General features: G+C 73.7%; 46 protein-coding genes, 1 tRNA gene and 1 riboswitch (1 of these 48 only partly in view). Of the genes, 13 read left to right on the top strand and 34 right to left on the bottom strand.

Annotated elements, in window-relative coordinates:
• Nucleotides 1-64 precede the first annotated feature (64 nt).
• The 6 genes from ACFWOG_RS08790 to clpS form a co-directional block, all read right to left on the bottom strand.
• Nucleotides 65-343: a MoaD/ThiS family protein gene (locus ACFWOG_RS08790; protein ID WP_329883622.1), complete on the bottom strand. Its 279-nt coding sequence runs from the start codon at nucleotides 341-343 to the stop codon at nucleotides 65-67.
• 106 nt (nucleotides 344-449) lie between these two features.
• Nucleotides 450-569 (bottom strand): putative leader peptide, encoded by a 120-nt coding sequence (locus ACFWOG_RS08785; RefSeq protein WP_327677307.1) that lies wholly within the window; start codon nucleotides 567-569, stop codon nucleotides 450-452.
• Nucleotides 570-719: 150 nt separating this feature from the next.
• Nucleotides 720-1,151, bottom strand: coding sequence for a Mov34/MPN/PAD-1 family protein (locus tag ACFWOG_RS08780; protein ID WP_380356162.1), 432 nt, complete (start codon nucleotides 1,149-1,151; stop codon nucleotides 720-722).
• 77 nt (nucleotides 1,152-1,228) lie between these two features.
• A complete protein-coding gene (locus ACFWOG_RS08775; protein ID WP_329883620.1) occupies nucleotides 1,229-2,695 on the bottom strand; it encodes an amino acid permease in 1,467 nt (488 codons plus the stop codon).
• Between the two features lie 273 nt (nucleotides 2,696-2,968).
• Nucleotides 2,969-3,544 carry a DUF2017 domain-containing protein gene (locus ACFWOG_RS08770; protein ID WP_355399161.1) on the bottom strand — a complete coding sequence of 192 codons (576 nt, stop codon included), beginning with the start codon at nucleotides 3,542-3,544 and terminating at the stop codon, nucleotides 2,969-2,971.
• A gap of 56 nt (nucleotides 3,545-3,600) precedes the next feature.
• Entirely contained in the window at nucleotides 3,601-3,894 is a 294-nt protein-coding gene (gene clpS, locus ACFWOG_RS08765; protein WP_063351371.1) for an ATP-dependent Clp protease adapter ClpS, read from the bottom strand.
• 176 nt (nucleotides 3,895-4,070) lie between these two features.
• On the opposite strand from clpS, the gene ACFWOG_RS08760 reads away from it, so the two are divergent.
• Nucleotides 4,071-5,387, top strand: a complete 1,317-nt coding sequence (locus ACFWOG_RS08760) for a nicotinate phosphoribosyltransferase (protein ID WP_329952485.1) — start codon at nucleotides 4,071-4,073, stop codon at nucleotides 5,385-5,387.
• 268 nt (nucleotides 5,388-5,655) lie between these two features.
• Entirely contained in the window at nucleotides 5,656-6,246 is a 591-nt protein-coding gene (locus ACFWOG_RS08755) for a nicotinamidase (protein WP_329952486.1), read from the top strand.
• Between the two features lie 18 nt (nucleotides 6,247-6,264).
• Here the strand turns inward: ACFWOG_RS08755 and ACFWOG_RS08750 are convergent, their stop codons facing one another.
• Nucleotides 6,265-7,281, bottom strand: a complete 1,017-nt coding sequence (locus tag ACFWOG_RS08750; protein ID WP_329883615.1) for a hypothetical protein — start codon at nucleotides 7,279-7,281, stop codon at nucleotides 6,265-6,267.
• A 256-nt stretch (nucleotides 7,282-7,537) separates the two neighbouring features.
• On the opposite strand from ACFWOG_RS08750, the gene ACFWOG_RS08745 reads away from it, so the two are divergent.
• Both ACFWOG_RS08745 and ACFWOG_RS08740 read left to right on the top strand, forming a co-directional pair.
• On the top strand, nucleotides 7,538-8,194 hold the full coding sequence (locus ACFWOG_RS08745; protein WP_329952487.1) for a hypothetical protein: 657 nt from the start codon (nucleotides 7,538-7,540) through the stop codon (nucleotides 8,192-8,194).
• Between the two features lie 530 nt (nucleotides 8,195-8,724).
• Entirely contained in the window at nucleotides 8,725-9,171 is a 447-nt protein-coding gene (locus ACFWOG_RS08740; protein WP_329952488.1) for a hypothetical protein, read from the top strand.
• A gap of 157 nt (nucleotides 9,172-9,328) precedes the next feature.
• On the opposite strand, the gene ACFWOG_RS08735 is transcribed toward ACFWOG_RS08740, so the two are convergent.
• Both ACFWOG_RS08735 and ACFWOG_RS08730 read right to left on the bottom strand, forming a co-directional pair.
• Complete coding sequence (locus ACFWOG_RS08735; RefSeq protein WP_329952489.1) at nucleotides 9,329-9,895, bottom strand: DinB family protein; 567 nt, start codon at nucleotides 9,893-9,895, stop codon at nucleotides 9,329-9,331.
• A 124-nt stretch (nucleotides 9,896-10,019) separates the two neighbouring features.
• Nucleotides 10,020-10,424, bottom strand: coding sequence for a helix-turn-helix domain-containing protein (locus ACFWOG_RS08730; protein ID WP_329952490.1), 405 nt, complete (start codon nucleotides 10,422-10,424; stop codon nucleotides 10,020-10,022).
• A gap of 187 nt (nucleotides 10,425-10,611) precedes the next feature.
• Here ACFWOG_RS08730 and ACFWOG_RS08725 point away from each other — a divergent pair, with 187 nt between their 5' ends.
• The gene (locus ACFWOG_RS08725; RefSeq protein WP_380356153.1) at nucleotides 10,612-11,280 is read left to right on the top strand and encodes an NAD(P)-dependent oxidoreductase; all 669 of its coding nucleotides are present in this window, start codon (nucleotides 10,612-10,614) and stop codon (nucleotides 11,278-11,280) included.
• A gap of 97 nt (nucleotides 11,281-11,377) precedes the next feature.
• On the top strand, nucleotides 11,378-11,869 hold the full coding sequence (locus tag ACFWOG_RS08720) for a GNAT family N-acetyltransferase (RefSeq protein ID WP_329883749.1): 492 nt from the start codon (nucleotides 11,378-11,380) through the stop codon (nucleotides 11,867-11,869).
• Between the two features lie 12 nt (nucleotides 11,870-11,881).
• On the opposite strand, the gene mycP is transcribed toward ACFWOG_RS08720, so the two are convergent.
• From mycP to ACFWOG_RS08700, 4 genes are all read right to left on the bottom strand, one after another.
• On the bottom strand, nucleotides 11,882-13,045 hold the full coding sequence (gene mycP, locus ACFWOG_RS08715) for a type VII secretion-associated serine protease mycosin (protein WP_380356150.1): 1,164 nt from the start codon (nucleotides 13,043-13,045) through the stop codon (nucleotides 11,882-11,884).
• 124 nt (nucleotides 13,046-13,169) lie between these two features.
• Complete coding sequence (locus ACFWOG_RS08710; RefSeq protein ID WP_380356147.1) at nucleotides 13,170-14,651, bottom strand: WXG100 family type VII secretion target; 1,482 nt, start codon at nucleotides 14,649-14,651, stop codon at nucleotides 13,170-13,172.
• Nucleotides 14,648-15,106 carry a hypothetical protein gene (locus ACFWOG_RS08705; RefSeq protein WP_329883607.1) on the bottom strand — a complete coding sequence of 153 codons (459 nt, stop codon included), beginning with the start codon at nucleotides 15,104-15,106 and terminating at the stop codon, nucleotides 14,648-14,650. The genes ACFWOG_RS08710 and ACFWOG_RS08705 overlap by 4 nt, the downstream gene beginning before the upstream one ends.
• Nucleotides 15,107-15,259: 153 nt before the next feature.
• Complete coding sequence (locus ACFWOG_RS08700) at nucleotides 15,260-15,973, bottom strand: endonuclease V (RefSeq protein WP_380356145.1); 714 nt, start codon at nucleotides 15,971-15,973, stop codon at nucleotides 15,260-15,262.
• 248 nt (nucleotides 15,974-16,221) lie between these two features.
• Between ACFWOG_RS08700 and ACFWOG_RS08695 the strand changes: the two genes are divergently transcribed.
• Nucleotides 16,222-16,449 carry a hypothetical protein gene (locus tag ACFWOG_RS08695; RefSeq protein WP_329883605.1) on the top strand — a complete coding sequence of 76 codons (228 nt, stop codon included), beginning with the start codon at nucleotides 16,222-16,224 and terminating at the stop codon, nucleotides 16,447-16,449.
• Nucleotides 16,450-16,553: 104 nt separating this feature from the next.
• On the opposite strand, the gene ACFWOG_RS08690 is transcribed toward ACFWOG_RS08695, so the two are convergent.
• The gene (locus ACFWOG_RS08690; RefSeq protein WP_380356142.1) at nucleotides 16,554-17,270 is read right to left on the bottom strand and encodes an RDD family protein; all 717 of its coding nucleotides are present in this window, start codon (nucleotides 17,268-17,270) and stop codon (nucleotides 16,554-16,556) included.
• Nucleotides 17,271-17,352: 82 nt separating this feature from the next.
• Nucleotides 17,353-18,939 carry an RDD family protein gene (locus ACFWOG_RS08685; RefSeq protein ID WP_380356140.1) on the bottom strand — a complete coding sequence of 529 codons (1,587 nt, stop codon included), beginning with the start codon at nucleotides 18,937-18,939 and terminating at the stop codon, nucleotides 17,353-17,355.
• Nucleotides 18,940-19,378: 439 nt separating this feature from the next.
• On the opposite strand from ACFWOG_RS08685, the gene ACFWOG_RS08680 reads away from it, so the two are divergent.
• Complete coding sequence (locus ACFWOG_RS08680; RefSeq protein ID WP_329883603.1) at nucleotides 19,379-19,795, top strand: SsgA family sporulation/cell division regulator; 417 nt, start codon at nucleotides 19,379-19,381, stop codon at nucleotides 19,793-19,795.
• A gap of 188 nt (nucleotides 19,796-19,983) precedes the next feature.
• On the opposite strand, the gene ACFWOG_RS08675 is transcribed toward ACFWOG_RS08680, so the two are convergent.
• From ACFWOG_RS08675 to ACFWOG_RS08660, 4 genes are all read right to left on the bottom strand, one after another.
• Nucleotides 19,984-21,384 carry a glycosyltransferase 87 family protein gene (locus ACFWOG_RS08675; protein ID WP_380356137.1) on the bottom strand — a complete coding sequence of 467 codons (1,401 nt, stop codon included), beginning with the start codon at nucleotides 21,382-21,384 and terminating at the stop codon, nucleotides 19,984-19,986.
• 175 nt (nucleotides 21,385-21,559) lie between these two features.
• Entirely contained in the window at nucleotides 21,560-23,209 is a 1,650-nt protein-coding gene (locus tag ACFWOG_RS08670; protein WP_380356134.1) for a cellulose binding domain-containing protein, read from the bottom strand.
• A gap of 281 nt (nucleotides 23,210-23,490) precedes the next feature.
• Nucleotides 23,491-25,125: an ATP-binding protein gene (locus tag ACFWOG_RS08665; RefSeq protein WP_380356131.1), complete on the bottom strand. Its 1,635-nt coding sequence runs from the start codon at nucleotides 25,123-25,125 to the stop codon at nucleotides 23,491-23,493.
• Nucleotides 25,122-25,847, bottom strand: coding sequence for a response regulator transcription factor (locus ACFWOG_RS08660; protein WP_329883598.1), 726 nt, complete (start codon nucleotides 25,845-25,847; stop codon nucleotides 25,122-25,124). Before ACFWOG_RS08660 ends, ACFWOG_RS08665 begins: the two co-directional genes overlap by 4 nt.
• A 178-nt stretch (nucleotides 25,848-26,025) precedes the next feature.
• On the opposite strand from ACFWOG_RS08660, the gene ACFWOG_RS08655 reads away from it, so the two are divergent.
• Entirely contained in the window at nucleotides 26,026-26,598 is a 573-nt protein-coding gene (locus tag ACFWOG_RS08655; RefSeq protein WP_329883597.1) for a hypothetical protein, read from the top strand.
• A 21-nt stretch (nucleotides 26,599-26,619) separates the two neighbouring features.
• On the opposite strand, the gene ACFWOG_RS08650 is transcribed toward ACFWOG_RS08655, so the two are convergent.
• Nucleotides 26,620-27,150, bottom strand: a complete 531-nt coding sequence (locus ACFWOG_RS08650) for a VOC family protein (protein WP_355399135.1) — start codon at nucleotides 27,148-27,150, stop codon at nucleotides 26,620-26,622.
• 381 nt (nucleotides 27,151-27,531) lie between these two features.
• Between ACFWOG_RS08650 and ACFWOG_RS08645 the strand changes: the two genes are divergently transcribed.
• On the top strand, nucleotides 27,532-28,029 hold the full coding sequence (locus ACFWOG_RS08645) for an Lrp/AsnC family transcriptional regulator (protein WP_329883747.1): 498 nt from the start codon (nucleotides 27,532-27,534) through the stop codon (nucleotides 28,027-28,029).
• 119 nt (nucleotides 28,030-28,148) lie between these two features.
• Here the strand turns inward: ACFWOG_RS08645 and ACFWOG_RS08640 are convergent, their stop codons facing one another.
• The 5 genes from ACFWOG_RS08640 to ACFWOG_RS08620 form a co-directional block, all read right to left on the bottom strand.
• The gene (locus ACFWOG_RS08640) at nucleotides 28,149-28,955 is read right to left on the bottom strand and encodes a S16 family serine protease (RefSeq protein ID WP_329952502.1); all 807 of its coding nucleotides are present in this window, start codon (nucleotides 28,953-28,955) and stop codon (nucleotides 28,149-28,151) included.
• Between the two features lie 123 nt (nucleotides 28,956-29,078).
• A complete protein-coding gene (locus ACFWOG_RS08635) occupies nucleotides 29,079-29,729 on the bottom strand; it encodes an IclR family transcriptional regulator (RefSeq protein ID WP_270146684.1) in 651 nt (216 codons plus the stop codon).
• A 351-nt stretch (nucleotides 29,730-30,080) separates the two neighbouring features.
• The gene (locus ACFWOG_RS08630; RefSeq protein WP_380356126.1) at nucleotides 30,081-30,524 is read right to left on the bottom strand and encodes a DUF2752 domain-containing protein; all 444 of its coding nucleotides are present in this window, start codon (nucleotides 30,522-30,524) and stop codon (nucleotides 30,081-30,083) included.
• Between the two features lie 21 nt (nucleotides 30,525-30,545).
• Nucleotides 30,546-30,785 carry a TM2 domain-containing protein gene (locus tag ACFWOG_RS08625; RefSeq protein WP_329883594.1) on the bottom strand — a complete coding sequence of 80 codons (240 nt, stop codon included), beginning with the start codon at nucleotides 30,783-30,785 and terminating at the stop codon, nucleotides 30,546-30,548.
• A 315-nt stretch (nucleotides 30,786-31,100) separates the two neighbouring features.
• Nucleotides 31,101-32,933, bottom strand: a complete 1,833-nt coding sequence (locus tag ACFWOG_RS08620) for a DEAD/DEAH box helicase (RefSeq protein WP_329883746.1) — start codon at nucleotides 32,931-32,933, stop codon at nucleotides 31,101-31,103.
• Nucleotides 32,934-33,254: 321 nt separating this feature from the next.
• On the opposite strand from ACFWOG_RS08620, the gene ACFWOG_RS08615 reads away from it, so the two are divergent.
• Nucleotides 33,255-33,692 (top strand): SsgA family sporulation/cell division regulator, encoded by a 438-nt coding sequence (locus tag ACFWOG_RS08615; protein WP_380356123.1) that lies wholly within the window; start codon nucleotides 33,255-33,257, stop codon nucleotides 33,690-33,692.
• Between the two features lie 145 nt (nucleotides 33,693-33,837).
• On the opposite strand, the gene ACFWOG_RS08610 is transcribed toward ACFWOG_RS08615, so the two are convergent.
• The 3 genes from ACFWOG_RS08610 to ACFWOG_RS08600 are packed head-to-tail and all read right to left on the bottom strand — an operon-like array spanning nucleotide 33,838 to nucleotide 38,434.
• Nucleotides 33,838-36,468, bottom strand: coding sequence for a DUF2156 domain-containing protein (locus tag ACFWOG_RS08610; protein ID WP_329952504.1), 2,631 nt, complete (start codon nucleotides 36,466-36,468; stop codon nucleotides 33,838-33,840).
• A complete protein-coding gene (locus ACFWOG_RS08605) occupies nucleotides 36,465-37,793 on the bottom strand; it encodes an alpha/beta hydrolase (RefSeq protein ID WP_380356120.1) in 1,329 nt (442 codons plus the stop codon). The genes ACFWOG_RS08610 and ACFWOG_RS08605 overlap by 4 nt, the downstream gene beginning before the upstream one ends.
• Entirely contained in the window at nucleotides 37,790-38,434 is a 645-nt protein-coding gene (locus tag ACFWOG_RS08600) for a class F sortase (protein ID WP_329883590.1), read from the bottom strand. The genes ACFWOG_RS08605 and ACFWOG_RS08600 overlap by 4 nt, the downstream gene beginning before the upstream one ends.
• Before the next feature lie 454 nt (nucleotides 38,435-38,888).
• Between ACFWOG_RS08600 and ACFWOG_RS08595 the strand changes: the two genes are divergently transcribed.
• Entirely contained in the window at nucleotides 38,889-40,175 is a 1,287-nt protein-coding gene (locus ACFWOG_RS08595; RefSeq protein WP_355399123.1) for a hypothetical protein, read from the top strand.
• A 27-nt stretch (nucleotides 40,176-40,202) separates the two neighbouring features.
• Here the strand turns inward: ACFWOG_RS08595 and ACFWOG_RS08590 are convergent, their stop codons facing one another.
• Nucleotides 40,203-41,654 (bottom strand): MFS transporter, encoded by a 1,452-nt coding sequence (locus ACFWOG_RS08590; RefSeq protein WP_329952507.1) that lies wholly within the window; start codon nucleotides 41,652-41,654, stop codon nucleotides 40,203-40,205.
• A gap of 121 nt (nucleotides 41,655-41,775) precedes the next feature.
• Nucleotides 41,776-42,090: an SMR family transporter gene (locus ACFWOG_RS08585; RefSeq protein ID WP_329883587.1), complete on the bottom strand. Its 315-nt coding sequence runs from the start codon at nucleotides 42,088-42,090 to the stop codon at nucleotides 41,776-41,778.
• Nucleotides 42,091-42,134: 44 nt separating this feature from the next.
• Nucleotides 42,135-42,199, bottom strand: a riboswitch (guanidine-III (ykkC-III) riboswitch).
• Nucleotides 42,200-42,432: 233 nt separating this feature from the next.
• Here ACFWOG_RS08585 and ACFWOG_RS08580 point away from each other — a divergent pair.
• Nucleotides 42,433-42,507: transfer RNA gene (locus ACFWOG_RS08580), tRNA-Cys, on the top strand.
• A 205-nt stretch (nucleotides 42,508-42,712) separates the two neighbouring features.
• Here the strand turns inward: ACFWOG_RS08580 and ACFWOG_RS08575 are convergent.
• The 4 genes from ACFWOG_RS08575 to ACFWOG_RS08560 all read right to left on the bottom strand — a co-directional run.
• Entirely contained in the window at nucleotides 42,713-45,040 is a 2,328-nt protein-coding gene (locus tag ACFWOG_RS08575; RefSeq protein WP_329883586.1) for a xanthine dehydrogenase family protein molybdopterin-binding subunit, read from the bottom strand.
• Nucleotides 45,037-46,308: a 2Fe-2S iron-sulfur cluster-binding protein gene (locus tag ACFWOG_RS08570; RefSeq protein WP_380356113.1), complete on the bottom strand. Its 1,272-nt coding sequence runs from the start codon at nucleotides 46,306-46,308 to the stop codon at nucleotides 45,037-45,039. Before ACFWOG_RS08570 ends, ACFWOG_RS08575 begins: the two co-directional genes overlap by 4 nt.
• Nucleotides 46,305-47,171 (bottom strand): FAD binding domain-containing protein, encoded by an 867-nt coding sequence (locus tag ACFWOG_RS08565; protein WP_329883745.1) that lies wholly within the window; start codon nucleotides 47,169-47,171, stop codon nucleotides 46,305-46,307. Before ACFWOG_RS08565 ends, ACFWOG_RS08570 begins: the two co-directional genes overlap by 4 nt.
• A gap of 377 nt (nucleotides 47,172-47,548) precedes the next feature.
• Nucleotides 47,549-48,892, bottom strand: the 3' portion of a protein-coding gene (locus ACFWOG_RS08560) for a beta-N-acetylhexosaminidase (protein ID WP_380356110.1). The gene runs 261 nt beyond the window's last position; the window shows 1,344 of its 1,605 coding nt (coding positions 262-1,605); its start codon lies beyond the right edge, outside the window; it ends in the stop codon at nucleotides 47,549-47,551.

The following is a 48,892-nucleotide window of genomic DNA, read 5'->3' as shown; positions in this document are numbered from 1 at the left end:
GGTCGGGCGGCTCGCCCCGCTCCGGCCGACCGCGGTGGCGGGGCGGAGCGGGGCGAGCGGGAGGTCAGCGGGCGCCGCCGGCCACGGCGGGCAGGATGGTGACGCTGTCACCGTCGGCGACGTTGGTGGAGATGCCCTCCAGGAAGCGGACGTCCTCGTCGTTCAGGTAGACGTTGACGAAGCGGCGCAGTTCGCCGCCGTCCAGCAGGCGGGCGGCGATGCCCGGGTGGCGGGCGTCGAGGTCGTTGAAGAGCTCCGCGAGGTTGCTGCCGGTGCCCTCGACGGCCTTGGCGCCGTCGGTGTAGGTGCGGAGGATGGTCGGGATGCGGACCTCGATGGCCATGGGTGCGCTCCTGTGCGAGTCGTGAGGTGGGGTGGACGCCGCAGCGGGCGCGGCAGGGCGTGGTGGGCCCGGAGCGTGGAACCTGCGGCGGGCCTGGGCGGGCGGCTCAGCGCGAGCGCGCCGGCGTGCCGGGACAGATCGCACTGGCGAGCCGGCACAGGTCGACGTGCAGGCGCGCCACGAGGCGGGTGCCCGGGGCCTGGGTGCTCACATCGACGGAACGCATGGGCTCATCGTATAGATTCCCAGGCCCGCTCATCCATGCCCGTCTCGGGATCCGGATGCTTCCGTTTCCCATGCTGAGACTACCGGGGAACGGCAAAGGCCCGCCGACGACGCACGGGCAGTCGGCGGGCCTCGCCCAGGTGGGTGCGGGTCAGGGCTGGTGGGCCTCGACGACCTGGACGTCTTCCTCTGTGATCTCACCGTCCACGATGCGGAACGAGCGGAACTGGTAAGGGTCCTCCGGGCCGTTGCCGTCGGCGGTGGAGACGAGGACGTAGTGGGAGTTCGGCTCGGAGGCGTAGGTCACGTCGGTGCGCGACGGGTAGGCCTCGGTGGCGGTGTGCGAGTGGTAGACGATCACGGGTACCTCGTCCCGGTCGTCCATCTCGCGGTAGAGCTTCAGCAGGTCACCCGAGTCGAACTCGTAGAAGGTCGGCGAGCGGGCCGCGTTGAGCATCGGGACGAACCGCTCGGGGCGGTCGCTGCCCTCCGGGCCGGCGACGACGCCGCAGGCCTCGTCCGGGTGGTCGGCGCGGGCGTGGGCGAGGATCGCGTCGCGCAGTTCTCGGGTGATGGTCAACATGCGGCCAGGATAGCCACGCCCCGGCGGCCGTCGGCCGTGGTGTCCACGGCCTGGGCCGCCGGGGTCTCGCGGGCCGGTCAGTGCGGGTCGCCGGCCCCGCCCCCGGAGCCGTTGCGGGCGTGCAGGTGGTCGTGCGCGACGGCGTGGACGGCCTCCGGGCGGCGGCGCTTGAGCACCTGGTAGCCGATCACCAGGACCACGGCCCAGCCCGGGAAGACGTACAGCGAGATCCGGTTGCTCTCGTCCAGGGCGATCAGCACGACCACGAGGACGAGGAAGGCGAGCGCGGCCCAGCTGGTCCAGGTGCCGCCGGGGGCCTTGAAGCTCGGCGGCGGCAGGTGGCCGCCCCTCCAGGCCTTCCGGTAGCGGATCTGGCAGATCAGGATCATCGCCCAGGTCCAGAGGCCGCAGACGGTGGCGACCGAGGTGATGTACTCGAACGCCTTGGCCGGGACGAGGTAGTTGAGCACCACGCCGGCGCCCATCAGCAGGCAGGAGAGGGTGATCGCGGCGGCCGGGGTGCGGCTGGAGTTGAGCTTGGTGAGCCGGCCGGGGGCCTGGCCGCGCAGGGCGAGGTCGCGGAGCATCCGGCCCGTGGAGTACATGCCGGAGTTGCAGGAGGAGAGCGCGGCGGTGAGCACCACGAAGTTGATGATGCCGGCGGCGGCGGGGATGCCGATCTTGCCGAAGGCGGCGACGAACGGGCTGACGCCGGGCTGGAACTCGGTCCACGGGACCAGCGAGAGGATGACCACCAGGGCGCCGATGTAGAAGAGCGCGATACGCCACGGCAGGGTGTTGATGGCGCGCGGCAGGGTCTTCTTCGGGTTCTCGCTCTCGCCGGCGGTGACGCCGACGAGTTCGACGCCGAGGTAGGCGAACATGACGATCTGCAGGGTCATCACGGTGGCGCCGATGCCCTTGGGGAAGAAGCCGCCGTTCTCCCAGAGGTGGGTGATCGACGCGGTGTCACCGGCGTCGCTGAAGCCGAGGGTGAGCACCCCGATGCCGATCAGGATCATGCCGATGATGGCGGTCACCTTGATCATGGAGAACCAGAACTCGATCTCGCCGAAGAGCTTCACCGAGATCAGGTTGGCCCCGTAGAGGATGACCAGGAACGTGAGCGCGCTGAGCCACTGCGGGATGCCGGGCGCCCAGAACTTCACGTAGACGGCGGCGGCGGTGGTTTCCGCCATGCCCGTGACAACCCAGAAGAGCCAGTACGTCCAGCCGGTCACGTAACCCGCGAACGGGCCGAGGAACTCCCGCGCGTACTCGGCGAAACTCCCGGACACCGGGCGGTAGGTGAGCAGTTCGCCGAGTGCCCGCATGATCGCGAAGATCACCACGCCGGCGACGGCGTAGGACAGGATCAGGCTGGGGCCGGACTTGGAGATCGCGGTGCCGGCGCCGAGGAAGAGGCCGGTGCCGATCGCGCCGCCGATCGCGATCATCTGGATCTGGCGGCTGCCGAGCCCCCGCTGATAGCCCTCCTCGTCCGGTTTGGCGTCGACGACTTCGTCGTAAACCTGCTCGGCCATGCTGGCACCGTCCTGGATGGGTGGTCTCGTGGGGTGGGGAGAAGTCGTACCACGCGGGATCCGGACAGCGGTGTCCATCTGAGCGATATTTGAGCATGTCCCGATAGGGTTTCGCCCGTTTTAACCGGAAAGGCCCCGACCGGTCGTCCGCATGCTGGACGGGTGGTCGGGGCCTTTCGGATGGGCGCGCGGGCAGCCCGGAGGCCGGTCCGGAGCACCCGGCCGGCGTACACGACCGGAGCGCCCGGCCGTCGCGCCCGGCCGTCGCGCGGATCAGTCGGAGATCGACTCCAGCAGCGACTCCTGGAGGGCGCCGAGCCAGAGGTAGGCCATCACCAGCGGCTTGCGCTCGTCGCTGTCCGGCAGGTCGTAGAGTCCCTGCTCGTCCTCGTCGGTGATCTCCAGCCGCACCCCCAGGGTGAGCCGCAGGTCGTTGAGCGCGCCCAGCCAGCGCAGGCACTCGGCGGCGGCCAGCTTCAGCACCCCGCCCTCGCCGTCGAGCCCGTCCAGGGCCCGGACGACGTGCAGCGCGTCCTCGCGCTTGCGGGCCCGCAGGTCCAGCTCGGTGTAGCGGCGGAACTCGGCGGCGGCCTCCCGGGACTCGTCGTCCGCGGGCTTCGCCGGATCGCCGTAGGCGTCCGGGAAGAGCCGGGCCAGCGCCGGGTCGTCGGGCGCCTCGCTCGGCCCCTCGGCGAACAGGGCGGCCAGCGGGTCGTCGTTCTCCCCGCCCGGGCCGGGGCCGATCAGCTCCAGCATCTGCACTTCCAGCGAGCGCAGGATGGAGGCCTCCAGCTCGTCCAGCGCGATCGCCGCGCTCCCGCCGCCGGCACTCTCGAACAACCCAGCCATCGGTATCGGTCAGCCCGTCTTCGTCGTCTCTGGTGGTGTACTGCGGTCGGGCGGTGTCAGTCGTGCTGCAGCGTGGCCCACAGGCCGTAGCCGTGCATCGCCTGCACGTCGCGTTCCATCTCCTCGCGGGATCCGCTGGAGACCACCGTCCGACCCTTGGTGTGCACCTCCATCATCAGCTTCCGGGCCTTGTCCTTCGGGTAGCCGAAGTAGGCCTGGAAGACGTACTGGACGTAGCTCATCAGGTTGACCGGGTCGTTGTGGACGATGGTGACCCAGGGGGTGTCGGGTTCCACCACCGGCAGGCCTTCGACCTCCGGGCGCTCGATCTCCACGGGCGCGACACTCACCGACGGGTCCCTCCTCACGACTCTGATCCCACAGGGCCGCCACGGGCCCCTTCAGCCCCCATGCTGCCATCCGGGGGACCGGCGGGCGATTCCGCCCCGGCGCCCGCAACGCGCCGGACGATCTCCCCCGACGAGAAATCGTCAATCTGACGCTAAGGGGTAGTAGCATCATCCTCATGGACGCCACTTCCGTGCCCGCGGCCGGCTCGACCGCGCTGCTCACCGACCGCTACGAGCTCACCATGCTGCAGGCCGCCCTGCGCAGCGGAGCCGCGCACCGCCGCTCCGTCTTCGAGGTGTTCACCCGCCGACTGCCCGGCGGCCGACGCTACGGCGTGGTGGCCGGCACCGGCCGGGTCCTGGACGCCGTCGAGAACTTCCGCTTCACCTCCGCCCAGCTCGACTGGCTGTCGGACCAGCACGTGGTCGACGAGGAGACCCTGCGCTTCCTCGCCGACTACCGGTTCACCGGGGACATCCACGGCTACCCCGAGGGCGAGGTCTACTTCCCCGGATCGCCGCTGCTCACCGTCGAGGGCAGCTTCGCCGAGGGGGTGATCCTGGAGACGGTGATCCTCTCGATCCTCAACCACGACTCGGCCATCGCGGCCGCGGCCTCCCGGATGGCCTCCGCCGCCGGCGGACGCCCGGTGATCGAGATGGGCGCCCGGCGCGCCCACGAGCAGGCCGCCGTCGCCGCCGCCCGCGCCGCGTACGTGGCCGGCTTCTCGGCCACCTCCGACCTGGAGGCCGGCTTCACCTACGGCATCCCGACCACCGGAACGGCCGCGCACGCCTTCACCCTCGTCCACGACAGCGAGCGGGACGCCTTCCGGGCCCAGATCGCCTCGATGGGCCGGGGCACCACCCTGCTGGTCGACACCTACGACCTGCGCGAGGCCGTCCGCACGGCCGTGGAGGTGGCCGGCCCCGAGCTGGGCGCGGTCCGGATCGACTCCGGCGACCTCACGCTGCTCGCCCACCGGGTCCGCCGCCAGCTCGACGAGCTCGGCGCCACCGAGACCCGGATCATCGTCACCTCCGACCTCGACGAGTACGCGATCGCCGCGCTGGCCGCCGCCCCGGTGGACGGCTACGGCGTCGGCACCAGCCTGGTCACCGGCAGCGGCCACCCGACCTGCGCGATGGTCTACAAGCTGGTCGCCCGGGCCACCGAACCGGACGGCCCGCTGCTCCCGGTCGCCAAGCGGGCGGCCGGCGGCAAGACCAGCACCGGCGGGCGCAAGTGGGCGGCCCGGCGGCCCGACGCGGACGGCGTCGCCGAGGCCGAGGTGGTCGGCACCGGGCGGATCCCGGCCGAACTGGAGCCGCACCTCGTCCAGGTGCCGCTGGTCAAGGGCGGCGAGGTGGTCGGCCGCGAGCCGCTCACCGCCGCGCGGGAACGGCACGTCCGGGCCCGGGCCGCGCTGCCGCTGTCGGCCACCCAGCTCTCCAAGGGCGACCCGGTGCTGGCGACCGAACTGCAGGTCTGACGACCGTTCGCACACGGGGCGGACGGTCGGGCCCGCACCGGGCCTTCCGCCCCCGGATGCCACTGCCTACAGTCGACCGTAGAGTTCCCCCCAAGTCCCCACCGCCGGGCCCGCACGGAGCCCCGCCCGGTCCCCGCCGACCACCGCCGAGTCCCCGCACCGGAGAAGCTCCACCGGCGCCCGGCCGAAGCCCCGCCGAAGCCCACCGAACCTGTCGGACGCGCCCCGAACCGGCGCGCCGCCCCCACCAGACCGAGGAATGCGAGCCATGCACCGGGCACTGATCGTCGTCGACGTGCAGAACGACTTCTGCGAGGGCGGCAGTCTGGCCGTCACGGGCGGGGCCGAGGTGGCCGCCGCGATCACCGACCTCATCGCCGAGTCCGCCCCCGGCTACCGGCACATCCTCGCCACCCGCGACAACCACATCGACCCGGGTGACCACTTCTCCGACCGGCCCGACTACGTGCGCAGCTGGCCGGTGCACTGCGTGGCGGGCACGGAGGGGGTGGGCTTCCACCCCAACTTCGCCCCGTCCGTCACCTCCGGCGCGATCGAGGCGGTCTTCGACAAGGGCGCGTACGCGGCCGCGTACAGCGGTTTCGAGGGCGTGGACGAGAACAACCGCGGGCCGGCCGAGTGGCTGCGCGAACGGCAGGTCACCGAGGTGGACGTGGTCGGCCTCGCCACCGACCACTGCGTCAAGGCCACCGCCCTGGACGCGGTGCGGGCCGGGTTCACCACCAGGGTCCTGCTCGACCTGACGGCCGGGGTCTCCGAGCCGACCACCACCGCCGCGCTGGCGGAGCTGCGGGCGGCCGGGGTGGAGCTGATCGGAACGCCCGTGGTCGGGGGCTGAGCGTCCCGCCCTGCGGGTTCAGCGCTCGGTGATCAGCAGCTCCACCACGTCGGTGCCGCCCAGCCGGAACGCCTCGCGCAACTCGGCGCCGACGGCGTCCGCGTCGTCCGCCAGGCGCGTGCCGGAGACGTAGACCACCCGGACCCCGAGGTACTCCATCCGGTGCTGGCCGCCGCGCACCCAGGCCGCCTCCCCCTCGCTGACGCAGCGCAGTTCGGAGTCCACCTCCACGGCCACGCCCGCCGCGGGCCAGTACAGGTCGGGTACGGCGATGTAGGTGCCGCCGCGCATCCGCAGCTCCGGGCCGGTCAGCGGGGCGGGCAGCAGCCACTCGTCGACCAGCTCGCCGACCCGGCGCAGCACCGCGTCCCGTTCGGCGGCCAGCAAGCCGTCCAGCACCGCCCGCACCCGGGGGTCGTCGACCAGCCCGGACTCGACCAGCTCGGCGGTCAACTCCCGCACGGTGCAGCGGAGCTCGGGGCGGCCGACGGCCTCGCCCAGCACCTCCCGGACCGGCACCGGACCGGCCGGGCCCGCACCGGACGTCCACTCGCGCAGCGCGTCCGCGACCGCCCGGGCGACCGGCGCGCAGGCCAGGCCGTGCACCGAGCGGGCCACCAGCTCCCGTTCGGTGCGCCGGATCCGGACCTCACCCGCGTCCTTCAGCCGGCGCTGGCGGGGCACCAGCACGTCCACACCGGTGACGGCGGGCAGTCGGGGCACCGCGGTGAAGCCGTACAGCGCCAGCGCGGCGGCGCCGGTGATCACCGCCCCCTCGCGGCGCCCCTCCTCGCGGCCGTTCTGGGCGGCGTAGAGCAGGGCCGCCCACATCCGCTGCTCCGGCGAGGGCTCGCCGGACTGCAGCAGGTAGACCCGGGGCAGCAGCCGCTGCCAGGAGCCGCCGCGGCGGCAGTGTTCACTGACGACCCGGCTCGGCACGCCCCGGGCGCGCAGCTGGCCTGCGGTGACGACGTTCTGCTGACGGCGCGCCAGCTCCTCCAGGGAAGGCGGCGGCGTGGGAATCCGGTAGCTCATGCCGACACCATCCCCAACCGCCCGGAACGTCGACCGGCCGCCTGACGCACTGTTACCCAACCGTCGCGAAACCGGGACCAGCCCGCACTAAAGTCCTCATACCCTCACCCATTCGGAGGAATGGGTGATCATATGCTTGTCAGAACCGGTCCTCGTCGACGAGTCACCAGTATGTCTGACCGTGCGTGACCAAGCACATACGCCGAAGTCACCTCCGGGCGTCACTCCCGCCCTCCGCATTGCCTACCCTTAGTGCATGTCACGTGACGAGACCGCCGGCCTCCGCGCGGCCCAGCTCCGCCTCGGCCGCCTGCCCGGATACGTCCGCCGGCCAGACCCGGCCCGCCGCAGCGGTGAACAGGGCCATACCTACAAGAAGGGCTGGGAGGTCCGCTTCACCGCCCGCAGCGAGGCGGAGATAGCGGAGATCCGCGATCTGGTGGTCGCCGCCGGGTTCGCCCCCGCCAGACCCTTCTTCAAGGGCCACCAGCTGATCCAACCCGTCTACGGGATGGCCGCCGTCCAGGCCTACCTCGCCGCTAGACAGGCGGCCGAGGAACACGCCGCCCGCGCCGTCCACGGACGCGGCCGGCGCGGCACCGACGGGACGGACCACGAAGCCGTCCACGAACCCGGTGGAGCCGTCTGCGAGGCACCCGGACCCGCCCACGACGCCGCCGCCGGCGCCGTCGACGTCAGTGGCGGCCACGGCGGCCACGGCAACGCGATCGGCCGCGCCGACCGCGGCCGGCTGGAGGCCGCCGGCGCCGCTGCGGCCGCCGCCGAGGCCGCCGCGGCCTCCGCCGCCCGACTGGCCCGCCGACGGGTCGTCGAGACGTTCCCCGCCCAACTCGAACGGAGCACCGCGGCGGACGCCCGGGTCGCCGCCGCCGAGACCCGCCAACCTTACTGACGCTCAGTCAATTTCCTTCTGGTACGCGGCTACAGGCCGACAACGGGCCGGGCGCGCGGAACGCGCGCGACGGGGCCGGCCCACCGATCAACCCACCTGGGGAGCCACTGCCCCCGGCCCCGCACCCCAGTCCACCGGGCCCGCCGAGCGCATGAACGGTGGTGCGGACGGTGGTGCGGAATCAGCTTCGCGCCGCAGGCGTGGACGAGAGCCGCCGAACCGCTTACGGTGGCACATCACACCGTCCGCGACGGCGCGCCGACCGGCCCGCCGCCCCGGCCGTGCCACCCCGCTGACCGGCCACGACGCACCAGCAGCAACGCCTCTGACATCACTGCGCACCGCTCACCCCCCGCTCACCACCGCCGCGCCACCCGCCGGCCCCCACCCGGCCACCGCCGGAACCGGCCGCGCGTCGGCGCCTTCCGGGCATTCCATCCGATTGGTAACCCAGCGCACCGAGCGCCTACCGTAGAGTGAGCACAGATGATCGACCGTCAGATGCCCATCTCACTTGCCGAGAAGCCGAGATGACCAATCGTCAGGACAGCACCGCCGAGCCACCCCCGGGGCCCGGCGCACCTCCCGCCGTACCGCTGGAGTTCGCGGCGTTCTGCGAACTCCACCGACCGCGGTACCTCAGCTACGCCCACGTCTGGCTGCCCGACCACACCCAGGCGGTCGGCGCCGTCCAGCAGGCGTTCGCCGAAATCGCCGTCCACTGGCGCGAATTACTGGGAAGCTCCAACCCCACCGCGCGCGCCTGGCAGATCCTGCGCAACACCGTCGGCGAGCACACCCGGCAGAGCGGCCCGCCACCGGACCGCCCCGGCCACGCCGCCGATGACGACCTCGCCATCCTGCACTACGTCGTCGGACTCGCCGCACCCGAGATCGCCGACGTCATCGGCACCGACACCGCCAGCGTGGCCGGTCGACTGCGCCGCACCATGCTGCGCGAGGCCTCCGGCTGGTGACCCGGGGCGCGTCGCCCTGCCCGTCGCGCCCCCCGTCACCGCCGCACCCCGACCCGAACCACCGGCCGACCGGCCCGACCGCCCGGCGGCCCGGCCGGAGCGACCCGTCGGAAGGACCCACCCGAAGGACCCGTCCGAGGGGCCGGCCGGATCCCGTTCAGACCCGCTCGCCCGTCACGTCGTACAGGTGGTGGACCGGATCGTGGATCAGGTAGCGGGAGAACGACTCCACCGTGAAACGCGCCCCGTCGCTGCGGTTTCCGGTCCGCGCCCACTGCGCGCCCACCACTCCCTCGAAGGCCACCGCCAGCAGCTCCGCGGCCTCCGCCAGCTCCACCGCCACCACCGCCGGCTCCTGCTCCCCGTACCGCTCGGCGACAGCCGTCCCGTCCTGGTCCCAGTTCGGGAACAGCGGGTCCTCCCGGTCCAGCATCAGGTCCAGCCGCACGCGGAACAGCCGGAACACGTCCCGGACGTGGCACGCGTACTCGACGTCCGACCAGATCTCCGGACGCGGCCGACGGCGCAGCGCCCCCGGGTCCCCCGCCAGCACGGCCGTCCAGCCCTCCGCGTTGGCCCGGATCATTCCGGCGACGTCCTCGCGGTCCACCGCCCCGGAATCCAGCCCGCAGTCCGGGCAGGGGCGCTCCAGGACCCAGGTCCAGTCCTTGGAGTCCGGAACGATCCCGTCGGCGGCGGCCTCGGCCTGCTCAGAAGTGGTCATGCCCCCAGCATGGCCGGGCCCGCACCCGCCCCACCAGCGGCGTCCGCGCCAGCGGTCGCCGAAATGCTGCCACGCCGTCCACCCGCGGCCACCGGGCGCCACCGGGCGCCGCTCCGGCGGACCCCTACGCGGAGGGCTCCCGCTCGTACGCCTCGCGCGCCGCCAGCAGCTCCGCCAGGTTCGCGCGGCTCCAGTCGCAGACCGCGTCCATCGGCCCCAGCAGCGTCCGCCCGAGCGGCGTCAGCGCGTACTCGACCCGCGGCGGGTTCTCGTCGTACTCGGTCCGGACGACCACGCCCTCGTACTCCATCGCGCGCAGCGACTCGGCGAGCACCTTCGCGGTGATCCCCGCCAGCGGGACCCGCAGCTCGGAGAAGCGGCGCGGGCCGCCCTCCAGGCAGCGCATGATCTTCCACGCCCACTTGCGGCCGCCCAGCACCGGGACCGTCTGCACCGGGCAGTCCGGGTCGAAGAAGTCCGCCGGCAGCGGTACGGGCACGGTCCGCGTCGTTCCCCCGGTCTGCGTCATGCCCCGACGGTAACGGACCCGGCGCCCGCGCGGTCCGGGCCGCGGTACGGCCCCGTCCGCCGGCCAGGCCCCGTCGGCCGGCCAGGCCCCGTCGGCCGCCGGTACCGTTGAAGTAACCGGCACCCCCCGGTCTACCGTCACGGCAACGGCGGGCGACGACGCCCCCGACGAACGGACGGAGACCGCGATGAGCAGCACCGACAGCCCGATCGAAGCACCCGTGGACGTCATCGTCTTCGGCGCCGGCGGCCAGGTCGGCCGCGCCGTGGTCGCCGAGGCCAGGCGCCGCGGGCTGACCGTCACCGCCGCCGTCCGCGACCCCGGACGCCACGCCGACCTCACCGGCCCCGGCGTCACCCTGGTGTCCTGCGACGTCACCGACCCCGCCGCCGTCACCGGCGCGGCCCGCGGCCACTCCGCCGCCGTGAGCACCGTCTACACCCCCGACGTGCCCTCCGCCGAGTTCTACCCCGCCGCCGCCCGCGCCCTCGTCGCCGGCCTCCCCGCGGCCGGGGTCCGCCGGCTGGTCCACGTCGGAGTGGCCACCACCCTGGAGACCGCCCCCGGCGTGGCCGTCCACGACGACCCCGCCTTCCCCGAGGCCCACCGCGCCTTCTCGCTCGGCCACGCCGCCGCCCTCGACCTGCTCCGGGCCTCCCCCGCCACGCTCGACTGGGTCACCGTCACCCCGCCCCTGGACCTCGACCGCACCGCCCCCGGCACCGGCCGCTACCGGCTCGGCGGCCCGCAGGTCCTCGGCCGGCGGATCGCCCAGGCCGACCTCGCCGTCGCCGTCGCCGACCAGCTCACCGGACCGGCCGCCCGCCACCGCGAGCAGATCGCCGTCGCCGAATAGCCCGAGCGGTCCGGCCGCCGTCCGGACCGCTCGGGGAGACTCGCACCGGGACATCGCCCCTGGTCGGAACGGGGCACTCCGGTCCATGCTGGACACCATGCACATCCGCGACGCCACCCCCGACGACTGGCCCGCCATCTGGCCGTTCCTGCGCGACATCGTCGCCGCCGGCGAGACCTACTGCTGGGACCGCGACACCCCCGAGGACCGCGCCCGCGCCACCTGGTTCAAGCCCGGCGGCCGCGTCCTCGTCGCCGTCGACGAGGACACGGCCGGGACCGTCCTCGGCACCGCGGAGATCCACCCCAACCAGGCCGGCGCCGGCGCCCACGTCGCCAACGCCGGTTTCATGGTCGACCCCCGACACGCCGGCCGCGGCGTCGCCCGCGCCCTCTGCGCCCACGTCCTCGACCGGGCCCGCGCCGACGGCTACCGCGCCATGCAGTTCAACGCCGTCGTCGAGACCAACCACCGCGCCGTCGCCCTCTGGCAGTCGTTCGGCTTTGACGTCCTCGCCACCGTCCCCGCCGCCTTCGACCACCCCACCGAAGGCCCCGTCGGCCTCCACCTCATGCACCGCACCCTGTAGCCCGGACGGCCACTACCCCAGCCGCCGACGCCGCCCCCGCACCACCAGCACCGCCCCGACCGCCCCCCCGGCCACCACCAGCCCCGCCGCCCCCGTCACCGTGTACGCAACCCCCGCATTCCCCCCGCCCCCCTGCCCCGCCACAGGCTCCTCCCACGGTTCCTCCGCAGCAGGAACCGCGGGAGGAGCGCTCCGTTGGGACTCGGGTCGCCCGACCAGGGGATTGGCCCGTGGGCCGTCGTCCACGACCGGATTCGGTTCCAGCGCTTTGCTCGGGGCCAATATCCCGTACCCGTAGCGCTCGTTCGGCAGGTTCGAGGCATCCGCCGGCCGAGTGGCGCTCCGGATCATCCGGTTGATGACCTGGCCGGCCGAGAGGCTGGGGTACTTCGCGCGAATGAGCGCGGCTGTGGCGGACACGTAGGCGGTGGAGTCGGACGTGCCATTGGCGATTCCGTGTCCAGCCGTGGACTTGGCGCTTGCCCTGGGAATCTCCGCACCCGGAGCAGCCAGCGTGGTCTCGGGTCCCGAACTGGACCTTCCCCACAGAAGGCCGTTCCGGTCCACTGCTCCTACCGCCACTACGCCCGGGAAGGCTGCCGGGTATTCCACCGCCCCTCTCTGATCGCCGCTGTTCCCCGTGCCTGCGACCAAGACCACGTCGTTGTCGACGGCGTACTTGACCGCCTCACGCATCTGCGGGACATCGCCGGAATAGCCTCCGATCGACATGTTGACAACCTTGGCGCCGTGATCAACTGCGAACCTCACAGCCTTGGGGAGTCCGAGTCCCGCCGTGGAGTCGTCCTCGCCCCACTTGACTCGGATCGGCAGGATCTTCGCCTTCGGAGCCAGACCCATGATGCCTGCCCCTCCCCCGTGCCCGTGCCCCGCGATAAGGCTGGCCATCCCCGTCCCGTGACCGTCGGCATCCACCGTGCCGTCGGTGTCCTCACCAGAGAAGTCCGCTCCGGGCAGCACCTGCCCGGTGAGGTCCTGATGGTCTTTGAGCACACCACTGTCGATGACGGCGACAGTGATTCCTTCTCCCTGCGAGACGGGCCAGATCGTCGAGTCGGCCTTATAACTGACGAGCGGCCACTGCGAATCCCTCACACTGTCCGCGCACACTGATCCGACCCCAACCGTGGCAATTAGCCCTCCGGCCAGCAGCACGGCTGAACCGCACCGGAGACGCCAGCACCTCAACTCCTGCCACCCCTCTCGGCACAGAGGTAGGCCCCCAGCTCGAACAGTTGCGGGACAACCGGTCGGATCGTCCGACCGCAAAGGTCGGCCGTCATTTCACCACGTCCGGATTGACGGATTCGTCCGGCACCCAGGTCTCTTCGTCCTCCACCAGGTAGTCGGGACGCCTCCGCGCCTTCTCGTCCTCCCTCCCGCGCCGTTGCGTGTCCCGTACAGGAAGCATCTGTCCCTGTGACAGCCCAGCGGCACCGGGGAGAACATCGGCCCGGCCACGGTTCCGGGCGCCCAGCCCGGAACCACCTTCGGTGAACACCTGCCTCCCCCCGGCCCCCGCACCTGGCCGCTCCCCGGTTCCGACCACAGTGCCGCCACCGCCTCCGGCTGCGACCCCACCGGAACCACCGCTCCGGACAACGCCGCCACCCCTGGCCCCCCCGCCGCCACTTACAACGGGAGCATCTTCGACGCTGGAGCTCGCACCACTAGGGCCGAGCGCGGCCCGGCTCGATTGCCGCTCCTGTCCGACCCGGTTCGTCTCCGGGACAGCCGGTTTGTTCCAACCCCCGCCGACCACCGCCGCAACCCCTTGTCTTCCGCCAGTGGTCACGGAACCGGCGGACTCTCCGGGCCCACTAGTGCTTCCCCCGCTCACCGGAGTACCGAGAATCGCAGTACCGCTCGCACCCAGTGGTGGGCCCGCTGATGCAGAACCGGGCGGAGCAATCGGCTCCGCTCTGCCGACCACGGTTCCGGCGCCGAAGTTCACCGCGCCTGCCGTGGCCGACGACCCCATCGTTCCGCCCCTGACCCCAGGATGCGGATCCGTCGGACTGTTCGAGTCCGGAGAGATCTTCACCGGCGAAGCCGAACCTGCACCGCTGCCCACGCGGGGACCCCGAAACGGAACGCCTGTCGGACGATTCGCAGGGCTGCCCGGCCCCATGTTGCTGATGGCGGATCCGCCGAGAATACCTCCCAGTGCCGCATACGAGCTCGGGTCACTCGTCGAGCTTTCCGAGAACTCGTCGATCGGGCTGGATCCCTTGCCCTTCGTCGGCGCGCCCATCGGCTGCGGGGGCTTCAGCATCGGGGCGGCTGTGCGGTAGTGCATGGCGAGGGTCTGCATGACGGTGGCGGCTTCGAGTTTCCGCTGGTCGGCGAGGGCGGTGCGGCTGTCCTCGTCGTCGGCGCCGAAGAGGGCGGAGAAGGTGTCGCCGACGCCGTCGGTGAGCTGGTCCCAGCCGCCGGGTTCCTCCGGCATGTCGCGTTTGGCTTTGGCGATGGCCTCGGAGACGGCCTTGAGGGTGATGGCGGCGTCGTTGGCGTAGGAGGCGGCGTTGTTGATGGTGGCGGCGAGGTGGAGCATGCGGGTGTGGAAGGCGTCGCTGGTGGTGCCTTCCCAGGAGGTGGCGGCCTCGGTGCTGGCGCGGGTGAGGGTGGTGCGGATGGCTTTGAGGGTGTCGGCGGCGCGGCGCCAGGGGTCGGCGGCGGCCATGACCTCGCCCGGGTTGAGGGCCTGGGCCATCGTGCGGAGTTCGGCGTGGCTGTAGTGCCTGAAGTCCGTGTACTTCACCGGACGCCCTTTCCGTCGTCGTGCCGGGCTGGGGCCACGGTCCGGGCGTAGGCGGCGGCGCTGGTGGCGGAGGGGTTGGCGACGGACCAGCCGTCGTCGCCGAGCTTCAGCTTGTTCCGGGTGCGGCGTTCCTGCTCCTCGTAGTTGGTGGCGGTGAGTTCGGCCTTCTTCTGGGCCTCGTCGACCGCGTCCTGGAGCTGGTCGAGCACGTCACGCAGGCCGTCCCGCATGGTCTGGTAGCGGCCGTGCAGGTCGGTGGCCTCGGCGAAGGTGCCGAGGGCGTTCCGGCCGATGCCGCTGCGTCCGTGTGTCGTGGTGCCGTCGGCGTGGTGCTGGAACTCGGCCAGCAGCAGCCGCACCTGGGCGGCGAAGGCGCGCAGCTGTTCGACCTCGACGCGGTAGCCGCGCCCGCCCCCGCCTGTCGACCCGGTGCCCGTTCCGGTTCCCGTTGCCACGTGCGGCGCCTCCCCCGTGCGTCCGTCCGGTGTGTCGTGCGCGGTGCTGGTGCGGCGGCGCCGTGGGGTGGCGGCCGGTGGGTCATGTCTAACACACGGTCCGGGCGAGCAGAACGGTCCTCGGCGGAACGTCCGGACGCGCCTGGCGGTCCGTCAACTGATGTGCGCCTGCTGCCTTGCGGTGAGGGCGCGGCGGCAGAGCGAGTCGGCGTGGCGGGTGGTCTCGGGGAGCCGGTAGCGGGGGGCCAGCGCGAGGGTGGTGTCGACGGCTTCGGCGAGGCCGATGCGGTGGCCGACGGAGACGAAGACGGGTTTGACGCCGGGGCGGGTGCGGAGGGCCCGCCCGACCTCCTCGCCGGTGGCCGGATCGGTGAGCGGGGTCGAGTCGCCGCGGGCGGGGCCGGGGTCCCGGTGGTCGAAGGTGAACGGGGTCTTGGCGACGCCGAGGGTGCGCAGGCCGGTGAGGACGCCGAGGTGGCTGGCGAGGCCGAGGCGGCGCGGGTGCGCGAGGCCGTAGCCGTCGCAGACGACGGTGCCGGGTCGGTGGGTGAGGGCGGCGAGGGCGTCGAGGACGGCGGGGAGTTCGCGGAAGGCGAGCAGACCGGGGATGTAGGGGAAGGCGATCCGGCCGGTGGCGGTGGTCTCCTCGACGACGTCGAGGGTGGTGCGGTCGAGGACGACGGCGGCTGCGACGACGAGGTCGCGCTCGTCGTCGTAGGCGACGTCGACGCCCGCGATGAGCCGGTCGTCGGCGCCGGCCGGGCCAGGGGCGTCGGCGGCACCGTACTGCTGGACGAGCGGGCGCAGCCGCTCCTGTTCGGCGAGCGCCTGGGCCTCGGTGGTCGGCCAGTCGGCGGGGATGGGCACGGCGGTTTCCCCCTGGGAGTACGGAGCGGATCGGTCGGTCGCACGGAGCGAGCGGAACGGGCCCACCGTATCCAGCGGGGCGGACGACCCCGGGGTGAGCCCGTGCGCCCCCCGTGCCCCGGGTGGGGCGGGTTAGCCTGGTCGGAATGCCGGAGGACCGGCCGGTCCTCCCGAACTCCCTTTCCGGGCGGGCCTTCTGGCTTCCGGTGCGACCCGCTCGTTCCCCCCGACGTGCGAAGGACTCCGCCATGCCGCGCCGCCCGACTCCGGCCCAGTTCGTCCTCGGTGTGTTCACCGTCGTCGCCGCCACCGTGGCGCTGCTGGCCGCCACCGGGGCCGAGGAGGTACCGGAGGTGGCGGTGGTGGTGGTCTTCTCGCTCGCCCTCGGCACGTTGGTGACGGTGCTGTCGCTGCGGGCCGCCGCCGGTCGTGCGGACCGGGCGGCTGCCGGGCACGGCTACGCCCGGCAGCGCTGAGGCGGCGCCACCGGGCGTACCGGGCGTACCGGGTGTTCCGGGGTGCGAGGTGCGGGTTCGAGCGGGCCGGGCGGTCGCGCGGCGGGGATCAGACGGTGCGGGGCTCAGACGGTGGAGACCACCACGGTCTTGGCGGCCTTGTCGTGGATGCACTGGCGGTAGGGCTTGTCGAAGACGCCGAACATGCCGTCGATCAGCCACCAGAGCCAGGCGCAGCAGAGGACGGCGGGCAGGATGAAGACCGCGGCCCGGGTCCAGGCGGCGGACTGGGTCGGCGGGCTGCCGTCGATCAGCATGGCGACCCGGATCTTCATGGCCTTCTTGCCGAGGGTCTGGCCGTCCCGGCCGAGCATCACCCCGTCGTAGACGAGGTAGATGGCGCAGGCGACCCAGAAGGCACCGGCGGAGCCGGAGCTGTCGGAGAGGCTGGCGAAGGGCAGCACCAGCAGGACGGCCACGGCCTGCACCAGCAGGTAGTCGATCAGCTGGGCGAGGATCCGGTTGGGCCAGCTGCCGAGCGGCGGCATCCCCGGGACGGGGCCGGCGCCGGGTGCGCCGTGGCCGGCGGGACCGTGGCCGGGCGGGGGCTGGTCGTAGGGCGACCGGCCGGGCGGGGGCTGTCCCTGTCCGTACGGCGAGCCGCCGTAGGTGCCGCCGTACGCGCCGGGGCGGTCGGAGGGGGTGCCGGACGGCGGCGGGGTGCCGTACGGGTCCGACGGCGTACCTTCCGGCGTGCCGCCGCCCTGCTGCGGGGGCTTCTTGTCGAAGGAGGGCTGGCCGCCCCCCTCCGGCTCGGGGCCTGAGGGGTCGTGGGTGCTCATCCCCCGAGTAGAACATCACACATTCTATGAACTTGGGATATTTGGTCGGTTTTGTCCGACCTGGCTCCCGGGCGGACCCGGGTCAGAGCCGGACCACGTGGGTGCGGGCCGCTCGGTCGTGCCAGCCGCGCCGGGCGGGGCGGTCGAACAGCGGCCAGACCAGGCCGACCAGCAGCAGCGTCGAAACCTGCCTGACGAGCCATCGCACCAGCGACCGGCCGAGGCCCAACCGGGCGCGGGCGGCGGACGAGGCGGCTGACGGAGCGGCGGCAGGGACGGCCGCGGCGGCGTCGATCACCCGGATCCGGGCCAGCCGTTTGCCGAAGGTCTGGCCGGTACGGGCGGTCGGCAGGACCTCGTAGAGCAGGCCGACGAAGAGGAGGATGCCGATCAGGACGGCGACCTTGCCGACCACCACGCCGTCCAGCATCCAGACGTCGACCTGACGGCGCGTGAGCCGGCTGGCCATCCTCGCCTGGGCGAGCTTCTCCTGGAGGTGGTCCGCGACGGACGTGCCGAGCGGGATCCCGGCGGCGGTGGCGACGACGGCCAGGACGGCGGTGTCCACCAGCCGGGCGGCGAGCCGCCGGCCGGGCCCGGCCGGCTGCGGCGCGGGCCTGATCGTCCGGCGCCGGGTCCCCGCCGCCCGGGTCCCGGACGATCGGGGCGCGGACGATCGGGGCGGGGCCGACGCACTCCCCGCGGAGCGGGACGCGGGCGGACGGGTGGCGGCGGGCACGGGAGCAGCGGGCACGGGCGCGGCCGGTACGGGAGCGGCAGGCCGGGCGGACCGCGTGGGCCCGGTCAGCGGCGCCTCCTCCGGCCCGGCCGACGCCGCCGCCGTCACCGCCTCCCCCTCCGCCGAGGCGGACGTCGGGGCGGCCACCTGGGCGGCCACCGGAGCGCCCGCCGGGGCCGAGGCCCGGAGCGGCACCGGCTTCTCCACCGGCGCCGGAACGGCCGCCCCGGCAGGCGCCTCCACTCCGGGAACCACCCCCCAGGAGACCCAGCGCGGTGCGGCGCCCTGCTCCATCGGGCCGCGCGGTGCCCGGGGGGCCGGCTGCCGGTCGGGCGGTTCCACCGCCGCGACGGAACCGGGCGCCGCGACGGGGACCGCCCCGTGCGGCCGGGGTTCCGGGACCGCCCCGAGCATGCCCTCGCCGGCCGGCTCCACGATCGGGTCCGGCGCCACGTCTGCCGCCGCCGCGTGGGCCGACCCGACGCCGGTCCGGAACACCGGCCCGCCCTCCGGCACCGAGAAGGTGAACGAGGCGCCGCCCGACGTCTCGTCCAGGTACACGGGCCCGGTGTCCCCGGGCGAAACCGGCACCGGCTCCGACATCAACACCGGCTCCGACGTCGGTACCGGCTCCGACGCCGACACCGAGTCCGCCGCAGCCTCCCCGACCGGGTCGGCGGCCGGTTCGACGGCCGTCGGCGGCGGCATGTACCGCGCGCCCACCCCGGCCGCCGCGCCGGACCGCCGGGTCGCGTACCGGGGCGGTTCCAGCACCTCGCCCGCCGCCGGGGCGGGCCGAGTCGTGCCGGGCACCCAGGAGGTGCCGCCCCAGTAGCGGACGAAACCGGGCACGGAGGGGTCGGGGTAGTAGCCCGGCGCGGGGCCCGCGGCCGTCTCCGTGCTGCCGCCCGCGAGAGGCCGGTCCGTCATGGGGGTCTTCTTTCCTGGCAGGGCCGATGCGGCTCGCCCGGCGAGGGGTGCGCGCGACGGTGGCTCGGGCGGCACCGGGTGGCGGCGGTGGCGGCGCGCGCGAGGGGGCGTCGGCGGGTGGGCGGACAGTCGCCGGACAGTCACCAAGGGTAGTGCCTCGGCGGACCCGGGGTGCGAAGTTGGCCGTTCACCGGACAGCCCCGGCCCGCCCGCGGTAAGGAAGACGGCGCGAACGCCGGAGCGCGCGCCCGTTCTCTCCGCGTTCACCACTCCCCGACGCCCGCCCCGAACCCCCCACCCCGGTCCCGGTTCCGAACCCTCACCGAGGGCCCCCGTCAAGAAATCTCGAAAACACGTGTAAGAGCGCTCCCGGACCGCGCTCTCCAAGGTCACAGGGCCCGATACCGGGCATGAAGCGCAGGCAGAGAGGAAACCGATCATGGAGCGCCCGACGAGCGTGGTCGAGCACGAACTGGAACTCAACCTGGTGCTCTCCCCCGAGCACAGCGTCCCCGTCCCGGCCCGGCTTTCCTACGGCAGCCACGACCCGTACGCCGTCTACATCACCTTCCACCTGGACACCGGCTCGCCGGTCACCTGGGTGTTCGCGCGGGAGCTGCTGGTGGAGGGCACCTTCCGGCCCTGCGGGCAGGGGGACGTCCGGATCTGGCCGACCCGCTCGGGCCGGCGCAGCGTGCTCTGCATGGCGCTGAGCTCGCCGGCCGGGGACGCACTGCTGGAGGCGCCGCTGCCGGCGGTGGCCGCCTGGCTGGAGCGGGCGCACCGGCTGGTGCCGCCGGGCAGCGAGATGGCCGCGCTCGACATGGACGGTTCACTGGCCGAGCTGCTCGCGTGAGCCGCACGGCCCGGGCGCACCGGTCAGGGCCCGCCCCGAACAGCGCGACGACCCCGAGCACCCCGACGGCGCCGAACACCTCGACCGTCCCGAGCACCCCGACCGCCACGGACAGCCCGACCGCCCCGGACAGCCCGACCGCGCGCGGCGGCCCGGTCGCCCCCGGCGGCCCGGCGGCAGCCGGCGACTCAGCTGGCCGCGGGGGCCTGCTGACGTTCGCGCGCGGGATCCGGCCGGTCGCCGCCCCGCTGGCCGGGCAGCGCCACGAGCGGCGCGCCGGCGGCCAGCCGCCGGGCCCTTATGCGTAGCGCGGCGGCCAGCAGGAAGCAGATCCCGACCAGCGGGTAGACCGAGGTCGGGATCTGGCGGAGCGGCGAGAGCTGCAGCACCAGCGCGCCCTGCGGTTTGGCGGCCCACATCGCGAAGGACACGAAGGCGACCAGCGTGGCCCAGAAGGCGGCCCGCCAGCGAACCTTCCGGACGGCGGCCGGACGGCCGTGTTCGACCGCCGCCTCGCAGCCGAGCAGGACGATCATCGGCACGCACCAGACCCAGTGGTGGGTCCAGCTGATCGGCGAGATCAGTACCGCGGTGACGGCGGCGCAGCAGACGCCCCACGCCTCGGCGCGCGGCAGCCAGCGGGTGCTGTTCGCGGCCCAGGCGGCGATCCCGAGACCGGCCACCGCGACGGCGGCGGAGGCCAGCGTGCCCACCGCACCCGGCTCGGCGGTGTGCAGGAGACGGGCGACGGCGCCGCTCAGCGCCTGGTTGTCGACGATCTCGGTCTTGCCGACCCGCGAGGAGTCGTAGAGGTACTTGGTCCAGAAGCCCCAGGTCGCGTCGGGCAGGAACAGGGCACCGATCAGGAAGGTGCCGAGGAAGGTCGCGCCGGCGACGAAGGCGGCGCGGACCCGGCCGGTGATCAGCAGGTAGACGGCGAACAGCCCGGGGGTGAGCTTGATCCCTGCGGCGATGCCGATGGCGATGCCCTTGCTGCGCCGCCCGTCGGGCCGGGTGAGGTCCCAGAGGATCAGGCAGGCGAGGGCGAGGTTGATCTGGCCGTAGCGCAGCGTGGTGTAGACGGGTTCGAGCCAGACGCCGGCGCCGGTGACCAGGATCACGCCGATCGGGCGCAGCTCGCGGCGCGGCCAGCCCACCAGTTTGAACGACAGGTGGGTGAACAGGGCGAGCAGTCCGAGGTTGCCGAGCGTGATCGCGACCCGCAGGAACGGCACCGGGAACCAGGTCGTCGGCACGAAGAGCATCGCGGCGAACGGCGGGTAGGTGGCCGGCAGGTTCCACTGGGTGACGCGCAGCCCGTAGAGGTCGTCGCCGTTGGCGACGGCCGCGCCCTCGGCCCGGTAGACGATCATGTCCACCATCGAGGTGTGGGCGAAGTGCCGGACGACCGCGTAGGCCATCAGGGAGAACAGCGCCAGTGCGGAGACGGCCAGCAGCGGCCGGCGCGGGGCCTCGCGCAGGGCGCGGGCGGGCGCGCCGAGGGCGGTCCGCAGCCGCTCCGACAGGGGGGCGGGCGCCTGCTCCGGTACGGTTCGCACCGCGCTGCGCTCGTCTTGCACCGCTGTCACTGTTCGCTCCGTCCACCGTTCGGCCAACCAGCGACGATACCCGATGCCCGTCGACCGGACCCGGCCGCGAACGGTGACGGGGAGTGACGGTGGTGCCGGCCGGCCGAGCCCTGTTGCGGTCGGGGCGCGGCCGGCCGGAGCCGGGGGGCGGGTACCGGACCGGTACCCGGCGAGGTCAGCCGGTGTAGGCGCCGAGGGCCCGGGTGAAGTCCAGCGGCTGCTGGACGATCGAGCTGCAGCTGGCGTCGGCGTAGGCCTTGGCCCCGCCCTCGCAGGCCTTGTCGCGGGTGCCGGACCACATCGCCAGCCAGGCGAGGTGCTTGGACTTGGCGAACTCGGCGAGCTGCTTGGCGTCGGCGACGGTGAAGATCTCGCTGGCCACGTCGTTGACGCCGATCATCGGGGTGACCGCGACCTTGCGCCAGGCGGCGGCGTCGTCGAGGCCGAGCACGCTCTTGACCTGGGCCTGGGTGGCGGTGGCCGCGGCGATGGCGTACTTGCCCATCTGGCCCTGCGGGTTCGGGGCGACGCCGTCGCCGAAGTCCATCGCCATGATGTTGACCGCGCCGATCGCCACGCCGTTGTTCTTGGCGTCGGCGACCAGGTTGACGCCCTCCTGGGTCAGGCCGGAGGGGAGTGCGGGCAGGGTGAAGGAGACGTCCAGGGCCTTGCCCTTGGCGGCGGCGTTCTTCTGCAGCTGGGCGATGGCCTGGGCGCGGCGGGTGTTGGCGGCGGCGTTGGCGATCGCGCCGCCCTCGACGTCGAAGTCGACCTTGGTGAGGCCGAAGGTGTCCACGGTCTTCTGGTAGACGGCGGTCAGGTCGGCCGTGGAGGAGCAGGCGAGGGCCAGCTCGCTGCCGTTGGCACCGCCGAAGGAGACCCGGACGTCGCCGCCGAGGGCGCGCAGGGCGCCGATCTGGGCGGCCACGGCGTCGGCGGCGAGGTCGCTGACGCCGCCCCACTTCGGGGTGCAGCCGCCGCCGGAGACCACGAAGGCCAGGTTGAAGTTCTTGACGCCGGTGGCCTTGGCGGTGGCGACCAGGTCGTAGGGCGGGTACAGCGAGGTGTCCACGTACGGGGCGAAGCCGGCGCCGGTGACCGGGACGGGGGTGTCCGTCGCGGTGGCGGTGGGCGTCGGGACCGGCGTGGTCGCGGTCGCGGTGGGCGTCGGCGCCGGGGTGGTGGGCCTGGTCGTGGTGGCGGTCGGGCTCGGCGTGCCGGGCTTGGTCGCGGTGGCCGAGGCCGAGGCGCTCGCCGAAGCCGAGGCAGAGGCGGACGCCGACGCCGACGCGGTGGCCGACGCGGTGGCCGACGCCGTGGCGGAGGCGGTGGAGGTCGGGCGCCCCGACGGAGTGGGCGCCGTCCCGTCACCGGCCTTGCAGGAGACCTTGTTGATCAGGCAGTTGCCCGGTTCGCCCTGCGCGGCGCCGGCGCCCTGGGCGACGAAGCCGATCACGATGCTCTTGCCCGGATCCAGCCGCTTGCTCCACGACTCCGGCTTGACGGTGACGTGCTGGCCCTCGACCGTGAACGCGGCGTTCCAGAGCGAGTCGATCTTCGCCCCGGCCGGCAGGTCGAAGGTGAGCGTCCAGTCCTCGATGGCGCTGCTGTCCGGGTTGGTGACCAGGTACTGGCCGGTGTAGCCGGCGTCCCAGCTGCTGGTGCGGCTGTAGACGGCGCCGAGCGAGGCGGCGCTGGCCGAGGAGGCGAGGACGACGACGCCCCCGGCGACCAGGGCCGCGGCGACCGCCGAGGCGGCGAGGACCGCTCCCTTGCGGCTGCGACGGCGGCGTCCTGGACGGCGGTCGGGCTGCTGGGTCGTCATGGGGGCGTACCTCCGCGGCAGGCAGGTGGGGACCGGGTGGGGTCACGGGTGTCCGCCGGACGCGTGGGTGCGTGGACCCGTCGCGGGCGAGCGTGACCCGGCTCGGTCGAGGGTGACCGGCACGGTCGGATGACCGGCGCGGACGACGCTAGCGGCGCCGGATGGCCGAAACCCGCCTGCTGAGCCAGGGGTAGAGCTCTCTTACGGTGCGCTTAAGAAAGAGGAGCGGACGTCTCACCGCACCGGTGCCGAAACCTTTCGCCAAGTCATCGCGCGGGCGATCAGCGCGAGAACAGCGCCCCGCGGCTGCGACGCCGGCTGGTCCGCCCGGTCCGGGCCGGCACGATGCCGTCCTGCCGGCTCTGCAACCTGAGCCGGATCTCGGCGCCGCCGAGCACCGACGAGCTGCCGAGCGCGAGGTCGCCCCCGGTGGCCTCGGCGAGCTTGCGGACGATGTCCAGGCCCAGACCCGTGGAGCCCTCGCCACCGTGGCCCTCACCGCGCTTCAGGGCGGCGGCCGGGTCGGTGAAACCGGGACCGGCGTCGCCGACCAGCACGATCACCGAGCTCTCGGTGGCCGTCACGTCCACCGAGAAGGCGGTGCCGATCGCCGTGTGCCGGAAGACGTTGCCGAGCAGCGCGTCGACCGCGGCGGCGAGGTCCCCGCGCTGGACCGGGACGGGCGTCTCCCGCTCGGCGCCCGCCAGCTGCCAGCGGCGGCCCTCGTCCTCGGCGAGTGCGGACCAGAAGCCGACCCGCTCCCGGATCACCTCGGCGGCGTCGCAGCCGACCAGGACGACGGGCGCGTCCTCCGGCGCCCGCCGGGCCGACCGGATGATCTGGTCGACCTCGCGCTCCAGCTGGGAGACGGCGTGCCGGGTGGCGTCCGCCGCGTCCCCTTCGCCGAGCGAGGCCGCGTTGAGCCGCAGCACGGTCAGCGGGGTACGCAGCCGGTGCGACAGATCTGCGGCCAACTCGCGTTCGGCTGCCAGGAGTTGCACGACACGGTCGGCCATCGCGTTGAACGCGTGGGCGGCCTCGCGCAGCTCCTCGGGGCTGCCCGCGGCCTGCTTGCCCTCCACCGGCACCCGGACGGTGAGGTTCCCGGAGCCCAGCGAGCGGGCGGCGGCGGCCAGCCGGCGGGCGGAGGCGACGATCCGCGCACCCATCCGGTCGGCGACCAGGACCGAGATGGCGACCAGGGCCAGCGCGACCCCGGAGAGCACCTGCCAGGCGGTCGAGACACCCCGGGTGAGGTCGCCGTCGGCCACGAACACCTCGACCACGGCGGTCCGGACGGTGTCCACCGCGACCGGCTGGAGCAGCGCGTACCCCCCCGGGACCTCGACGGTGAACGAACGTCCCTGGACGCCCGCGGTGGTCACGTCGGCGCCCAGGGCGCGGACCTCGCCGATGGTCGCACCGGCCGACGGCCCGGGCCCGGCCGCCCCGGATCCCACCGGCGCGGGACCCGGCCCGGCCTGCGCCGCGGCCACCCCGCTCGCCGCCGACCCGCTCGCGACCGCGCCCGGGCCGCCGCTGCCCGCACCGGCGGACGCCGGGCCCGGAACTCCGCCTGACGGACCGCCCGTCGGACCGGCGGTCGCACCCGACCCCGACCCCGTGGACGCCTTGGTCCCCGCCCCCTCGGGCGGCGGCAGGTGCACGGCCATCCGCCCCTGCGCACCCGCGTCGGTGGACGCCACCGCCCGGGCTATGGCGTCCTGGTCGGTGGTGATGGCGAGCGCCGGACCGAGCGCCGCCGCCTGCCGCTCGGCCGCGGTGAACGCCCGGTCCCGGGCGGTCTGCTGGACCATCAGGCCGAGCGGGATGAGGAAGGCCAGCGCGACCATGGTGGTCCCGGCCACGGCGGCCTTGATCAGGGCCCAGCGCAGCGAGTGTCCGAACCTCCTCATGTCCGGCGCTCCCCGGGGACGGGCCCGGGCCCGGCGGGGTGCCCGGCGGCCTCCAGCCGGACCCCGACGCCGCGCACGGTGTGCAGGTAACGGGGACTGGACGCGGTCTCGCCGAGCTTGCGCCGCAGCCACGAGAGGTGCACGTCGATGGTCTGGTCCCCGCCGTAGGTCTGCCGCCACACCTCGGCCAGGATCTCCTTGCGCGGCACGACCACGCCGGGCCTGGCGGCGAGGAAGGCCAGCAGGTCGAACTCCCGACGGGTCAGGTCGAGCGGTCTGCCGTCCAGCGAGGCCTCCCGGCGCTGGAGGTCGATGGCCAGCCCGCCGACCCGCAGCACCTGGCTGACCGGCGCCGCGCCGCCGCCGAGCCGGCGCAGCACGGCGGCCATCCGGGCGCTGAGGTGTTCCCCGGAGAACGGCTTCACCAGGTAGTCGTCGGCGCCGTCGTTGAGCAGCCGGACGATCTCGGCCTCGTCGTCGCGGGCGGTGGAGATGATCACCGGGACGTTGGTCAGTCCACGGATCATCTTGAGGGCCTCGCTGCCGTCCAGGTCCGGCAGTCCGAGATCGAGGATCACCAGGTCACAGCCGACCTGGGCGACCTCGCGCAATGCCTCAAGTGCCGTGCCCACGCTACGAACCGCGTGGCCGGTGTCGGACAGGTGGCGGATGAGGGCGGATCGCACGAAGGGGTCGTCCTCGACCACGAGCACTGTTGCCATGGGGCTGCACGGTACGCCATCGCCCCCGAATGGTCTGTACCTCGGGGTGGCTCCGGACGGGACCGCCGGCCAGGTCGGCACCGGTTCGGCCGGGCCGCCGGGGGTTTGTGCAAGTTCCCTGCCTAAGTACCGGGGCGCCCGTCTGCCCGGCCCGCGAGTACGGCAGGATGTGCGCACGATGCGGAACGGACTGGTACAGCTCGGCGCCTGGGCGGCGGCCACCGGGGCGGCGGTGGCGCTGTCCTGGTTCGGCGTGCACGCGGTGCTGACCGGCGCCGCCTTCGAACAGCCCACCGCGCTGCCGTTGCCGTCCCCGGCGTCGGCCGACGGGGCGAGACCCACGCCGACGCTCACGGTGACGCAGCAGCAGTCGGCGACCCGGTCGGAGTCGCCCGCGGCGCCGCCGACCGCGTCGGCGAGCTCCCCGCGGCCCACCGCCCCCGTGGCGCCGTCGCCCCCCGCGACGCCCGCGGCTCCCTCCGCCGCCGCTCCGTCCCCGCACCGACCCTCGCCGGTCACCTCCACCACGTCCTCCGTGCGCAGCTATCTCGTCCCGGGCGGCAAGGTCGCCCTGGACCTCAAGACGGACAACGCCTCGCTGATCTCCGCCGCGCCGGACCAGGGGTGGAAGATGCAGGTCTGGAACGGCCCGCAGTGGATCCGGGTGGACTTCACCAAGGACAACCAGGCCAATTCGGTGTTCGTCTACTGGAACGGCCACCCGCCGGTGGTCGACACCGTCACCCGCTGACCGCGGGCGCCCCGGCAGCCGTCACCACCGGTCGAAGGGGACGTAGCCGGGCAGGTACGGGCCGGCGTACCGGGACCGGTCGACCAGGGTGTGCCGGGTTCCGCCGGGCACACCGATCGCGGCGAGCACCACCGTGCCGTACGCGTCCCGCACCTCGTAGGGCTCGGCCAGCGAGGCCGCGCCCCGGTCGACGGCGAAGTCGTACGCGTAACAGACGTCCGGCACGGAGACCGCGAGGTCGACGACGCCGTCGCCGTGCCGGGCCAGGTACCCGGCCAGTTCCCGGCCGCGCGGGCCGATCACCTGGACGAGGGAGGTGAGCACGAACCGCGTCCCGGGTGCCCGCAGGACGTAGGAGACGGTCTCCGGCTCGCCGGTCTCGGGTCCTGCGTAGGCCGTACAGCGGAGGCCGAGCGCGACGGCGTACCGGCGGGCCGCCCGCTCGGCGTCGCCGACCGCGAAGACCACCGCGTCGGCATGGCCCATGGGGAGGAGCTCGGGCTCTCCCAGGCCGGCGGTGAGCAGCACGGGTTCGATGGCGGTGTCGGTCATGTCGGCCCTCCCGGTAGGTGTACGGACCACGGTTGACGGTCCCGTCCGCCGGTACGGGGACCGGCTCACGGGGTTGTGGCTGGAGGGTGGCGCCGAGTCGACCTCCACGCAACTGTTCCGTTTCCTCCTGGTCAAGGTGTGCTCCGGGGCGGGAGAATCGACCGGACCGCTGTACAGAATGCCCACCGGAGGACGGAGCCCGCGATGCCCCCCGCCCATGCGCCCGGCTCCCCCGGATCATCCAACTCGCCCGTCGGTCAAGGACATTCCGGCCCGACCGGCGCCCCCTCCGGCGGCCCTGCGGGCAGCCCGGCCGGCGGCCCGACCGGCGCCCCCGGCGGCAGTGCCCTCGGCAATCCGACCGGCGGCCCCTCGGGCGTCCTGCCCGGCGGTACGGCCGGGAGCACCAACGACGCGATCGACGCGCTGGACGGCCGGCTGATCCGGCTGCTCGCCGAGGAACCCCGGATCGGGGTGCTGGAGTGCTCGCGCCGGCTCCAGGTCGCGCGCGGCACGGTGCAGGCACGACTGGACCGGCTCCAGGCGCGGGGCGTGATCGGCGGGTTCGGTCCCGAGGTGGACCCGGCGGCCCTGGGCTACCCGGTGACGGCCTTCGCGACCCTGGAGATCTCCCAGGGCCAGGGCGCCGACGTGCGCAGGCACCTGGCGTCGGTGCCGGAGGTCCTGGAACTGCACACCATCACCGGCCACGGCGACATGATGGTGCGGATCGTGGCCCGGTCCAACGCCGATCTGCAGCGGGTGATCGACCGGGTGGTGGGGTTCGACGGGATCGTCCGGTCCTCGACGGCGATCGCGCTGGAGAACCCGGTGCCGTACCGGATCCTCCCGCTGGTCGACCAGGCCGCGGCGGAGTGATCGGCCCCGGCCCGGGGCCGGGGGCGCCGATCACCGGGCGCCGGGATTCCCGCCGGACGCACCGCCCGCCGGACACACCGCCGACCGGACGCACCGCCCGCCGGACGCACCGCCCGCCCTCAGCAGCCGGGGACGGTCCCGCCCGTCCGCAGCGCGTCCAGCGCCGAGACCGCCTCCGCCAGCGTCCCCACCGGCACCAGCCGCAGCCCGTCGGGCGTGTTCACCTTCGCGTCCGCGCACTCGTCCTTGGGCAGCAGGAACACCGTCGCGCCGTCCCGCGCGGCCGCCTGCGTCTTGAGCGGGACACCGCCCACGGCCCCGATCGTCCCCTGGTCGTCGATGGTCCCCGTGCCCGCGACGGTCAGCCCGCCCGTGAGGTCGCCGCCCTTGCCGTCCCCCGCGAGCTTGTCGACGATCCCGAGCGCCAGCATCTGGCCCGCGCTCGGGCCGCCGATGTCGCCGAGGTCGACCTTCACCTTCACCTGGTCGGGTGAGAGGTGGAGGTAGGAGAGGGCGGCCGCGGTGGCGCTGTCCTGCGACTGCGCCATCTGCTGGGCCGTCACCTCCTCCGCCTTGGCCGGGTCGCCCTGCGGGTAGACGGTGTCGGTCGGCCGGACGGCCTCCTCCTGGTCGAACCAGGCCTGGAGCGAACGCCAGAGGGTGGCCCGCTCCCCCGGGTTGGTCGCCGAGATGGTCACCATCCGCAGCTGCCCCCGGGTGTTCCGGACCGGCGCCCCGGTGACGGTCAGCACCGGCCGGTCCTGATAGCTGCCGAGGGTGTCCGCGGTCACGCCCGGCCAGGTCAGCGTGTACGGCAGCGGAACGAAGGCGGCCACGCCGAACAGTGCGGCGACCAGCGCCCCGCAGAGCGCGAGCGCTCGGGTCCGGGGGGCGGTCAGGGCCTTGGGCAGCTTGGAGTCGGACACAGAGGCATCCAAACACACCGGGGCCGCCGGGCGGGCACGTACACGGTCCCCCGGCCGGCCCGCCGGACCGCCCGGCCCGGGGCGCGGTACGACCGGCGGGCCCGTTCCCCGGCCGTGCGTCCGCTACCGCAGTGCGTCGGCGACCTCGGTGGCCGCCTCCACCACCCGCGGACCGACCCGTTCCGGGACGAGTCCGTTGAGCATCACCACGCCGACGCTGCCCTCGATCCCGCTCAGACCCAGCAGCGCGGCGGCGGCGCCGGAAGCCCCGGACTGCTCCTCCGCCCGGGTGATGACGAACCCCTGCTCGGGCCGGCGCTGGCTCGGGAAGGCCCGCGCCTCCAGGATCGCCCGGCCGGCCGCGCTCTCGCCCAGCGGGTGGCGCAGTCCGGTCCGGTAGGCGACGTGGAAGTCGGTCCAGCTGGGCTCGACCACGGCCACGGCCAGCGCCTCGTTGCCGTCCACCAGGGTGAGGTGCGCGGTGGCACCGAGGTCCTCGGCGAGGCTGCGCAGGGCGGGCAGCGCGGCCTCGCGCAGCAGCGGATGGACGCGGTGGGCGAGCCGCAGGACGCCCAGCCCGACCCGGGCCCGGCCTCCGATGTCCCGGCGGACCAGCCCGTGCTGTTCCAGGGTGGCCAGCAGCCGGTAGACGACGGTCCGGTTGACGGCGAGCCGGGCCGCCAGCTCGGTGACGGTGAGCCCGCGTTCCGAGTCGGCGAGGAGTTTGAGGACCCGGACGCCTCGGTCCAGGGTTTGGGAGGTCTCTGCAGTCACGACGCGCATTCCTTTCCGCGGCGGGTCGCGGATCGGCTGACCGGTCCGGGACTCGAATGTCGCGCGCAGGGTGGGTGGCCGCGCTCGGGCCGCGGTGTGTCGTCCTTGACGTCCTGGGGCCCTGCGCGCCCGTCTCGCGGGGGTCACCCGGCGGGAGAGCGTGTGGGAAAGGTAGTGAAGGAATTGCGGCGGCGGAAGTGGTTGTCCAAAATTCGGTCAAGATCGATTGTTCGGGCCTTGACGAACGGGGACAAAGGGTCACATTTTTCCCAGCCCACCGGGACGCAAGTTCGACCACACTCCGAAGTCCGGACACTCGGACGCCACGGGGCGGGCCGTCCGGCCGTCCGGTCAGAACAGGTTGCGCAGGACCGTCCAGGCCGTCGCCACGCCGATCAGCACCGCCGTCCCGCGCCGGCCGAGCGGCGGCTGCCAGCGCCGCCCCGCCAGGCCGTGCCGCAGCCAGACCAGGTAGAGCGCGGCGACCAGCGGGAGCGACAGCAGCAGCGCCGCGTTGTCCTGCCAGGCCGCGGCGAGGTCACCGTGCATGAGGTCGTAGGCCATCCGGGTGCCGCCGCAGCCGGGGCAGTCCAGGCCGGTGACCTTGCGCCAGGGGCAGAACGGCAGGACCTGTCCCGGCAGGTGGGGGTTGCGCGACCAGAGGTACGCGGCGCCGGCCAGGCCACCGGCGAGCACCGCGACCGGCGGCCAGGCGGTACGCAGCCGGGCCCGCCCCCGGCCGGCGGTTCCGGGAACGGCGAAGCCGCCCCGGCCTGAGCCGGGGCGGCGACGCACCTTCGCGAACGGGCGCAAGGGTCAGCTGCGCAGCAGCCGGCCCTGGGCGTCGGTCCGGTCGTTGCTGGTGAGGAACAGGATGCCGTCGATCAGCGACCAGACGCCGAGGCCGCCGCAGGTCAGCAGCTGGGCGATGCCCATGCCGATGTGACCGGTGTAGAAGCGGCCGATGCCCAGGCTGCCGAGCAGGATCGTCAGGATGCCGGCGACGATCTTCGACTTGTCGGAGAGCTCGGGCTGCTGGTGCGGGGGGTACGACACGATCGGTGTGCTCCTTGAAGACAGGCAGTCCCGGGCGCGACGGTGGGTCGCGGGCCGGGTCGGTGAGGTGCGGCGAACCGATGTCACCGAGGCTTCGGCGGCGACCACGGACGGGTGGGCGCACGGCTTCGACAGCTCGACGGCGGTTCGGCACGCGGAACATTAGCCGATCATCACACTGACTGTCTCCACGAATCCTTCGCGACTACCTGAACGTCACATGACCTTATGGTCACAGCACTCCCTCGACGCCGAGCAGGCGACGAGGAAGCACTGCCGGAGTACCGACGGCCCCCGAACTTCCCCGACGGGCGGTTACTTGGCCCATTCCCGGATCTGGGCGATCCGCGCATTCAACTGATTGACGGTCGCCTGCGCGGTCAGCGGCCCACCGCACTGGCGGCGCAGCTCGTTGTGGATGGTGCCGTGCGGCTGACTGGTGCGGTGGTGCCAGGCCGCCACGAGGGCGTTCAACTCCTTGCGCAGTTCCCGGAGTTCCTGGTGCGTCACCACGGGCCGCTGCTCGGCCGGCAGCTCCAGCAGGTCGGCCTCCTCGGCCGGCTTGCTCTTGCTCCGCTGGATCTGGCGGTGCTGGCGCTTCTGCAGCAGCATCTGCACCTGGTCCGGCTCCAGCAGGCCCGGGATACCGAGGTAGTCCTCCTCCTCCTCGCTGCCCGGGTGCGCCTGCATGCCGAACTCCATGGCGTTGTACAGCACCCGGTCGAAGACCGCGTCGGAGCCCAGCGCCTCGTACGAGAACTCGTCGCCACCGGCGCCGTCCGGACCGTCGTTGGCCCGCTCGGCCTCGGCGAGCAGCCGGTCCTCCTCGTCGAAGAGGCCCTCGCCCTCCTTCTTCGGCCGGTCCAGCACGTGGTCGCGCTGGAGCTCCATCTCGTTGGCGAAGCCCAGCAGCGTCGGGATGGTCGGCAGGAAGACGGAGGCTGTCTCGCCCCGCTTGCGGGCACGCACGAAACGTCCGACGGCCTGCGCGAAGAAGAGCGGGGTGGAGATCGAGGTGGCGTAGACGCCGACCGCCAGGCGCGGCACGTCGACGCCCTCGGACACCATCCGGACCGCGACCATCCAGCGCGAGTCACCGTCCGCGTAGTCGGAGATCCGCTTGGACGCCTCCACCTCGTCGGAGAGCACCACGGTGGCCTTCTCCCCGGTGATCTCGCGCAGCATCTTGGCGTAGGAGCGGGCGGTGTTCTGGTCGGTGGCGATCACCAGGCCGCCGGCGTCCGGGATCGCCTTGCGGACCTCGCTCAGCCGCCGGTCGGCGGCCTGGAGCACGGCCGGGATCCACTCGCCCTGCGGGGCCAGCGCGGTCCGCCACGCCTGGGCGATCAGGTCCTTGGTCATCGGCTCGCCGAGCCGGGCCTCCAGCTCGTCGCCGGACTTCGTGCGCCAGCGCATGTTGCCGCTGTACGACAGGAAGATCACCGGACGGACGACGTGGTCGGCGAGCGCGTGCCCGTAGCCGTAGGTGTAGTCGGCGACCGACTTGCGGATGCCGTCACCGCCCGCCTCGTACTGGACGAACGGGATCGGGTTGGTGTCCGAGCGGAACGGCGTCCCGGTGAGCGCGAGCCGGCGGGCGGCCGGCTCGAAGGCCTCGAAGCAGGCCTCGCCCCAGGACTTCGAGTCACCGGCGTGGTGGATCTCGTCCATGATGACCAGCGTCTTGCGGGCCTCGGTCCGGTTGCGGTGCAGCATCGGGTTCACGCCGATGCCCGCGTAGGTGACCACGATGCCGTGGTACTCCCGGGAGAGCGGACCGGAGGAGTAGGCCGGGTCCAGCTTGATGCCTATCCGCGCGGCGGCCTCGGCCCACTGCTTCTTCAGGTGCTCGGTCGGTGCGACCACGGTGATCTGCTGGATCAGGTGGTTGTGGAGCAGGTACGAGGCCAGCGTCAGCGCGAAGGTGGTCTTACCGGCGCCCGGGGTGGCGACGGCGAGGAAGTCGCGGGGCTGGCTCTCGATGTACTTGTCCAGCGCCCCCTGCTGCCAGGCCCGGAGCTTGCCGGCGGTGCCCCAGGGGGCGCGGCCGGGGAACGCCGGCGACAGGTGGTGCGAGGAGGTCGGCGCGGCATGGCCGCTCGGCCGGACGGGCGCGTGCGGCTCGTCCGCGTCGGAGAAGAGCGGCATCGAGGAGGCGGCGGCAGTACTCACGGTCTCCGAGGGGGGATCATCGCAGGTCAGAGGCGGTTTGGCAGCCCCGTCCCGCGGTCGGGCGGCGATCGGGCAACCCACCCAGCCTACCGGGCCCGGCGCCGAACGGGCGGCCGGGGCGGGTCCGCGCGTGGCCCGCGCACGGCCCGCACGGCCGGAAAGCGACGTGACGCGCATCACATCGGAAAACCCGGGAAAGGCAGGTAATCGGAACCCCCCGGACCGTCTCTCATCCGGGTGAGGCCACCCCACCCTCCACAGCCGTCACAGGCCTCACACCAGCGAAGGGACCCCGCCGTGCACACCGTCGTCGAAGAGACCGTCCAGGCCCGCCTGATCCTCTCCCCCCACCGTTCCGCCCGGCTCCGGGTGACGCTGGCCTACGTGCCGGAGGATCCGCTCGCCGTCCGCATGGCCTTCCCCGCCGAGTTCTCGCTGGACGACCGGGCCGAGGCGGTCGGCCCCGACCACGGCGACGACATCGTCTGGGTCTTCGCCCGCGGGCTGCTCGCCGACGGCCTGGAGCTGCCCTCCGGGGCCGGCGACGTCCACGTCCGGCCCGCGCCCGGCCGGCGCACCATGGTCGAGCTGCGCGCGCCCGAGGGCACCGCGCTGGTCGGGTTCGACTCCGACGACCTGCGGAAGTTCCTGTGGCGCAGCCGGCTGGTCGTCCCGGAGGGCGAGGAGCACCTGCACCTGGACGCCGACCGCGCGCTCGCCGAGCTGCTCGGCTGAGCCGCGGGCCCTCGAACAGCAGGACCCGGACCAGCAGGACCCGGACCGGCAGGACCCGGACGGCGAAGGGCCCGGGGCGACGGCGGCCGCCCCGGGCCCTTCCCGGTCACGCTCCGGGCGACCGGTGCCGACCGGTGCCGACCGGCTACGACGAGAGCTTGCGCATCAACCGGACGCCCTGCGCCGGCGTCAGGTGCGGCAGGTACGCCTTGCCGATCGCCCGGGTGATGCTGGGCAGCGCCGCCGGGTCCGGGTAGGCCATGTACATCGGCCGGTACTCCGGCTGGAACTTCGCCTTGAACGCCAGCAGCGAGCGGAAGCCGTAGACCGGCTCCAGCACCCGGCCCAACCAGTCCAGGGTCTTCTGCAGCCCGGTGGGCGGTTCCTTCTCCGAGCGGGCCAGCGGTGCGCCGGAGAGCGAGAGGAAGCTCGCGCCCTCCTGCTTGAAGCCGAGCGCGGCGGAGGCGATCAGGAACTCGGTCACGCCGCGGAACCCGTCGGAGCGCCGGCGCATGAAGTCCAGCGTCCAGCCGACCGGCTCGCCGTTCTCGTAGACCGGCATCCAGCTGGTCAGCCCGTGCACGGTGCGGTCCTGGTCGACGGCGATCAGCAGCCGGACCGCCGGGTCGTCCAGCTCCTCCAGCCCGCCGAGGGTGAAGCCCATCTCGGGCAGCCCCTTCTCCGAGACCCACTCCTCCGAGATGGCCCGGATCTGCTCCTTCAGGGCGATCGGCGCCTCGTGGTACGACCACCACTCGGCGGTGATGCCCTGCTTGCCGGCCTTGTTCAGCGCGGTCCTGATGTCCTGCCACTTGCGGCCGGTGAAGGCCAGCTCGGGGAGGGCGACCACGGTGTCCTCGGCGACCTGCAGCGAGCGCCAGCCGAGTTGCTCGGCGGCGGAGCGCGTCTCCGGGGTGACGCTGTAGAAGCACGGCGTCCAGCCCCGGGCGTCGCAGTACCGGGCGAAGCCGGCCACCGCCCGGCGGCGCGCGTCCGGTGCGCCGAACGGGTCGCCGGTGGTCAGCGCGACGGTGTTCAGCACCCGGTAGGCGACGGCGGCCCGGCCGTCCTCGTCGAACCAGTAGTGGTTGCCGTCCCAGGTGGTGAGGAAGGAGAGCGACCCGCCGCCGTGCTCGGTGAGCAGCGCCCGGGCCCGGGTGGCGTCCTCGGCGTCCACGTGCAGCACCGGCCGCCGGAAGGCCAGCAGCAGCGCGGTCAGCGCGACCGCCCAGAAGGCGAGTCCGCAGTACGTCTCCAGGAACCGCGCGAACGGCCCGACCGCGATCGGGTAGTGCGGCATCAGGTCGTTGTACGCGGGCGGCAGGAACTGGGCCGGCAGCCCGGCGACCAGTCCGCGGAGGGTGGCCCCCGGTTCGAACTGGCCCGCCGTCAGCACGCCCAGGCCCGCGTACGCCGCGGAGGCGACGGCCAGCGCGCCGCCGACCACCAGGGCCAGCCGGCCGAGGACGGCGCGCGGCACCCGCAGCGGGAACCGCTTCCGGGTGGCCAGCAGCAGCGCGGTGGTGATCAGCGGCAGCAGCAGCGCCTCGACGAAGTACTGGAGGACGTCGCCCGAGCCGGTGCCGGTCTCGGTGAACAGCCAGACCAGCAGGGCGGTCCAGAGCAGCTCGGTGGCGATCGTGATCCGCCAGGCGAGCCGCAGACCGCGGCGCAGACCCTCGGCGAGCACCAGCAACAGGGCCGGGAACAGCGTGGCCATCAGCCGGGCCGGGGTGTCGAAGATCCGCTCGACGGCGTGTGCGCGGGCGCAGTCGTGGGCCGAGCGGGCGCAGAATTCGGCGACCTCGTCCGGGGTGAGGCGGTGCGAGAGGTAGATCTCGGAGAAGGTGTTGAACGGCCCGGCCGCGTTGTCGTACAGCGAGGCGATCATCGGCCCGAGCGCGGCGGCGACCAGGCAGAGTGCGACCAGCACCCGGGTCTCGGTGTGCGAGGAGCGGTGCGAGCGCAGGTGCGGCCGGCCCCGGCTCAGGAGCGCGCCGGCGGCCAGGCCGATCAGCGCGCCGGAGATCCGCTGGACGCTCTGCAGGTGGCCGACGTACAGGGTCATCACCAGCGGGACGAGCACCACCAGCAGGTGCAGCCGGCGCCGCCAGAGCACGGTCAGCCGGTAGCCGAGCACGCCGGCCAGGGCGAACAGGCCGGTCACCGGTCCGATGGCGGTCTGCTCGGCGGCGGCCGCCCACTGGTCGTCGGCCCGTGCGGCGACCGCGCTCAGCCCGCTGCCGAGCAGGGTGCCCAGCAGCTGCCCGACGACCAGGACGGCGAGCGTGCGCGGCCGGCCGAGCCTGCTCTCCGCGACCGGGCCGAGCAGGAGCAGCAGCAGGCTGGTGGAGATGTACGAGCCCGCGCTCGCGCACCAGAACAGCGAGGTGACCGGCGCCCACCAGTGGCCCTCGGCCAGGGTCGGCAGGCCGACGCCGGCCTTGGCCAGCACGCCCCGGGAGGCGCCGTGCGCCAGGCTGCCGGAGGCACCGCCGACCGCCCAGAGGACGGCGAGCAGGGTGAGGGTCAGCGGCGCCGCGCGCAGCCGGGCGACGATCCGGGCGGCGGCCGCCCGGACGGGCCGCCGACCGGGCCGGGTGTCCGGCGCCGGGGACTTCGGCGCGGGGGTCCTGGGCCCGGAGGGCTCGGGTGCCGGGCCGTCCGACGCCCGGACGCCGGGAGCCCGGGCGGGCTGCACCGGAACGCCCTGGGCCGAGACGGCGGGCTCGCCCCGGTCGGCGAACAGGGCCGAGGCCGCCCCCAGCCGGATCACCGGATCAGCCCGGTCTGTTGCGCCATCCAGGGCAACTGGTCGACGATGCCCGGCCGGAAGATGATCCAGCCGTGCCCGCCGGGCATCAGGTCGAATTTGGCGTTCATCCCCGCATCCAGTGCCGCCTTGTACACCTTCTCCTGCTGCGGACGGAACTCGTTGTCGGTGCGGCCGACCACGATCGCGGCCGCGGTGTCCGGGAACTTCCTGGCGGCCATCACCTGGAGCGGGTCGATGGCGTTGAACTTCGCCTCGTCACCGTCGAAGGCCGCCGCGACGGTCTGCGCGCGGGTCCCCAGGGTGGGCTCGTCCTGGCCGGCCATGTCCAGGAACGATCCGTAGACCTCGGGGGCGTTGACGGCGAGCTGGAGCGCGCAGGTGCCGCCCATCGAGGCGCCGCCGATCACCCAGGACTTCCGCCCCTCGGCCGCCTGGAGGTTGGCGCGCACCCAGTCGGGCACGTCCTGGGCCAGGTAGGTCTGCGTGTTGGCGATCTTGGAGTCGAAGCAGAGCGTGTTGGTCCAGGTCGACCCCAACTGGTCGGGCATCACCACGATCGGCGCCAGGCCCTGGTGCTGGGCGGCGAAGGCGTCGAGCGCCTCGTTGACCTGGCCGGCCAGCACCCAGTCGCCCGGGGTCCCGGGCTGGCCGGAGACGAGCACCACGACCGGGAGCAGCGGTCGGGGGCTGGCCTGGTAGGCCGGCGGCAGGTAGACGTACGCGTCGCGGGCCTTGAAGCCGGACTTGGTCCCCGGGATCGGGACGGTGGAGACCGTGCCCTTCGCCGGCAGCCCCGGCGGGGCCGTCCAGACCTCCTCCATCACCTTGCCGGGCGGGGGGCTCACGGTCGTGGCGGCCTTGGCCGTGGTCAGCTCCTGGGTCTTGGAGAGCCAGGGCGCGAGCATGACGCGGCCGGTCGGGAACTGGTCGAAGCCCCGGTTCACCTGGGAGGAGGCCATCAGCAGCACGAGCGACCCGGCGCCGGTCGCCAGGAGCTTGCGCCGCAGCGCCGTGCCGGGCATCCGGAAGGCGGCCAGGCTCAACCCGAGCAGGGCGACGGCGATCCACCAGGTGATGTACCGGGGCAGCCCCTCGGGGAAGGGGTGCCACCAGCCGTCGACCACGATGTCCAGCAGCAGGCTCGCCGCGGCGGCGGTGAGCAGCGCGACCGGGAGCCGGCGGCGCCACCAGGTGCGGCTGCGCGCCAGCAGGGCGAGGACGAGCAGGGAACCCCAGCCGGCCGCCAGGATGGCGTACGGGATCGGGCCGCGGGTCAGCGGCCAGTCGATCGGGTTCCAGGTCAGGGCGAGGGAGACGGAGGTCATACGTTCTTTCCCGGCTGCTTGGTGTCGGCCAGGAAACCGTAGGCGACCACGTTTCCCTGGTAGCCGCGGTCCTCGCTGTACCCACCGCCGCAGGTGATCACCCGCAGCTGTGCGTCGGCGGCCTGGCGGTACACCCGGTCGTCCGGGAAGTCCTTTCGGTCGTGCACTTCGATGGCGTAGAGCTGGTAGACGGCGGTGCGGCCGTCCTCGCGGAGGATCTCGATCCGGTCGCCGCGGTGGAGCGCGCCCAGGTCGTAGAAGACGGCGGGCCCGCTGTCGTTGTCGACGTGTCCGGCGAGGATGGCGGTGCCCCGCTGTCCGGGGGAGGCCCCGCCGCGGTACCAGCCGGCGAGGTTGCGGTCGGACTCCGGCGGGGTCTGGAGGTGTCCGTCCCGGTCGAGGCCGAGGCCGGTGACCGGGGCGTCGAGCCGGACGGAGGGGATCCGGATCCGGGTCGGCGTCGAGGGTCCGAGCGGGGGCACCACGGAGACCGGGGCGAAGCCCGAGAGGGCCTGCCCCGCTCCGGGGGCCGGGGGGAGGTCGCCGTGACCGCCGTCGTTCAGCAGCCACGCACCCAGCACGAGCGCGGCCCCGACGGCCAGAGTGCCCGGCCACGGGCTCCTGCTCTGCTGGGCGCCCACCGGCGCTCCCCTCTGCTGACGAGGAACCGGTTGCCGGTTCCTGGAAGTTTTCTGAGAGCAATGCAACCGGATCGGACCTTATGCCACATCCATACGACGGTCGTACTTGCTCCCCCCGTTCGGCAGGGTCCGGCGGGCCCCAGCTGGTCCGAGCGGGTGAAATGTCACCACAAGGACACCGGCCCGCCACCTGGCGGACGCCGGTTACCGCGACGACCTCTTCCTCGGACACTCAGGAACACCGTCCTGGTTGCATCGTTCGGGCGATCAGTTCCGACCGTTCGTGGTGAACCGTCGACCGAACTTGATCACATGCCATGCTGACCCCGTTCACAGGCCTATCACCGCACTTGTCTGACCGGCCCGCTGTCCGCCTCCGGACAGCCGTGCCCGCCGGCCGTGCCCCGCCTGGTGTGCCCCGCCTCCCCGCGCACGCCCCACGAACGGAGTGACCATGGACGCTCTCTCCCGCCGCACCCTGCTGGCCGCGGGTGCCGCCGGCGCAGCCGCCCTCGCGGCCGGCTGCGGCCGGACCGACGCCGGCGGGCTGACGGGCACCCCGGAGCCGCTGCCGGCCACCCCCGGGGTCGACCAGGCCGGGCCCCCGACCGAGGCCGCGAAGCCACCGGTCACCGTGATCGGCGACGGCTCCACCTCCGACACCGGCCCGCAGCCGAACCAGCCCACCGCCGAACCGCTCGGGCTCGGCGGGCGCCCGCCCCAGTTCGTGGTCTTCTCCTGGGACGGCGCCGGCGAGCTCGACAACGGGCTGTTCGCCCGGTTCCGCCGGCTCGCCACGGAGCACAACGCCTCGATGACCTTCTTCCTCAGCGGGCTGTACCTGCTGCCCGAGTCCAAGAAGGACCTCTACCGCCCCCCGCAGCACAAGGTCGGCGCCTCCGACATCGGCTACCTGAGCGACCAGCACATCCACGACACGCTGGAGAACCTGCACGGCGCCTGGCTGGAGGGCCACGAGATCGGCACCCACTTCAACGGCCACTTCTGCGGCGCCACCGGCGTCGGCCAGTGGTCGCCGGAGGAGTGGGACCACGAGATCCAGCAGGCGATGGACTTCGTCACCAACTGGCGGACCACCACCGGCTTCACCGACCTGCCGGCGCTGCCCTTCGACTACCGCAAGGAGCTGATCGGCAGCCGCACCCCCTGCCTGGAGGGCCAGCGCAACCTGCTGCCCACCGCCGTCAAGCGCGGATGGCGCTACGACAGCAGCGGCAACGGGACGCAGATCTGGCCCCAGAAGATCCAGGGCGGCGCGCTCTGGGACCTCCCCCTGCAGTCCATCCCCTTCCCCGGGCACACCTTCCAGGTGCTCTCGATGGACTACAACATCATGTTCAACCAGTGCGGCAGCAACACCAAGGCCGACCCGGCGCTCCACCCCGGGTACCAGACCCAGGCCCGGGACGCCTACCTGATGGGGTTCGAGCGGGCGTACACCACCAACCGGGCGCCGTTCGTCATCGGCAACCACTTCGAGGAGTGGAACGGCGGCATCTACATGAACGCCGTCGAGGACGTGCTCAAGGCGATCGCCGGCCGCCCGGAGGTCCGGCTGGTCTCGTTCCGGCAGCTGGTCGACTGGCTGGACGCGCAGGACCCGGCGGTGCTGCGCAAGCTGCAGAGCCTCGCCGTCGGCCAGGCCCCGGCCGGCGGCTGGGAGACCTTCCTCGGCTCCCCCGCCCCGGCCCCCGCCCCGGCACCGGCCGCCGTCGGCTGAACCGGCCCCTGCGGACCGGGCGGCCCGTCAGATCCGGACCGGGTCGGCCTTCCGGACCCGGCCGGAGACGAGCGCGCCGAGCAGCGCCACCCCGGTCATGACCAGGAAGATCACCGCGAACGCGGTGGTCGTCCCGGTCCCCCCGGCCCCGTCGTGGGCGGCGGTCACCGAGCCGCCGCCCAGCGCCGAGAACAGCACCCCGGACAGCCCCACCAGCAGCACGTTGCCGAGGGCGTCGCTCATCTGCAGCGAGGCCGAGTTGGCCCCGGCGTCCTGCGGCGCCGACAGCTTCATCATCAGCACGCTGACACTCGCCACCGTCAGCCCCATGCCGATCCCGCCGACGCCCCAGGCGACCGCCGCCACCCAGACCGGCACCTCCGGGACCAGCACCAGCGCGGCCCCCGCGATCGCCACCGCGGTCAGCACGAACCCGCCCCGGATCATCGCCTCGCGGTACCGCTCGGCCCGGGGCCGGCCCTGGAGCCAGGAGCCCAGCGCCCAGGAGAGCCCGCCGCTGGTCAGGGTGAGCCCGGCCAGGGTCGGCGAGAGGTCCCGCTCGGTCACCATCATCAGCGGGATGAACGCCTCGGCCGCGAAGAACGCCCCGGCGGCCACCCCGCGCAGCAGGATCACCGTCGGCAGCCCGCGCCCGGCCCGCAGCGTCCCGGTCGGCAGCAGCCCCAGCACGGCCGGGAGCAGCAGCGCCGCACCGGCCGCCGCAGGCAGCAGGCCGAGCAGGTCCAGCCGCTGGCCCGCGTACTGCAGCAGGGCCGCACCGAGCGCGGCCATCGCGGCCAGCACCGTCCGGCGCCGGTCGAACGCGGCGCCCTTCGGCAGCGGCTGTTCCCGCTCCGACCGGCGCAGCGCCGGACCCATCACCGCCAGCGGCAGCAGGATCAGCGCCGGCACGGCCAGGAACACCCAGCGCCAGCCGAGGTGCTGGGTGACGGCCCCGGAGACCACCGGACCGATGATCGAGGGCAGCACCCAGGCCGACGAGAAGGCCGCGAACACCGCCGGCCGCAGCCGCTCCGGGTAGGCCCGGCCGACCACCACGTACAGCGCGACGATCACCAGCCCGCCGCCCAGACCCTGGACCGCCCGGCCCCCCACGAAGATCCACATCCCGGGCGCCGCACCGGCCACCACCAGGCCCGCGCCGAACACCGCGATGCCGGTGAAGAGCGGCTGGAGCGGCCCGCGCCGGTCGCACCACTGGCCGGAGACGACCAGCGCGAACAGCGTCGTGGTGAAGTAACCGGAGAACGCGAAGGCGTACAGCCCGATCCCGTCCAGCTCACGGGCGGCCACCGGCATCGCGGTGTTGACCGCCGTCGCCTCGAAGGCCAGCAGCAGCACCACCGACACGATGCCGAGGGTGAGCGCACGGTAGCGGCTGCCGAGGACCCCTCCACCGGGGTCGGTCGGTATCGGGACGTGGTCAGGGTCGACCGAGGTGGGGGAGGCTGTGGTCATACGTACTACCGTAAGCCCCGTACGCCCCGTTGATACCTGACCGTGGTCGTCACCCGCCTCCGCCGTCGGTCCTAGGACCGACGTCCCGATCGAGGCCCTTGTCGATGCGCGGGCCGGCGACTCAGTGCAGCACCTTGAGGCCCACCACGCCGGAGACGATCAGGAGCAGGCAGCCGATCCGCGCCGCGGTCACCGCGTCGCCCAGCACGGCCATCCCGTACACGGCCGTCCCCACCGCGCCGATACCGACCCAGACCGCGTAGCCGGTACCGATCGGGATCGAGCGCATCGCGTACGCCAGTCCGCCCATGGACAGCGCCAGCGCCACCCCGAAGACGACGGTCGGAACCAGCCGGGAGAAGCCCTTCGACGACTCCAGGGCGACCGCCCACACGGTCTCCAGGACGCCGGAAACGATCAGAACGAGCCAAGCCATGACGGTCGTACCTCCGCAGTCAGCAGCGGCCGGGTTGCCGCTGTGCTGCGCCGTCTTGTCGTCACCGGGTACGACGCGCTCGTCCGGGGCGGCCGGAAGGGGCCACCTGTCTTCGACCGTAGCACACCCCGCCACACAGAATTTACAAATGGATATTGACGTTCCACTGCTCATTCCGCCAAACTGAATTCACCAACACGGCGAACGACGACAAGGAGTCGGACATGGACAGGAAGACGGTGGCCTCCGCGCCCCGCACCTGCGCCGCCGCTCCCCGGTGTTGTCGCGCCTGTCGCTGCTGCCGCCGCGCCTGATCGCCGCCGCAGTCCAGTCTCACCCCACGGCCGTGTGCCCGAGTGGTTTAGGGAACCGCCTGCAAAGCGGTTTACACGGGTTCGATTCCCGTCATGGCCTCCACCAAAAGAATTGCCGGTCGGCGCCCGATAGGCCGACCGGCAATTCTTCATGCTTTTTCACGGCTTTTCCGGGCCGATTTTCCGACGAATTCCCCGTCGTGCCCCGGCCTTGCCCCGAGCATTCCCCGTTCGCGGTCCCGTTGGCCGTCCCGGGCTCCGGGAGCCCGGGCGGCGGACCCGGAAGCCGGCTCCGCCGCCCCCGGGGCTCAGCCGGTGACGGCGTCCTCGGGCCGGATCGGCAGCCGGCCGACCGGCAGCCCGGTGGCCGCGCGGACGGCGGCGGCCACCGCCGCCGGGGCCGTCACGGCGGGGACGGCACTGACCGCCTTGGCACCGAACGAGGCGACCACGTCACGCTCCTCCAGCAGTGCGGCGATCCGGATCTCCGGGGTGTCCAGCGCGGTCGGCAGCCGGTAGCCGGTCAGCGAGGGGTTGAGCAGCAGGCCCCCCTCGGTCCGCAGCTCCTCCAGCAGCGCCAGGCCGACGCCCTGGGCGACGCCCGCCTCGATCCGGTCCTCGATCTGGCGCGGGTTCAGCGCCCTGCCGACGTCCTGGGCGACGGTCATCTCGACCACCCGGACGGCGCCGAGCTCGATGTCCACGTCCACCACCGCGCGCATCGCGCAGAACGCGATCGACACGAAGGCGTCGCCCTGGCCGGCCTCGTTCAGGGGCTCGGTCGGATGCGGGCGGCACTGCGCCGTGGCCCAGAGCTCCTTGCCCTCCAGCGCCTCCGCGACCGGCATGCCGAGCACCCCGTCGTACGAGGTGATCTTGCCGTCGGCGATCTGCAGCAGCTCCACCGACATGCCGAAGTTGGCGGCGATCGGCTGGAGCAGCTGGTGGCGGACCATCAGCGCGGCCCGCTCGACCGCGCCGCCGGAGACCCAGGTGTGCCGGCCGCGGGCGGACGGCCCGGCCACCGACTGGTCGCTGTCGGCCGGCGCGATGTAGACCTCGCTCACGCCGAGCACCGTCTGGACGATCTGCCGGGCCAGCGTCGCGAAGCCGTGGCCCGCGTCGACCGCCGCGCAGATCACCGTCGCGTGGTCGCCGCTGACCCGGACGGTCGCGGTGGAGACCTCGTCCTCGCCCTCGGCGCCCAGCATGTGCACCATGCCCAGCGCGTAGCCGATCCCGCGCCGCACCGCCGCCGGGTCGCCGGCGCCGCCGGGCCCGCCCGGCAGCAGCCACTCGGCGTCCGGGTCGTCCACCGGCAGGGCCGGCAGCGGCTCCTCGGCGACCGCCTCCAGCAGCGCGCTCACCGGGGCCGGGCAGGTGACGGCCTGTCCGGTGGGCAGCGGATCACCGGTGGCCATCACGTTGCGGCGGCGGATCTCCACCAGGTCGACGCCGATCCGGGCGGCCAGCTGGTCCAGCTGCGACTCGTAGGCGAAGCAGGTCTGGAGCGCGCCCTCGCCGCGCATCCGGCCGGCCGGCGGGTTGTTGGTGCGCACCGCCCAGGCGTCCACGAAGACGTTGGGGCAGTTGTACGGGCCCACCGAGAAGGCGGCGGCGGCGGCCAGCGCCTCGGCGGAGACGTCCGCGTAGGCGCCGCCGTCCAGCAGGATCTGCGCCTCGACCTTGACCAGCCGGCCCTCGGCGTCGGCGTGGTGGCGGTAGCGCAGCAGGGCCGGGTGGCGCGAGGTGTGGGTGTGGAAGGACTCCTCGCGGGTGAGCGTCATCTTCACCGGGCGGCCGGTGCGCAGCGCCAGCAGCGCCATGGTGACCTGGAAGGAGAGGTCCTCGCGGTCGGAGGTGGCGCCGGGCACGCCCGTCACCACCAGCCGGACCCGGTCCGGCTCCAGACCGAGGCAGGCGGCGGTCCGGTCGCGGTCGCCGTGCGGATCGGTGGAGGACAGGTGCAGCTCGACGCCGCCGTCCGGACGCGGCACGGCCAGGCCGGCCTCCGCGCCGAGCGGCGCGGGGTCCTGCCGGCCGACCTGGTACAGGCCCTCGACCACGACCTCGCCGACCGCCTCCGGGTCGCCGGTGCGCAGCGGCAGGTGGCGGAAGAGGTTGCCGTCCGGGTGCAGCGGCGGGGCGGTGAAGGACTGCTCGGGGTCGGTGACGGCGTCCAGCGGCTCGTAGTCGACGGCGATCAGGCCGACCGCGAGCCGAGCGGTGTCGGGGTGGTCGGCCGCGACGGCGGCGACCGGCTCGCCGTGGTGGCGGACCACGCCGGCGGCCAGCACCGGGCGGTCGGCGACGATCGGCCCGGCCGGGGCGCCGTCGGGGCTGCCGTCCGGCCCGGCGGGCAGGTCGGCGGCGGTGACCACGGCGTGCACGCCGGGCAGCGCGAGCGCGGCCGAGGTGTCGATGCCGCGGATCCGGGCGTGCGGATGCGGCGAGCGCAGGACCGCGCCCCAGAGCAGGCCCTCGGCCCAGAGGTCCGCGGCGTACGGGTAGATGCCGAGCGCCTTCGGCAGGGCGTCGCTGCGCAGCGGGGAACTGCCCAGGCCGAACGGCTCCGCCGCACCGCCCTGGTCGCCGTCCTGCTGGGGTGCTGCGCCGATGTCGGTAGGCGACGTCATGATGCGTGGTCGTCCTCGGGGAGCCGGATGCCGTGGGCGGGGGTGGCGCCGTACGGGACGCCGGCGGGGGCGGCGCCCTCGGCCGGGGCACCGTGCGGGGGCGCGGGGACGTACGGCGTGCCGTGCGCGGGGGTGCCGTCGTAGCCCGGGTTCGGGAAGCCCTGGCCGTCGTAGCCCGGGAGCGGGGTGCCGTGGGCCGGGGTGCCGTGCACCGGAGCGGTCTCGTACACCGGGCCGTCGTACGGCGAGGCGTTGTCGTAGCCGGGCTGCTGCGGGTAGCCGCCCGCCTCGGGGTAGCCGCCGGGTCCGGGCAGGTAGGTGCCGTGGGCGGGGGTGGTGCCCGGGTAGGGCTGCTCGGGGTAGCCCGGGGCCGGGTAGTAGCCGGTGCCGTCGCCGGCGGGCGGGGCGGGGACGTCGCGGATCGGGGCGAGCACGGTGGTGTCGTACACGCCGGTGTCGTAGCCGCCCTGGCCGTCGGGGACGCCGTACTGCATGCCGACGCCGACGCCGGTCCCGGCGGTGGTCGGGGTCTCCTCGACCGGCGGCTGCGGGACGTGCTCGATCCAGACGTCGTCGGTGTACACCGGCAGGTCGCCGGCGGCCGTCGCGGCGGGCGCGGCTGCGGGCGGTCCGGGGACCGGCTCCGCGGCCGTCGGGGCGGGCGCGGCGGCGGGTGCGGCCTCCGCGGCGGTCGCCGTCCCCTCCGCCGGTTCGCCGTCCGAGGCGCGCGCGTCGGCGACCGTCTGCACGGCGGCCAGCACGCCCCGGTACCCGGTGCAGCGGCAGAGGTTTCCGCAGAGCGCCTGACGCGCCTCGACCTCGGTGGGCCGGTGGTTGCGCTGGAGCAGGTCGTGCACGGCCATCGCCAGGCCGGGCGTGCAGTAGCCGCACTGCACCGCGCCGGACTCGGCCAGGGCCTGCTGGACGTCGCTGGCGCCGCCGGCTGCGGACAGCCCCTCGACGGTGTTGATCTCGCTGTCCTGGGCCAGCGCGGCGGGCACCAGGCAGCCGGCCACCAGCTGCCCGTCCACCTGGACCGAGCAGGCTCCGCACTCGCCCTGCTCGCAGCCGTCCTTGGCACCGGCCAGGCCGAGCCGCTCGCGCAGCACGTAGAGCAGGCTCTCGCCGATCCAGGCGTCGGTGACGGGCCGTTCGAAGCCGTTGACCCGCAGGGTGTACGAGGTGCAGGGGCGCAGCTCGCGGCTGACCTGCGGCGCGTGGTCCAGGGGGCTCGCGTCGAGGGTCTCGATGGGGTGGTCTGTGGTCACTTGAGCGCCCTTCCCAGTGCCCGGCGGGCCAGCACCGATACGGTACGCCGCAGCCGCACCGCGGCCGCGCTCGGCCCCTCGGTGACGGCCTCCCAGGAGCCCTCGGCGCCGTAGCTGTCGGGCACGCAGGCGGCGGCCACGTACTCGCCGAAGGCGGCCGTCGCGGCGGGGTCGATCTCCCGCGAACCGTCCCAGTCGATGCAGCCGGCGACCCAGGCCTCGGCCTCCAGCGGTCGCAGCGGCACCGGGGCGACGGCACCGACGGCGCAGCGGACGGCGCGCCGGGCGGGGTCGAGGACGAGGGCGACCGAGGCGGTGGCGCGGGCCGGGCCGCTGCGGCCGGTGGCCTTGAGGTAGACCTGCGGGGCGTGCAGCAGCGGGACGCGCACCCAGGTGAGCAGTTCGCCGGGGCGCACCGGGTCGAGGCCGGTGAGCAGGTGGCTGACCGGGACCTCGCGGGTGGCGCCGGCCCGGGCGAGGGTGACGCTGGCCTCCAGCGCGGCGAGCACCGGGAGGGTGTCGCCGGCCGGGGCGGCGGTGGCGATGTTGCCGCCGAGGGTGCCGACGTTGCGGACCTGCGGCGGTCCGGCGGTGCGGGCGGCGTCGGCGAGCGCGGGGATCAGCGCCGCGAAGTCGGGGCGGTCCATCCGTGCGTGGGTGAGCCCGGCCCCCAGGACGGCGGTGCCGCCGTCCTCGTAGCGCCAGCCGCGGAGTTCGGTGATCCGGCCCAGGCCGACCAGGGCGGCGGGGCGCAGCCGCCCGGCGTTGACGGCCTCCATCAGGTCGGTGGCGCCGGCCACCGGCACCGCGGCCGGGTGGGAGGCCAGCGCTTCTACGGCCTCGTCGAGGGAGGCCGGCAGCATGATCGTCCGGTTCACCTGGGTCCCACCGTGCTCCACTTGCTCATCGATCGCCTGCCGCCCGCGGCCCTCGGCCGGGGTGTCCGCTGCGGCAGTCCGGCCTGGCCCGTAGGGTACGGGCGATCGGGCCGGGTTGGGCAACTCTGGCACACAATGCTCGATGATCATTCCGGGTCGGGCGAACGGTACTGCCCGATTGGGACCGATACCGGGCGGTATCTGCTCCGGTTCGATACGAACCGGAGTAGATGTTCATCTCTTCTTGACGTCCGACGACCGCTCAGAAGTTCCCGCCCGCCACACCCGCCCGGCACGCCCCGCGCGCCGCGCCCGCCCGCGGGGTCCCGCCGGCTGCGGGACCCCACGTCCGGGCCGCCCCGTCAGACCAGCGGCGGAAGCCCCTCGATCGGCCGTCCCAGCACCCCGGGCCACTTCTGCCAGGGGTGCGGACCGCCGGCCGGCCGGTACTCGACGCCGAGCGCGTCCAGCACCTCCCGGTGGGCCTCCATCCGCTGCTCGAAGCCGGCGAAGTCGCGCTCCGCGGGATCGGCCGGCAGCGCGGACCAGGCGACCTCGGCGAAGGCCACGAGCCGGGGGAAGGCCCGGTAGTCGATGTCCCGGGCGCTGTCCATGAACTCGCTCCACAGGTTGGCCTGGGTGCCGATCACCCGCCGGGCGGCCACCTCGTCGAGCTGCGCCGGCACCGGCTCGAAGCGGTAGACGTCCTCCAGGGTCCGGACGAAGCCGACCGGGATCGGCTCGTCCTCCCCCGAAGCCTGCCGGTGGTCCAGGTAGACGTGCTGCTCGGGGCACATCACCACGTCGTGCCCGGCCTCGGCGGCGGCGATCCCGCCGCCGTAGCCGCGCCAGGAGGAGACCGCGGCGCCGGGCGCCAGTCCGCCCTCCAGGATCTCGTCCCAGCCGATCAGCCGGCGGCCCCGCTCGGCGAGCCAGCCGTCGAAGTGCCGGATGATGTGGCTCTGCAGCTCGTCCTCGTTGGCCAGGCCGAGTTCGCGGATCCGCGCCTGCGCGGCGGCGCTCTCCTTCCACTGCTCCTTGGGGCACTCGTCGCCGCCGAGGTGGACGAACTCGGACGGGAAGAGCTCCAGGACCTCCTCCAGCACCCCCTCGAAGAACCGGAGGGTGGCCTCGGAGGGGTTGAGCACGTTCTGGCTGACGCCCCAGTCGGTCCAGACCCCGAGCGCCGCGGTGTCCACCACATCGGTGTTGCCCAGCTCGGGGTAGGCGACCACGACGGCCTGGGTGTGGCCCGGCAGGTCGATCTCCGGGACGACGGTGACGCCCCGTTCGGCGGCGTAGGCGACGATCTCGCGGAGGTCGTCCTGGGTGTAGAAGCCGCCGTGCGGGCGGTCGTCGCGGCGCTCGCCGGCCCGGAAGCCGACCATCGAGCGCTCGCGCCAGGAGGCCAGCTCGGTGAGCCGCGGGTAGCGCTTGATCTCGACCCGCCAGCCCTGGTCGTCGGTCAGGTGCAGGTGCAGCACGTTGAGCTTGTGCGCGGAGAGCTGGTCCACGAAGCGGAGCACGTCGGACTTGGGCAGGAAGTGCCGGGCGACGTCCAGCAGGACGCCGCGCCAGCCGAACCGCGGCGCGTCCTCGATGTCGGTGCCGGGCAGCACCCAGCCGGCGGAGCGCAGCGGAGCGCGCCGGTAGGCGTCCGGGCCGAGCAGCCGGCGCAGCGTCTGGGCGCCCCGGAGCGCGCCTGC

This window comes from Kitasatospora sp. NPDC058406, assembly GCF_042722765.1.
Taxonomy (GTDB): domain Bacteria; phylum Actinomycetota; class Actinomycetes; order Streptomycetales; family Streptomycetaceae; genus Kitasatospora.
This window is presented reverse-complemented; position numbering and strand designations above follow the sequence as displayed.

Coding starts and splice junctions, on each gene's coding strand:
- ACFWOG_RS08790 (WP_329883622.1), bottom strand. CDS start 343: ATGGCCATCGAGGTCCGCATCCCGACCATCCTCCGCACCTACACCGAC.
- ACFWOG_RS08785 (WP_327677307.1), bottom strand. CDS start 569: ATGCGTTCCGTCGATGTGAGCACCCAGGCCCCGGGCACCCGCCTCGTG.
- ACFWOG_RS08780 (WP_380356162.1), bottom strand. CDS start 1,151: ATGTTGACCATCACCCGAGAACTGCGCGACGCGATCCTCGCCCACGCC.
- ACFWOG_RS08775 (WP_329883620.1), bottom strand. CDS start 2,695: ATGGCCGAGCAGGTTTACGACGAAGTCGTCGACGCCAAACCGGACGAG.
- ACFWOG_RS08770 (WP_355399161.1), bottom strand. CDS start 3,544: ATGGCTGGGTTGTTCGAGAGTGCCGGCGGCGGGAGCGCGGCGATCGCG.
- ACFWOG_RS08760 (WP_329952485.1), top strand. CDS start 4,071: ATGGACGCCACTTCCGTGCCCGCGGCCGGCTCGACCGCGCTGCTCACC.
- ACFWOG_RS08755 (WP_329952486.1), top strand. CDS start 5,656: ATGCACCGGGCACTGATCGTCGTCGACGTGCAGAACGACTTCTGCGAG.
- ACFWOG_RS08750 (WP_329883615.1), bottom strand. CDS start 7,281: ATGAGCTACCGGATTCCCACGCCGCCGCCTTCCCTGGAGGAGCTGGCG.
- ACFWOG_RS08745 (WP_329952487.1), top strand. CDS start 7,538: ATGTCACGTGACGAGACCGCCGGCCTCCGCGCGGCCCAGCTCCGCCTC.
- ACFWOG_RS08740 (WP_329952488.1), top strand. CDS start 8,725: ATGACCAATCGTCAGGACAGCACCGCCGAGCCACCCCCGGGGCCCGGC.
- ACFWOG_RS08735 (WP_329952489.1), bottom strand. CDS start 9,895: ATGACCACTTCTGAGCAGGCCGAGGCCGCCGCCGACGGGATCGTTCCG.
- ACFWOG_RS08730 (WP_329952490.1), bottom strand. CDS start 10,424: ATGACGCAGACCGGGGGAACGACGCGGACCGTGCCCGTACCGCTGCCG.
- ACFWOG_RS08725 (WP_380356153.1), top strand. CDS start 10,612: ATGAGCAGCACCGACAGCCCGATCGAAGCACCCGTGGACGTCATCGTC.
- ACFWOG_RS08720 (WP_329883749.1), top strand. CDS start 11,378: ATGCACATCCGCGACGCCACCCCCGACGACTGGCCCGCCATCTGGCCG.
- ACFWOG_RS08695 (WP_329883605.1), top strand. CDS start 16,222: ATGCCGCGCCGCCCGACTCCGGCCCAGTTCGTCCTCGGTGTGTTCACC.
- ACFWOG_RS08690 (WP_380356142.1), bottom strand. CDS start 17,270: ATGAGCACCCACGACCCCTCAGGCCCCGAGCCGGAGGGGGGCGGCCAG.
- ACFWOG_RS08685 (WP_380356140.1), bottom strand. CDS start 18,939: ATGACGGACCGGCCTCTCGCGGGCGGCAGCACGGAGACGGCCGCGGGC.
- ACFWOG_RS08680 (WP_329883603.1), top strand. CDS start 19,379: ATGGAGCGCCCGACGAGCGTGGTCGAGCACGAACTGGAACTCAACCTG.
- ACFWOG_RS08670 (WP_380356134.1), bottom strand. CDS start 23,209: ATGACGACCCAGCAGCCCGACCGCCGTCCAGGACGCCGCCGTCGCAGC.
- ACFWOG_RS08665 (WP_380356131.1), bottom strand. CDS start 25,125: ATGAGGAGGTTCGGACACTCGCTGCGCTGGGCCCTGATCAAGGCCGCC.
- ACFWOG_RS08660 (WP_329883598.1), bottom strand. CDS start 25,847: ATGGCAACAGTGCTCGTGGTCGAGGACGACCCCTTCGTGCGATCCGCC.
- ACFWOG_RS08655 (WP_329883597.1), top strand. CDS start 26,026: ATGCGGAACGGACTGGTACAGCTCGGCGCCTGGGCGGCGGCCACCGGG.
- ACFWOG_RS08650 (WP_355399135.1), bottom strand. CDS start 27,150: ATGACCGACACCGCCATCGAACCCGTGCTGCTCACCGCCGGCCTGGGA.
- ACFWOG_RS08620 (WP_329883746.1), bottom strand. CDS start 32,933: ATGCCGCTCTTCTCCGACGCGGACGAGCCGCACGCGCCCGTCCGGCCG.
- ACFWOG_RS08605 (WP_380356120.1), bottom strand. CDS start 37,793: ATGACCTCCGTCTCCCTCGCCCTGACCTGGAACCCGATCGACTGGCCG.
- ACFWOG_RS08595 (WP_355399123.1), top strand. CDS start 38,889: ATGGACGCTCTCTCCCGCCGCACCCTGCTGGCCGCGGGTGCCGCCGGC.
- ACFWOG_RS08590 (WP_329952507.1), bottom strand. CDS start 41,654: ATGACCACAGCCTCCCCCACCTCGGTCGACCCTGACCACGTCCCGATA.
- ACFWOG_RS08585 (WP_329883587.1), bottom strand. CDS start 42,090: ATGGCTTGGCTCGTTCTGATCGTTTCCGGCGTCCTGGAGACCGTGTGG.
- ACFWOG_RS08575 (WP_329883586.1), bottom strand. CDS start 45,040: ATGACGTCGCCTACCGACATCGGCGCAGCACCCCAGCAGGACGGCGAC.
- ACFWOG_RS08565 (WP_329883745.1), bottom strand. CDS start 47,171: ATGCTGCCGGCCTCCCTCGACGAGGCCGTAGAAGCGCTGGCCTCCCAC.